The organism is Helicobacter typhlonius (assembly GCF_001460635.1).
GTDB lineage: Bacteria > Campylobacterota > Campylobacteria > Campylobacterales > Helicobacteraceae > Helicobacter_C > Helicobacter_C typhlonius.
Genome location: NZ_LN907858.1, coordinates 575,645 through 633,315 on the forward strand (window position 1 = coordinate 575,645; position 57,671 = coordinate 633,315).

48 protein-coding genes, 5 tRNA genes, 3 rRNA genes, 1 other RNA gene and 1 pseudogene (2 of these 58 running past the window's edge) are annotated in these 57,671 nt (G+C 39.6%); 37 read left to right on the top strand and 21 right to left on the bottom strand.

Annotation, left to right across the window (positions count from 1 at the left end; all coding sequences use genetic code 11):
• The 16 genes from BN2458_RS02860 to rrf form a co-directional block, all read left to right on the top strand.
• Positions 1 to 53 carry the final stretch of a hypothetical protein gene (locus BN2458_RS02860; RefSeq protein WP_034326014.1) on the top strand. Its footprint begins 457 nt before the window's first position, so only the last 53 of its 510 coding nucleotides appear in the window; the start codon falls outside the window, past its left edge; it ends in the stop codon at positions 51 to 53.
• Between the two features lie 49 nt (positions 54 to 102).
• On the top strand, positions 103 to 324 hold the full coding sequence (locus BN2458_RS02865; protein ID WP_034326015.1) for a hypothetical protein: 222 nt from the start codon (positions 103 to 105) through the stop codon (positions 322 to 324).
• Complete coding sequence (gene flgL, locus BN2458_RS02870; protein ID WP_034326016.1) at positions 321 to 2,888, top strand: flagellar hook-associated protein FlgL; 2,568 nt, start codon at positions 321 to 323, stop codon at positions 2,886 to 2,888. The genes BN2458_RS02865 and flgL overlap by 4 nt, the downstream gene beginning before the upstream one ends.
• Positions 2,885 to 3,646, top strand: a complete 762-nt coding sequence (locus BN2458_RS02875; RefSeq protein WP_034326017.1) for a polysaccharide deacetylase family protein — start codon at positions 2,885 to 2,887, stop codon at positions 3,644 to 3,646. The genes flgL and BN2458_RS02875 overlap by 4 nt, the downstream gene beginning before the upstream one ends.
• 45 nt (positions 3,647 to 3,691) lie before the next feature.
• A complete protein-coding gene (hsrA, locus tag BN2458_RS02880) occupies positions 3,692 to 4,372 on the top strand; it encodes a homeostatic response regulator transcription factor HsrA (protein WP_034326018.1) in 681 nt (226 codons plus the stop codon).
• A 44-nt stretch (positions 4,373 to 4,416) separates the two neighbouring features.
• Positions 4,417 to 4,514: signal recognition particle sRNA small type (gene ffs / locus BN2458_RS10765), an RNA gene on the top strand.
• 67 nt (positions 4,515 to 4,581) lie between these two features.
• Positions 4,582 to 5,370, top strand: a complete 789-nt coding sequence (locus BN2458_RS02885; protein ID WP_034343321.1) for a spermidine synthase — start codon at positions 4,582 to 4,584, stop codon at positions 5,368 to 5,370.
• A gap of 9 nt (positions 5,371 to 5,379) precedes the next feature.
• Positions 5,380 to 5,976, top strand: a complete 597-nt coding sequence (coaE, locus tag BN2458_RS02890) for a dephospho-CoA kinase (protein WP_034326020.1) — start codon at positions 5,380 to 5,382, stop codon at positions 5,974 to 5,976.
• A gap of 19 nt (positions 5,977 to 5,995) precedes the next feature.
• Entirely contained in the window at positions 5,996 to 6,790 is a 795-nt protein-coding gene (gene dapF / locus BN2458_RS02895) for a diaminopimelate epimerase (protein ID WP_034343324.1), read from the top strand.
• 258 nt (positions 6,791 to 7,048) lie between these two features.
• Positions 7,049 to 7,195, top strand: coding sequence for a hypothetical protein (locus BN2458_RS09860; RefSeq protein WP_156407276.1), 147 nt, complete (start codon positions 7,049 to 7,051; stop codon positions 7,193 to 7,195).
• Between the two features lie 139 nt (positions 7,196 to 7,334).
• Entirely contained in the window at positions 7,335 to 7,757 is a 423-nt protein-coding gene (locus tag BN2458_RS02900; protein WP_052082034.1) for a hypothetical protein, read from the top strand.
• A 545-nt stretch (positions 7,758 to 8,302) separates the two neighbouring features.
• Positions 8,303 to 9,957 (top strand): 16S ribosomal RNA (locus BN2458_RS02905).
• A 126-nt stretch (positions 9,958 to 10,083) separates the two neighbouring features.
• A tRNA-Ile gene (locus BN2458_RS02910) sits at positions 10,084 to 10,160 on the top strand.
• 169 nt (positions 10,161 to 10,329) lie between these two features.
• Positions 10,330 to 10,405, top strand: a tRNA-Ala gene (locus tag BN2458_RS02915).
• A gap of 358 nt (positions 10,406 to 10,763) precedes the next feature.
• Positions 10,764 to 13,646: ribosomal RNA gene (locus tag BN2458_RS02920) — 23S ribosomal RNA — on the top strand.
• Positions 13,647 to 14,171: 525 nt separating this feature from the next.
• Positions 14,172 to 14,287 (top strand): 5S ribosomal RNA (gene rrf, locus BN2458_RS02925).
• Together the 16S, 23S and 5S rRNA genes with 2 tRNA genes alongside form the textbook arrangement of a ribosomal RNA operon.
• 216 nt (positions 14,288 to 14,503) lie before the next feature.
• Here rrf and murI read toward each other — a convergent pair.
• From murI to BN2458_RS02960, 7 genes are all read right to left on the bottom strand, one after another.
• Positions 14,504 to 15,247 carry a glutamate racemase gene (murI, locus tag BN2458_RS02930; RefSeq protein ID WP_034327452.1) on the bottom strand — a complete coding sequence of 248 codons (744 nt, stop codon included), beginning with the start codon at positions 15,245 to 15,247 and terminating at the stop codon, positions 14,504 to 14,506.
• A 45-nt stretch (positions 15,248 to 15,292) separates the two neighbouring features.
• Positions 15,293 to 16,585: a transcription termination factor Rho gene (gene rho, locus BN2458_RS02935; protein ID WP_034327450.1), complete on the bottom strand. Its 1,293-nt coding sequence runs from the start codon at positions 16,583 to 16,585 to the stop codon at positions 15,293 to 15,295.
• Between the two features lie 148 nt (positions 16,586 to 16,733).
• Entirely contained in the window at positions 16,734 to 17,408 is a 675-nt protein-coding gene (locus tag BN2458_RS02940) for a response regulator (protein WP_034327448.1), read from the bottom strand.
• The gene (locus BN2458_RS02945; RefSeq protein ID WP_034327446.1) at positions 17,405 to 18,856 is read right to left on the bottom strand and encodes a sensor histidine kinase; all 1,452 of its coding nucleotides are present in this window, start codon (positions 18,854 to 18,856) and stop codon (positions 17,405 to 17,407) included. Before BN2458_RS02945 ends, BN2458_RS02940 begins: the two co-directional genes overlap by 4 nt.
• Positions 18,853 to 20,304: a hypothetical protein gene (locus tag BN2458_RS02950; protein ID WP_058122100.1), complete on the bottom strand. Its 1,452-nt coding sequence runs from the start codon at positions 20,302 to 20,304 to the stop codon at positions 18,853 to 18,855. Before BN2458_RS02950 ends, BN2458_RS02945 begins: the two co-directional genes overlap by 4 nt.
• A gap of 7 nt (positions 20,305 to 20,311) precedes the next feature.
• On the bottom strand, positions 20,312 to 22,276 hold the full coding sequence (uvrC, locus tag BN2458_RS02955) for an excinuclease ABC subunit UvrC (RefSeq protein WP_231944837.1): 1,965 nt from the start codon (positions 22,274 to 22,276) through the stop codon (positions 20,312 to 20,314).
• A complete protein-coding gene (locus tag BN2458_RS02960; RefSeq protein ID WP_231944838.1) occupies positions 22,266 to 22,667 on the bottom strand; it encodes a hypothetical protein in 402 nt (133 codons plus the stop codon). Before BN2458_RS02960 ends, uvrC begins: the two co-directional genes overlap by 11 nt.
• Before the next feature lie 45 nt (positions 22,668 to 22,712).
• Here BN2458_RS02960 and BN2458_RS02965 point away from each other — a divergent pair, with 45 nt between their 5' ends.
• Together BN2458_RS02965 and nadB are read left to right on the top strand one after the other, a co-directional pair.
• Positions 22,713 to 22,946 carry a hypothetical protein gene (locus BN2458_RS02965; protein WP_034327441.1) on the top strand — a complete coding sequence of 78 codons (234 nt, stop codon included), beginning with the start codon at positions 22,713 to 22,715 and terminating at the stop codon, positions 22,944 to 22,946.
• 2 nt (positions 22,947 to 22,948) lie between these two features.
• Entirely contained in the window at positions 22,949 to 24,388 is a 1,440-nt protein-coding gene (gene nadB, locus BN2458_RS02970) for an L-aspartate oxidase (protein ID WP_034342151.1), read from the top strand.
• Between the two features lie 218 nt (positions 24,389 to 24,606).
• Here the strand turns inward: nadB and BN2458_RS02975 are convergent.
• The 3 genes from BN2458_RS02975 to BN2458_RS02985 all read right to left on the bottom strand — a co-directional run bounded on the left by BN2458_RS02975 (position 24,607) and on the right by BN2458_RS02985 (position 24,922).
• A tRNA-Arg gene (locus tag BN2458_RS02975) sits at positions 24,607 to 24,683 on the bottom strand.
• A gap of 29 nt (positions 24,684 to 24,712) precedes the next feature.
• Positions 24,713 to 24,789: transfer RNA gene (locus tag BN2458_RS02980), tRNA-Met, on the bottom strand.
• 58 nt (positions 24,790 to 24,847) lie between these two features.
• Positions 24,848 to 24,922, bottom strand: a tRNA-Gln gene (locus BN2458_RS02985).
• A 195-nt stretch (positions 24,923 to 25,117) separates the two neighbouring features.
• On the opposite strand from BN2458_RS02985, the gene BN2458_RS02990 reads away from it, so the two are divergent.
• From BN2458_RS02990 to glf, 8 genes are all read left to right on the top strand, one after another.
• Positions 25,118 to 25,555 carry a Dps family protein gene (locus BN2458_RS02990; protein ID WP_034327437.1) on the top strand — a complete coding sequence of 146 codons (438 nt, stop codon included), beginning with the start codon at positions 25,118 to 25,120 and terminating at the stop codon, positions 25,553 to 25,555.
• 159 nt (positions 25,556 to 25,714) lie between these two features.
• Positions 25,715 to 26,770, top strand: coding sequence for a bifunctional 3,4-dihydroxy-2-butanone 4-phosphate synthase/GTP cyclohydrolase II (locus BN2458_RS02995; RefSeq protein ID WP_034342140.1), 1,056 nt, complete (start codon positions 25,715 to 25,717; stop codon positions 26,768 to 26,770).
• Between the two features lie 64 nt (positions 26,771 to 26,834).
• Positions 26,835 to 27,848 carry a DUF4422 domain-containing protein gene (locus tag BN2458_RS03000; protein WP_052082032.1) on the top strand — a complete coding sequence of 338 codons (1,014 nt, stop codon included), beginning with the start codon at positions 26,835 to 26,837 and terminating at the stop codon, positions 27,846 to 27,848.
• Complete coding sequence (locus tag BN2458_RS03005) at positions 27,845 to 28,792, top strand: DUF4422 domain-containing protein (protein WP_058122035.1); 948 nt, start codon at positions 27,845 to 27,847, stop codon at positions 28,790 to 28,792. The genes BN2458_RS03000 and BN2458_RS03005 overlap by 4 nt, the downstream gene beginning before the upstream one ends.
• Positions 28,793 to 28,829: 37 nt before the next feature.
• Positions 28,830 to 30,302: an O-antigen ligase family protein gene (locus BN2458_RS03010; protein WP_052082080.1), complete on the top strand. Its 1,473-nt coding sequence runs from the start codon at positions 28,830 to 28,832 to the stop codon at positions 30,300 to 30,302.
• Positions 30,302 to 31,429 carry a glycosyltransferase family 2 protein gene (locus BN2458_RS03015; RefSeq protein WP_052082079.1) on the top strand — a complete coding sequence of 376 codons (1,128 nt, stop codon included), beginning with the start codon at positions 30,302 to 30,304 and terminating at the stop codon, positions 31,427 to 31,429. The genes BN2458_RS03010 and BN2458_RS03015 overlap by 1 nt, the downstream gene beginning before the upstream one ends.
• 85 nt (positions 31,430 to 31,514) lie before the next feature.
• Positions 31,515 to 32,558, top strand: coding sequence for a glycosyltransferase family 2 protein (locus BN2458_RS03020; RefSeq protein WP_034342466.1), 1,044 nt, complete (start codon positions 31,515 to 31,517; stop codon positions 32,556 to 32,558).
• Between the two features lie 3 nt (positions 32,559 to 32,561).
• Positions 32,562 to 33,665: a UDP-galactopyranose mutase gene (gene glf, locus BN2458_RS03025; RefSeq protein WP_034342463.1), complete on the top strand. Its 1,104-nt coding sequence runs from the start codon at positions 32,562 to 32,564 to the stop codon at positions 33,663 to 33,665.
• Between the two features lie 47 nt (positions 33,666 to 33,712).
• Here glf and BN2458_RS03030 read toward each other — a convergent pair whose 3' ends face one another.
• From BN2458_RS03030 to BN2458_RS03065, 8 genes are all read right to left on the bottom strand, one after another.
• On the bottom strand, positions 33,713 to 34,657 hold the full coding sequence (locus tag BN2458_RS03030) for a ferritin-like domain-containing protein (protein ID WP_034342461.1): 945 nt from the start codon (positions 34,655 to 34,657) through the stop codon (positions 33,713 to 33,715).
• Complete coding sequence (locus BN2458_RS03035; RefSeq protein ID WP_034327429.1) at positions 34,647 to 35,795, bottom strand: MFS transporter; 1,149 nt, start codon at positions 35,793 to 35,795, stop codon at positions 34,647 to 34,649. Before BN2458_RS03035 ends, BN2458_RS03030 begins: the two co-directional genes overlap by 11 nt.
• Before the next feature lie 105 nt (positions 35,796 to 35,900).
• Complete coding sequence (locus tag BN2458_RS03040) at positions 35,901 to 37,109, bottom strand: phosphoglycerate kinase (RefSeq protein ID WP_034342458.1); 1,209 nt, start codon at positions 37,107 to 37,109, stop codon at positions 35,901 to 35,903.
• Between the two features lie 57 nt (positions 37,110 to 37,166).
• Positions 37,167 to 38,330, bottom strand: a complete 1,164-nt coding sequence (locus BN2458_RS03045; RefSeq protein ID WP_034342454.1) for an FAD-dependent oxidoreductase — start codon at positions 38,328 to 38,330, stop codon at positions 37,167 to 37,169.
• 10 nt (positions 38,331 to 38,340) lie between these two features.
• Positions 38,341 to 39,228 (bottom strand): Gfo/Idh/MocA family protein, encoded by an 888-nt coding sequence (locus BN2458_RS03050; protein ID WP_034342451.1) that lies wholly within the window; start codon positions 39,226 to 39,228, stop codon positions 38,341 to 38,343.
• A gap of 2 nt (positions 39,229 to 39,230) precedes the next feature.
• Positions 39,231 to 40,004: a glycosyltransferase gene (locus BN2458_RS03055; protein ID WP_081951379.1), complete on the bottom strand. Its 774-nt coding sequence runs from the start codon at positions 40,002 to 40,004 to the stop codon at positions 39,231 to 39,233.
• Positions 40,005 to 40,781: a glycosyltransferase family protein gene (locus BN2458_RS03060; RefSeq protein WP_231944839.1), complete on the bottom strand. Its 777-nt coding sequence runs from the start codon at positions 40,779 to 40,781 to the stop codon at positions 40,005 to 40,007. It abuts the gene before it with no gap.
• Between the two features lie 77 nt (positions 40,782 to 40,858).
• Positions 40,859 to 41,104, bottom strand: a complete 246-nt coding sequence (locus BN2458_RS03065; protein WP_034342447.1) for a hypothetical protein — start codon at positions 41,102 to 41,104, stop codon at positions 40,859 to 40,861.
• 144 nt (positions 41,105 to 41,248) lie between these two features.
• Between BN2458_RS03065 and BN2458_RS03070 the strand changes: the two genes are divergently transcribed.
• From BN2458_RS03070 to hypE, 7 genes are read left to right on the top strand one after another with little or no spacing between them, the layout of a single operon-like run.
• Complete coding sequence (locus BN2458_RS03070; RefSeq protein WP_052082078.1) at positions 41,249 to 43,669, top strand: carbamoyltransferase HypF; 2,421 nt, start codon at positions 41,249 to 41,251, stop codon at positions 43,667 to 43,669.
• The gene (gene hypB / locus BN2458_RS03075; protein WP_034328350.1) at positions 43,656 to 44,396 is read left to right on the top strand and encodes a hydrogenase nickel incorporation protein HypB; all 741 of its coding nucleotides are present in this window, start codon (positions 43,656 to 43,658) and stop codon (positions 44,394 to 44,396) included. Before BN2458_RS03070 ends, hypB begins: the two co-directional genes overlap by 14 nt.
• 9 nt (positions 44,397 to 44,405) lie before the next feature.
• Complete coding sequence (locus BN2458_RS03080; RefSeq protein ID WP_034328351.1) at positions 44,406 to 44,666, top strand: HypC/HybG/HupF family hydrogenase formation chaperone; 261 nt, start codon at positions 44,406 to 44,408, stop codon at positions 44,664 to 44,666.
• Between the two features lie 28 nt (positions 44,667 to 44,694).
• The gene (locus BN2458_RS03085) at positions 44,695 to 45,459 is read left to right on the top strand and encodes a glycosyltransferase family 25 protein (protein ID WP_064504552.1); all 765 of its coding nucleotides are present in this window, start codon (positions 44,695 to 44,697) and stop codon (positions 45,457 to 45,459) included.
• Positions 45,459 to 46,586: a hydrogenase formation protein HypD gene (gene hypD / locus BN2458_RS03090; protein ID WP_034343032.1), complete on the top strand. Its 1,128-nt coding sequence runs from the start codon at positions 45,459 to 45,461 to the stop codon at positions 46,584 to 46,586. The genes BN2458_RS03085 and hypD overlap by 1 nt, the downstream gene beginning before the upstream one ends.
• Positions 46,586 to 48,274, top strand: coding sequence for an AAA domain-containing protein (locus tag BN2458_RS03095; protein WP_034342764.1), 1,689 nt, complete (start codon positions 46,586 to 46,588; stop codon positions 48,272 to 48,274). The genes hypD and BN2458_RS03095 overlap by 1 nt, the downstream gene beginning before the upstream one ends.
• Positions 48,275 to 49,285 carry a hydrogenase expression/formation protein HypE gene (hypE, locus tag BN2458_RS03100; protein WP_034327680.1) on the top strand — a complete coding sequence of 337 codons (1,011 nt, stop codon included), beginning with the start codon at positions 48,275 to 48,277 and terminating at the stop codon, positions 49,283 to 49,285.
• Positions 49,286 to 49,347: 62 nt separating this feature from the next.
• Here the strand turns inward: hypE and BN2458_RS03105 are convergent, their stop codons facing one another.
• The 3 genes from BN2458_RS03105 to secA all read right to left on the bottom strand — a co-directional run bounded on the left by BN2458_RS03105 (position 49,348) and on the right by secA (position 53,550).
• Positions 49,348 to 49,593, bottom strand: coding sequence for an RNA recognition motif domain-containing protein (locus tag BN2458_RS03105; RefSeq protein WP_034342761.1), 246 nt, complete (start codon positions 49,591 to 49,593; stop codon positions 49,348 to 49,350).
• Between the two features lie 94 nt (positions 49,594 to 49,687).
• Positions 49,688 to 50,995 carry an ABC transporter permease gene (locus tag BN2458_RS03110; RefSeq protein WP_034342759.1) on the bottom strand — a complete coding sequence of 436 codons (1,308 nt, stop codon included), beginning with the start codon at positions 50,993 to 50,995 and terminating at the stop codon, positions 49,688 to 49,690.
• On the bottom strand, positions 50,995 to 53,550 hold the full coding sequence (secA, locus tag BN2458_RS03115) for a preprotein translocase subunit SecA (protein WP_034327674.1): 2,556 nt from the start codon (positions 53,548 to 53,550) through the stop codon (positions 50,995 to 50,997). Before secA ends, BN2458_RS03110 begins: the two co-directional genes overlap by 1 nt.
• Positions 53,551 to 53,656: 106 nt before the next feature.
• Here secA and lolA point away from each other — a divergent pair, with 106 nt between their 5' ends.
• The 4 genes and pseudogenes from lolA to BN2458_RS10655 form a co-directional block, all read left to right on the top strand.
• Positions 53,657 to 54,196: a LolA-like outer membrane lipoprotein chaperone gene (gene lolA, locus BN2458_RS03120; protein WP_034327671.1), complete on the top strand. Its 540-nt coding sequence runs from the start codon at positions 53,657 to 53,659 to the stop codon at positions 54,194 to 54,196.
• A gap of 30 nt (positions 54,197 to 54,226) precedes the next feature.
• Positions 54,227 to 55,831, top strand: coding sequence for an anthranilate synthase component I family protein (locus tag BN2458_RS03125; protein ID WP_034327669.1), 1,605 nt, complete (start codon positions 54,227 to 54,229; stop codon positions 55,829 to 55,831).
• Positions 55,832 to 55,854: 23 nt separating this feature from the next.
• Entirely contained in the window at positions 55,855 to 57,459 is a 1,605-nt protein-coding gene (locus BN2458_RS03130) for a bifunctional anthranilate synthase component II/anthranilate phosphoribosyltransferase (RefSeq protein WP_034342757.1), read from the top strand.
• Between the two features lie 16 nt (positions 57,460 to 57,475).
• Positions 57,476 to 57,671: pseudogene (locus BN2458_RS10655) on the top strand (N-6 DNA methylase); it runs 1,336 nt beyond the window's last position.

The window sequence follows — 57,671 nt, forward strand, 5'->3', positions numbered from 1 at the left end:
AGAGTAAGATTATCTACGAGCAGCAAGAAGAGACGCTTGAGATTGAGCGTTAAAATTTAAGATGTATCTTGCCACGTTTATTTCAAAATATGGGATTCTGAAATGAAAAAATATCAAAGCGTTTTTAGAATCTCTCCGCATAGTCTGCAACAAAAAGATTTGGCTAGAATTTGCGGAGATTCTAGAATCTTGCTCGCACGATTAAAAAGAGCAAAAATGTATGAAAAAGTAAAAAGTATGCTCGTAGGGTATTGTTTTTGCTTAAAAAACCGATATAGAAAAGATTCTGTATTTGGGAAAATAAACATTAAGGAAGAGCGATGAGGGTTACATTTGGCACGAAATACAACCAAATGAATTACTATCAAGGCACGATGCAAAGTAAGCTTATGGATATGAATACAAAAATTGCTTCTGGGCTAAAGATTCAGTATGGATACCAAGATAGTAGCGTGTTTAATCAAAATCTAAAGCTTGAGTATGAAAAAATCAATTTGGATCAGGGGATTGATGTGAGTAATGATGCTCACACCGCCACGCTCAACACTGATAAAGCTCTCTCCGAGCTTTCAATTACTGCAGAGCAGTTTAACACAAAGCTTCTTCAAGCGGCAAACGATATTCACTCGCCGACTTCGCGTGAGGCGATTGCAAGGGACTTAGAAAAACTCAAAGAGCATATGATAAATATTGCAAATACCGCGATTGGCGGGGAGTTTCTCTTTGCAGGAAGCAATGTAAAAATTCGCCCATTTGAGCCAGATGGCACCTATAAGGGCAATAATGACAGACTTGAGGCACTCGTGAGTAATAACAATCTCATACCTTATAATATCACCGGTGAGGAGCTGTTTTTCGGGCGAGATTCAGACTATCATAAGAGTATTACGAGCAATATCCGCAAATTTAATCAAACAAAGCTTAACAACGACATTATGGATAGAATCCGGCGAGGGGATATACCCGAGGAGATTTATATCAAGGCGACCGATACCCTGCGCGACTTGATAGGGGATAATGATAATGATACAAGCAACAATGGCAAGGAGTATTTTTATTTACGGGGGGTGCGCCCAGATGGCACGAGCTTTAAAAGCAAGTTTGAATTTGATGTAGGTTACAAGAACGAGAGAAATGCCACAAAGGTGCAGGATTTGCTCGATAGAATTGGCAAGGAGTATGGCAACACAAGCAAGAATAAAGTTGTCGATGTGAGCTTGAATTTTTGGGGAGAGATTGAGATAAAAAATCTCAAGCCCGGCAATGCAAATTTGGACTTTCATCTTATCTCAAGCGATACCGATGTAGAGAATCTTGATGATTTACCTGCGCTTGGGGCGCGTGTGAGTAGTTTTCAAAAAAGCCATTTTATGGGGCAATTTTCGCAAAGCAGTATGAAAGCAATTAAGAGCAATTACGACCACAGAGAGCTTACTTTTCCTTCAACCTTGCTCACAAAGGATAATTTTCCGGCTACACTCAACACAAAACTTAAGGATGTGTTGCACGAAGATGTGAAAACGCTTGTAATTGGTGGCACGCGTCCAAATAATGATGATGGTAGTATCAATGAAGAGCCTATTGAGGCACTAAGTGTGAATGTCGATGATGATTTAGAAGTGCAGGACTTACTTGCTATGGTAAAGAATCATTTTGGTGGTAAATTAGAGGGCGAAATTATACGCGGTGAGCTAGTTTTTAAAGATATGAATGTAACGCACAAAGATAGGGATTTAATGAATCCACCATTTAATGGACCGAGCGGATTCTCACTCTCACTTACTACTTTAAATGACTTGGGAATGGAGACTAAGGGCTTAAGGAGTGATTATCGCACAGAATATGATAGAGTGAGTTTTGAAAATCAAGGCTCTAAGCTCATTTCTAATGTATCGCAGATTCTAGCAAGTGGTATGGGCTATGCAACCGATGAGACAAAACTCGCAGAAGTTGCGGGAGGCAGCCTTAAAGGACAGACTTATTATCTTGATTTAGAGGACCACAATGGAATCCCACTTCAAGCGCGTATTGAGTTTCACGACAAAGGGAGCTATCTTGTGTTGCCAAATGCGGACTTTGATATTACAAATCCTGAGTCTCAAGCTGAATTTTTTATACCATTTTATAATCCGCACGATGAACCACCGGCGGTAACTATCAGCAAACCCGATGATGTAACTTATCGCCAGTTGCTTGATATGATAAGCATAGCATTAAATTATAGTAATAAACCAATGAGTGATTATCAAAATGTGCAGGTGCAAAACGATACACCCACACAGGCAGGAAAGAATGCTTACGAGGTGCTTCTCAACCATACAAATGGGCGTGTGAGCGTGTATCTTAGCAAGGACGGACGCATAGAGATTAGCGATGAAATGCGTTCGGTTTCGCGTATGAAATTTATGATTTATGATAAAAGCAGTAATGATTTTAGTGAGCAAGGCATACGCGATTATCGTGCCTCGCTTACTTTTAATGCAAATAATGCACTTATTATTGACCAGCCAGATGTTGATTTTTTCAATTCTGTAGATGAAATCATTCAGGCGGTGCGCTCTGGTGTGTATCGCCCAGATGCGTATGGTGAAGAATATACCGACCAAATGCGTAATAAAGGGATTCAAAATGGCATTGAGCTTTTTGGACATTTAAGCGACCATATTGAAAAAATGATTGCGCTTAATGGCTCACATGGACGCAGTTTTGAAAATGTAATAAGGAGGAATGAGATTTTGCGTGTGCAAATAGAATCTGTAAAGAGTGATGTGATTGGCACGGATATTGCCGATACTTACAATCGCTTTTCGAATCTTACCACAAATTATAATGCAGTGCTTGCTTCGACAAGTCGTATCAATCAAATGTCATTGGTGAATTATCTATGATGTGTATTCCTATACTTCGATACAATCATATCCGTGATATGCAGGATTCTTATAGTGTTTCACCTAGTGTATTTGAAAAGCAGGTTCGATATTTGCAGAGTAAATCGTATCAATTTTTGGGCTTTGATGACTTGCTTTTATATAAAAAAGACGGCGAGGTGATAAATAAAAAATGTATCTTGCTTACTTTTGATATTGCGTGGCGAGATATTTATATGAATGCTTATGAGATTCTAAAAAAATACAATCTCAAGGCGGGGCTATTTGTCGTAACAGAATGGGTAGATGAAGCTTCAAGACTCGAGCGGGATTATGTGCAGATTCCACACAATGAGTGCAAAAACGCACTTTTAGATAATGCAAGGGGCGTTATGTGTAATTGGGACGAGATTAGAGCAATGAAAGATGTTTTTAGTATGGGATCGATGACGCATACTTATCAATTTTCAAATGCTACTTCACCTATGACTTGGCACGAGGATTTTGAGCTCTCAAGGCGCTTGATTAAAGAACGGCTTGATGTGGATACAAAGCATTTGGCTTGGCCTGATGGTAGCTACAATCAAGGTTTGCTCCGCAGTGCAAAAAGCATAGGGTATGAAGTATTTTACACGATGGACGAGGGGCTAAACCACCCAACAGACAACAATGACGCACTCAAGCGTTACACAGCTAGAGATAGTCTCTTTTGGTTAAAAAAGTATTTATTTGCTACTTCAAGTACAAGAAATTTTGTAATTGGCAAGATTTTTTTATAATATATGCTATAATCGAAGCTAAATTTAAGATTGAGAGGAAGAAAAATGAGAATCTTGGTGATTGAAGATGATCCAACTTTATGTAAAAATATAACAGAGGCGTTGAATGAGCGCAGCTATCAAACTGATGTCGCGGAAAATCTAAAAGATGGTGAGTATTATATTAGTATTCGTAACTATGATTTAGTGTTAGCAGATTGGGATTTGCCCGATGGCTGTGGGCTCGATATTGTCTCGCAAGTAAAGGATAAGTCTCCACGTACACCTGTGCTTGTAATCTCTAATAAGATTGCAGCAGACAACGAGATTCGAGCTTTTAAGGATGGTGCAGACGACTTTGTAGCGAAGCCATTTAATATGCAAGTGCTTTTGACAAGAATCCAAGCGAGATTACGTTTCTGGGGTTCTAGCGTGATTGAAATCGAGGATTTAGTTATTAATCCTGATGAGGAAAAAATCACTTACAAAGGGCAGGAAATTGAAGTTAAAGGTAAGCCTTTTGAGGTGCTTACTCATCTTGCGCGTCATCGTGACCAAATTGTTTCTAAAGAGCAACTACTTGATGCAATTTGGGAAGAGCCAGAGCTTGTAACGCCAAATGTTATTGAAGTAGCAATCAATCAGATTCGTCAAAAAATGGATAAACCTCTCAATATCGGCACGATAGAAACGGTGCGCCGCAGGGGATATCGCTTCTGCTATCCTAAGAAGCCAAGTGATGTTTAGTTTCAATCACTTTTAAGTCTCAAATGGTATAATTCCTCCGCTTCCTTGCAGACTTATGCAATAGATTTATGGGACAACGCTTCAGGGTGGGAACACAGCAGAGCATCTTATATCTTTATGTGCCATAAGCCCCTGCAGGGGGGTTTCTTTCATTATTTGATTTCAGTTTTTTATTTTTATGATGTTTGGTTATTTTTTAAGAGGTTAAAATGTGGATTACTCGTCAGCTCACACCAAATTTTCGGCAGGAATACACTATTGATACGAAGATTCTAGACGCGCGTAGCACGCATATTGTGGAGATTTTTAAGAGTGTTGATTTTGATGAAGTGGCGATGATAAACCAAACTCATCTTATGTTGCAAAAATATCTTTTTATAGAATCCGAGTTATTAGCTCATCTCCCACTATGTGTATTGCCTAATCCAAAGAATATTTTGCTTTTTGATAGCTTTAATCTCGAGATTGCCTATGAGTGTTTGAAGCACGATGTAAGCGTGGATTGTGTGCAGGGCGATAAGAAAAGCCTAGATTCTTTTATGAGTTTTTTGCCACATTTTCATCAAGTGATGAATAATTCACATTTTAAACTTTTTAGCCAAGTGATAGATTTAGATGTGAAAAAGTATGATGTAATCATTGCCGATTTGATCGCTTCAAAGCATCAAATTGATGGTTTTTTTCGTATGCTAGGTGAGCGAGGGATTCTTATTGTTCGCAATCATCACCCATTGCTTGAGGAGGATTTATTCATACAGAAAGTGAGCGACTGCACGGATTTTTTCAATATCATAATGCCATTTTTCCCTAGCTTGAGCATTTTGAGTGATAAAAGCTATATTTTTGCATCCAAAGCCTTTCATCCTTTGGCAGATATGCTTCTTCAAAAGATAGACCTTCTTCCACAATTACAATATTATAATGCTCATATACACGAGAATGCTTTTACTCTTCCTAATTTTTTATTTGAAAAAATTCAGCATATTGCTAAGTTTTAGGTTGAATATATGGAGTTAAAACACGCGATTGCTCTTACAGGTTCGATAGGAAGCGGTAAGAGCACTTTGGTTAATTTTCTTGCGCTTTATGGATACAAGAGTATTTGTGCTGACACAATTTCTCATCAAATGCTTGAAAAGCATAGTGCGGAAGTTATAGAGGCTTTTGGAGAGGGGATTACTAATAAAAATGGTGTCATTGAGCGTAAAAAACTCGGGGCAATTATCTTTGCCTCTCCCAAAGAGCGCGAAAAATTAGAGTCTATTTTGCACCCATATATTTACCAAGAGATACTTGCCCAAGCCAAAGAACTTGAAAAAAAGGGCGTATGGTATTTTTTAGATATTCCTTTGTTTTTTGAAGTGGGCGGCAAGGAGGCTTATCCTGTGGCGCGATCACTTGTAGTCTATACTCCAGTAAAAGAAGCGATTGAACGCGTTGTGCAGCGCGATAATCTCACTCTTGAAGAAGCAAAAATGCGTCTAGAGGCGCAAATGTCTATTGAGGAAAAATGTCGTTTGGCTGATGATATTATCGGTAATGACGGGACTCTGCGTGCTTTGCAGCAACGCATAGAATCCTATATTAATTCTCTTCCAAAATAAAGATTCTTAAAGAGGCAGTATGCAGTTTATCAAATATAGCAGTAGTGGTAATGATTTCCTTGTCTTTCACACTGATGTGTGTGATAATGGCACGCGCGCTTCTCTTGCGAGACGCGTGTGTGAGCGGCATAATGGCATAGGTGCTGATGGTATGGTAGTGCTTATTCCTGCAAAAAATGTGGATTATGCGTATGAATGGGAATTTTATAATGCTGATGGCTCAAGAGCCAAAATGTGTGGGAATGCAAGCAGAAGTGTGGGGCATTACGCATACACAGAGGGCATTGCTCCTAGAACCCATTGTTTTTTGAGTGAGGTGGGACTGATTGGTATTGAGCTAGATAAAGATGATACAACGCTCGTGCAAAGCGATTTGGGCGTATATACGCTTATACAGGAGCATATTATAGAATCTAATCCCTATGGTGTGGATTCGTGGAGTTTGCTTGATACCGGTGTGCCTCACTTGGTGGGATTTGTGGAATGTGAAAATGCCCTACCGACAAAGCGAGATACTATCCTAAGGGATTTACGCGTGAAATATAATGCGAACATTACCCTTGTGTGTGTGGGGGCGGAGCGTATAGAATATATGACTTATGAGCGCGGAGTTGAGGATATTACCCTTGCGTGTGGCACGGGAGCCGCTGCGGCTTTTGTTTTGGCGTTAAGAAATGGCTTGTGTGAAAACAAGGCAGTGCTTATCCCACCGAGCAAAGAAACTTTGTGGTTGAGCTTGGGGGTAGATTCACATATTTTGTTTAAGGGCGAAGTGAAGCGCATTGCGCGTTGTGATTGGTTTTTGGGCGAGTAGAAAATAGAATTTTACTTAAAGAAAGTCTTAATAAAAAGGGTGATGTATAAAAAAAGATAAATTTAAAATAGTGCGGGGGGGGGGGGTATAACACCTCTTATGTAGAATCCTCTTTTATTTATTCTTTTTTATCAAAACTTCGTTTGCATATTGTTTCATTTTTTTACCTCATAAAGACTTAGATTCTAAAACTTATACACTTTATAGAAATATCTCCATCTTTGCGTTTATGCACCACTTGGTGTGTATAGTAGTGATATGTCGCAATTTGACGCCGGAGGCATTAGAGACTATGTGCATACTTTGTGGGGTGTGTTTAATACTTTTGTTTTTGTGAGTGATTATGGTTCTATAAGATCATTTTATCCTGCAAAATCCTACTTTATAAATATTTACATTCTTTGATAACGCATCTACCTTAGCAACAAATGAGATTTGCTAATGCGAGAAGTATAATCGACTACGATAGGCATTATGATAGTGAGGTATGCGCACTTTTATATCTCGGCGAATATTTGGAATGGCTAAAGAGTGAGGAGATATTATGATAATACGCAATTTTATCATAAGCGATCATAGAGGTTTTGATAGTATTGGTATTTCTCGTGATAACCAGATTAATGAAGTGCAACCAGATACGCTTTTGCTCTTTAAAGATTTTATATATTGTGGTGATGTGAGGATTGATTCTGGATTGATGATAAATTATGATATGGCGAGTATATTGTGTGCCAATCTTCCGCAAGGTTGTATAAATGTGCCTCCACACATACTTGAAAACTACCTCAAAAATCGCTCTGTGATTAGCACTATTCCTGCCCATTGGGATTTGAGTTTTTACAAAGAGAATGAGTGGATTTTAAATCATATCTATCACGTCAAGGGAAGCATCTATGACAGGGAGGATTGGCAAGGAGATAAGCGAGGAAAAAGTGGTGAAATAAGAATTGATGGCATAATGCATTAGTTTTTTATCAATTCACATTGTTTATTAAGCCCACTTTAAGCCTCGCTTTTGTAATATTTCACTCCCATTTGATTGAGCTTCTGTCTCTTCTTGTAGGTTTAGCAAATGTATGAGCTTTTTTGTTTATCATAAACATTGAGAGCATAGACTTATGTTTAAAAACTGCATCAAAGATACTAAGGGTTATTTCTTATGGTTGTTCTTTATCAATATAATCAATGTTTGCATTAGCTTTTAAGATGAGCTTAAAGCTGTTTTTGCTGGTTATATTTGGTATGATCTTTGACATCTAAGCAAGAAAATGAAGTATTTTATTTCTTAATCTTTTAATAAGAGTAAAGACAATAAAAACTTGTATTTCTTAGTTCAATTCTTAATAACTCAAATATGACTTTGAGAGATTTTAGAATCTATTTTTACTTTAATAAAGCAAAAATAGCATAATAGAATCTATAAACTCTAGTCTTTGTGATAAAGAAACACTAAGAGATGAAGGACAAACTTATCAAAGCAATCACATTTATTTAGTGATTAATGTGAAGCATTTTATGGAGAGTTTGATCCTGGCTCAGAGTGAACGCTGGCGGCGTGCCTAATACATGCAAGTCGAACGATGAAGCTTTTAGCTTGCTAGAAGTGGATTAGTGGCGCACGGGTGAGTAATGCATAGGTTATGTGCCCTTTAGTCTGGGATAGCCACTGGAAACGGTGATTAATACTGGATACTCCCTACGGGGGAAAGGGACTCTTAAATATGCTCCTAGAGTATTTTTAAAACAAGAAGTCGCGTGAGTGAAAAGGAAAATTGTAGAAGGCTTATAAAAATAAGTCAAAACAATTTGACGCATTCAAACACGATGAATTTTTTGAATTTAAAGATATTCTAGGGGTATATTTAAGAGTCTCCGCTAAAGGATCAGCCTATGTCCTATCAGCTTGTTGGTGAGGTAATGGCTCACCAAGGCTATGACGGGTATCCGGCCTGAGAGGGTGATCGGACACACTGGAACTGAGACACGGTCCAGACTCCTACGGGAGGCAGCAGTAGGGAATATTGCTCAATGGGGGAAACCCTGAAGCAGCAACGCCGCGTGGAGGATGAAGGTTTTAGGATTGTAAACTCCTTTTGTGAGAGAAGATTATGACGGTATCTCACGAATAAGCACCGGCTAACTCCGTGCCAGCAGCCGCGGTAATACGGAGGGTGCAAGCGTTACTCGGAATCACTGGGCGTAAAGAGTGCGCAGGCGGGGTGGTAAGTCAGATGTGAAATCCTGTAGCTTAACTACAGAACTGCATTTGAAACTATCACTCTAGAGTATGGGAGAGGTAGGTGGAATTCTTGGTGTAGGGGTAAAATCCGTAGAGATCAAGAGGAATACTCATTGCGAAGGCGACCTACTGGAACATTACTGACGCTCATGCACGAAAGCGTGGGGAGCAAACAGGATTAGATACCCTGGTAGTCCACGCCCTAAACGATGAATGCTAGTTGTTGCCCTGCTTGTCAGGGCAGTAATGCAGCTAACGCATTAAGCATTCCGCCTGGGGAGTACGGTCGCAAGATTAAAACTCAAAGGAATAGACGGGGACCCGCACAAGCGGTGGAGCATGTGGTTTAATTCGAAGATACGCGAAGAACCTTACCTAGGCTTGACATTGATAGAATCCTATAGAGATATGGGAGTGCCCTTCGGGGAGCTTGAAAACAGGTGCTGCACGGCTGTCGTCAGCTCGTGTCGTGAGATGTTGGGTTAAGTCCCGCAACGAGCGCAACCCTCGTCCTTAGTTGCTAGCAGCTCGGCTGAGCACTCTAAGGAGACTGCCTTCGTAAGGAGGAGGAAGGTGAGGACGACGTCAAGTCATCATGGCCCTTACGCCTAGGGCTACACACGTGCTACAATGGGGCATACAATGAGGAGCAATACCGCGAGGTGGAGCAAATCTCTAAAATGTCTCTCAGTTCGGATTGTAGTCTGCAACTCGACTACATGAAGCTGGAATCGCTAGTAATCGCAAATCAGCAATGTTGCGGTGAATACGTTCCCGGGTCTTGTACTCACCGCCCGTCACACCATGGGAGTTGTATTCGCCTTAAGTCGGGATACTAAATTGGTTACCGCCCACGGCGGATGCAGCGACTGGGGTGAAGTCGTAACAAGGTAACCGTAGGTGAACCTGCGGTTGGATCACCTCCTTTCTAGAGATATGTTAAAACATTCGCTTGTTTTAACCAACTCTGTATTTGAAGAGAGAATAAAATACTCAATGGACTTGCTTAGTTTTCAGGGATCTCCAAAATAGCAGTTTAAATAGTAAGCTTAAGGGGCTTATAGCTCAGGTGGTTAGAGCGCACCCCTGATAAGGGTGAGGTCGGAGGTTCAAGTCCTCCTAAGCCCACCAAAATTGTTCTTTTTGCGATAAAGCACTGATTCCTCATTGTTTTTTTAGTCATTACTTACTTGGTAATCCCTTTCAAAGACAATAAAATCAGCACTTTTTCATCAAAGATAACTAATTTTAAAATTATCAAACTATTAGAGAGATTAGATTCTAATTTAATAGTTCTCTTGGGGAATTAGCTCAGCTGGGAGAGCGCCTGCTTTGCACGCAGGAGGTCAGCGGTTCGATCCCGCTATTCTCCACCACTTGTAGAATCTTAAGTTGCAATGTGAGAGATTGATATAAATCCATAAAGTCTTATACAGAGATTGCATAAGTTTTTTATGAAGTTATAGAATCTAAGGATTTATCTTTCATATTTAGCTTTATGTATGCGATTGTGTGATGATGAGAGACAAAAAAGTTTAATGCAAGGCTTAAAGCTTGTAAGCTTAGAAACAAGGAATTAAGCAGAAGCAAAAAGGTTCTTAAACTTTGCATTAGACTTTAGTCTAAGTGTTATTTGAAAACTTATTGTTAAAGCCTAAAATAGTAATTAACTACAATTACGCGATATATTGTTTTATTGTTTGTCATACATTCAATAAGGCAGTATCCTTAGAAGTAAAAGCTTGTAAGGGCAAATGGTGGATGCCTTGGGTGATAGAGGCGATGAAGGACGTACTAGACTGCGATAAGCTACGGGGAGCTGTCAAGAAGCTTTGATCCGTAGATTTCCGAATGGGGCAACCCAATACCTAGAGATAGGTATTACCTTTAATGGAGCGAACCTAGCGAAGTGAAACATCTCAGTAGCTAGAGGAAAAGAAATCAAACGAGATTCTCTTAGTAGCGGCGAGCGAACGGGGAAGAGGGCAAACCCAATGCTTGCATTGGGGGTTGAGGACTGCAATATCCACTGCAATCTTTTAGCAGAATATTCTGGAAAGGATAATCATAGAGGGTGATAGTCCCGTATGCGAAAAGAGATTGCTAGGTAGCAGTATCCAGAGTAGGTCAGGACACGTGAAATCCGGGCTGAAGCAGGGGAGACCACTCTCCAACCCTAAATACTCCTATCACACCGATAGCGAACAAGTACCGTGAGGGAAAGGTGAAAAGAACCGCAGTGAGCGGAGTGAAATAGAACCTGAAACCATTTGCCTACAATCATTCAGAGCCCTATGATTTATCAGGGTGATGGACTGCCTTTTGCATAATGATCCTGCGAGTTGTGGTATCTGGCGAGGTTAAGCAAACGCGAAGCCGTAGCGAAAGCGAGTCTGAAAGGGCGTTTAGTCAGATGCTGCAGACCCGAAGCCAAGTGATCTATCCATGGCCAAGTTGAAGTAAGTGTAATAGCTTATGGAGGACTGAACTCGTGCCCATTGAAACGGGCTGGGATGAGCTGTGGATAGGGGTGAAAGGCCAAACAAACTTGGTGATAGCTGGTTCTCTTCGAAATATATTTAGGTATAGCCTCAAGTGATAGTAATAGGGGGTAGAGCTCTGATTGGGCTAGGGCTGCTCACCGCGGTACCAACCCCTGTCAAACTACGAATACCTATTACCGTATCTTGGGAGTCAGGCGGTGGGTGATAAAATCAATCGTCAAGAGGGAAACAACCCAGACTACCAACTAAGGTCCCAAAGTTCTATTCTAAGTGGAAAATGATGTGAAGTTACTTAGACAACCAGGAGGTTGGCTTAGAAGCAGCCATCCTTTAAAGAAAGCGTAACAGCTCACTGGTCTAGTGATTTTGCGCAGAAAATATAACGGGGCTAAGATAGACACCGAAGTTGTAGATTGTGCTGATGCACAGTGGTAGAAGAGCGTTCGTATCAGCGTTGAAGGCATACCGGTAAGGAGTGCTGGAGCGATGCGAAGTGAGCATGCAGGAATGAGTAGCGATAAAAGTGGTGAGAATCCACTTCGCCGAAAATCTAAGGTTTCCTACGCGATGCTCGTCATCGTAGGGTTAGTCGGGTCCTAAGACAAGTCCGAAAGGGGTAGTCGATGGCAAATGGGTTAATATTCCCATACCAACATAAGTGTGCGATGGGGGGACGCATAGGGCTAAGTAGCGTTAGCTGATGGAAGTGCTAACTTAAGAGTGTAGATTGGAGGATTGGCAAATCCGCCTCTGTATTTGAAACTCCAATAGCTTCAAGCGATCTTCGGATCAATTGGAGTGCTACTGACGCCGTCGTGCCAAGAAAAGCCTCTAAGTTTAGCTTATGTTGCCCGTACCGCAAACCGACACAGGTAGATGAGATGAGTATTCTAAGGCGCGTGAAAGAACTCTGGTTAAGGAACTCTGCAAACTAGCACCGTAAGTTCGCGATAAGGTGTGCCACAGCAATGTGGTCTCAGCAAAGAGTCCCTCCCGACTGTTTACCAAAAACACAGCACTTTGCAAACTCGTAAGAGGAAGTATAAGGTGTGACGCCTGCCCGGTGCTCGAAGGTTAAGAGGATCCGTTAGCAGCAATGCGAAGCGTTGAATTGAAGCCCGAGTAAACGGCGGCCGTAACTATAACGGTCCTAAGGTAGCGAAATTCCTTGTCGGTTAAATACCGACCTGCATGAATGGCGTAACGAGATGGGAGCTGTCTCAACCAGGGATTCAGTGAAATTGTAGTGGAGGTGAAAATTCCTCCTACCCGCGGCAAGACGGAAAGACCCCGTGGACCTTTACTACAGCTTGGCACTGCCGATGGGAGCATTATGCGCAGGATAGGTGGGAGGCTTTGAAGTCTTCACTCTGGTGGAGATAGAGCCATCGTTGAGATACCACCCTTAATGTTTCTGTCTGCTAACTAGCTTGAGTTATCCTCAAGTAGGACAATGCCTGGTGGGTAGTTTGACTGGGGCGGTCGCCTCCTAAAAAGTAACGGAGGCTTACAAAGGTTGGCTCATTGCGGTTGGAAATCGCAAGAAGAGTGTAATGGCATAAGCCAGCCTGACTGCAAGACAAACAAGTCAAGCAGAGACGAAAGTCGGTCATAGTGATCCGGTGATTCTGTGTGGAAGGGTCATCGCTCAAAGGATAAAAGGTACCCCGGGGATAACAGGCTGATCTCCCCCAAGAGCTCACATCGACGGGGAGGTTTGGCACCTCGATGTCGGCTCATCGCATCCTGGGGCTGGAGCAGGTCCCAAGGGTATGGCTGTTCGCCATTTAAAGCGGTACGCGAGCTGGGTTCAGAACGTCGTGAGACAGTTCGGTCCCTATCTGCCGTGGGCGTAGGAAAGTTGAGGAGAGCTGTCCCTAGTACGAGAGGACCGGGATGGACACGCCACTGGTGTACCAGTTGTTCTGCCAAGAGCATCGCTGGGTAGCTACGCGTGGATGTGATAACCGCTGAAAGCATCTAAGCGGGAAGCCAACTCCAAGATGAACTTTCCCTGAAGGTCGCAGCAAGACTAGCTGCTTGATAGGGTAGATGTGTAAGCATAGTAATGTGTTTAGCTGACTACTACTAATAGACCGTTTGGCTTTTTTCTAAGATACTGCCTTATTGAGTGTATGGGAGTCTTAAGTCTTAAAGAGATGAGATTCTAAACATAAGATAAAAGCGTGGTTGTAGAGATTACTAAGGCTTTACAATACTTTACATAAAGCGAGCTTTGAAGGATTCTAGCAATGTTTAGAATCTAAAAAGAGAGTATAAAACAGCAAATATTATAATTTCTCTCTTTACTTTAAAGCAAGTCGTAAAGAAAAATGGAAATAAGGATAAGCAGAGCTTAATGCAATGATAGCTTTACATCTTATGATTTAAAAACATTGCATAAAAAGAATAATAAAGAGACTAGGCAAGAAAAATGTTAAGTCTCTAAGCTTTACAAGCTTAGCATCTTAGCTTATGAATAAACTAATAAACAAGAGATTGTCTAGAAGGGGCTTATTGCTTGCTAGGGTAATGAGGCTAAAGGCATAAGCTTTTTAGAGAGTTAATGCTTTAGACTTTAAGCCTTAGATTCTTAAAGTTTTTAGAATCTAGCCTATCTTATCTTTATTTCCCTTTTTCTTGTGTCTATAGAGAGAAGGCAACACCCAGCTCCATTCCGAACCTGGCAGTTAAGCTTCTCTTCGCCGATGATACTGCACTTTTCAAGTGTGGGAATGTAGGTCGATGCAGGGATAGGGAAATCTGCTTTTACTACTTCTTAGGTATTTTTTATTATTATCATTTATTGCTTATGATTTTTTATGTTTCTGTTGTGCTTGGTAATTGGTTGTGTTGGGGAGAAGTGCAAATATCAGCATTAATTTTTCTCTATGAGAAGAAGCATTTACAAATTATACTTTATTCTTTAATGTATAATAAGCGTGATGTAAGAAAGTTTGCTTTTTTTGGTTAATTTAACCATTTTTGTGCAATTTTGGTAAGCATAGCGGGGTTTTCACTCGCATAAAATTGCAGGGATTTCAAATCGCCTTGAGAAGTAAGGTTGAGATGAGATTGTAAATATTCTACAATTGCTTCACCTGAATGGATAAGTATGCTTTGGTGCTTGAAATACGCACTTAAGGCGGGTGCGATAAGGGGAAAGTGCGTGCAACCTAGAATAATAGCCTTTGGTGGCGTTGTGATTTGACTAAAATAATGTTCAAACACACTTTCAAGCACTACACCTTCTAAAATTCCCTCCTCCACCATAGGCACAAAAAGCCCGGTGGCTAAACTTTTAAGATTCCAAAACCCAATTTTGCGTAGCCTTACTTCATATTCGCCAGAATTGATTGTCGCGCGTGTGGCAATGACTAGGATTTGTGAATCTGTGTGTGTGAGCTTGTTTTGCACGGCTAATACGCCTGGTTCAATCACGCCAACAATTGGAATCTTGCTCTTTGCCTGCATTTCTTTGAGTGCATAGGCACTCACGGTGTTGCACGCGACAATGAGGATATCAATATTATGCGGAGCAAAAAAATCAAGGGCTTCGAGTGAAAAGCGCACGATAGTTTGCTTATCTTTCACACCATAAGGCACACGCGCAGTATCGCCATAATAAATAATTTCATCAAAAAATTTCGCGTTGATAAGGCTTTTTAACACACTCAAGCCACCCACGCCACTATCAAAAACCCCTGCTCTCACTCCACTTCTCCTTATTAAATAACTTTAGAAACTTGCAAGATTTCGTTATTCCTGTGCATTCATCATATTTAAAAACTCTTCATTATCGCGTGTTTGCTTCATTTTGGAGTAGATAAAAGTGAGGGCTTCTATGTCGTCCATTGTGTGCATTACATTGCGGAGCATCCACACTTTTGTAAGATTATCTTTGCCAAGTAGTAAATCATCTTTGCGTGTGCCACTCTTTAATACATCAAAGGCTGGGTAGATTCTGCGGTCAGCGATTGAACGCGCAAGGACAATTTCACTATTACCTGTGCCCTTAAACTCCTCAAAAATGACTTCGTCCATTCTCGAGCCCGTTTCAATAAGTGCAGTAGCAATAATTGTGAGGCTTCCACCTTGCTCGATATTACGCGCCGCACCAAAAAAACGTTTGGGCTTATGTAAGGCATTTGCATCTACACCTCCGCTTAGCACCTTGCCACTCGAGGGAGTAGCAGCATTATATGCACGAGCGAGGCGTGTAATAGAATCAAGGAGTATCACCACATCTTTACCCATTTCCACCTTCCGCTTCGCGCTTTCTATCACCAGATCAGCTACACGAATATGATTTGTTGCTGGCATATCAAATGTGGAGCTAAAGACCTGCCCCTTCACACTGCGTTCCATATCGGTAACTTCCTCTGGACGCTCATCGACTAGAAGCACCATAAGTTCCACTTCTGGGTGATTTTTTGCAATGCCGTGGGCAAGTTCTTTCATCAGTTCCGTTTTACCTGTACGCGGAGGAGCAACAATAAGTGCGCGCTGTCCTTTGCCGATAGGACTAAACAAATCTAGCATTCTGCCGGTAACCTTGCCTTGCTCGTATTCAAGCTTAAGTTGTGTTTGCGGAAAAAGCGGAGTGAGGTTATCAAAAAGCGGACGATTCTTGATCTCCTCAAGCGACATATAGTTAATTGCCTCGATTCTCAATAGGGCATAATAGCGCTCTTGGTCTTTTGGTGGGCGCACCTGCCCGGTTACAATATCGCCATTGCGCAAGGCAAATCGGCGGATTTGTGATTGTGACACATAAGTATCATTTTGACTATCTGCTAAGCTTTCAGTCAGTGCGCGTAAAAATCCATAACCCTCGTTTGTGATTTCCAAAATACCCGAAAAGAGTATGTAACCACCTTGATTGACTTGAGCTTTTAATATCTCAAAAATCAAATCCTGTCTGCGGTAGTCGCTAGGATTCTCTACTCCTACTTCCTCGGCAATGCCGATGAGCTGCTTTATGCCCTTTGTGCGTAATTCATCGAGTTGATAACCTTCAACCGGTGTGTGAGTTCGTTTATTATCTGCCATAAAATTCCTTAGTCAAAAATGAAGATCTTAAAAGAAGTTTAAGGTATAGAATCTGCAGAGATTCTCGCATTTAAAGAAGTCTCTTGTCGAGTAAAACAGAGTGCTGATTCTATATAAAACTTCCTTGCGTGTCAAGAGGTTGCACTTTTTAAGAGATATTATTTTTTATATTTTTATCCAAATCTGGATGGATTTTATAGACTTTGTTTTTAATTTTGATGAGAATTCCGGTATCAATGAGTTGCTTAAAAGTCTTTACAATCGTGGGTTTGCTGACATTGAGATGAGCGATAATGTTTTCATATGAGCCATAAAAGATATTGTCCTCATCGCAATTTGCCAATAAAAATTCAATAATGGCAATTTTTTTGCCACCCACAAAGGTGGAAATGGCGTTAATAAGGAGATTCTTTGAAGCGATTTCATCGGCTTGTAAAAATGGCAATATAGCCTTGTGTATGGCTTGGAGTAATTCCTCTATGTTGATAGGCTTTAAAATATATCCATCTACACGTAGCCTAATTGCATCAAGCAGATATTTTGTCTCTGTGTGTGCGGTGGTGATGACAACAGGAACATCTGGGTGTATGCTTGAGCTTCTTATATTATCAATAAGTTCGATGCCATTCATTTTTGGCATAAGAATATCTGTCAGCACCAAATCAACCTTATGTAGCCTAAAAAGATTCAGTGCCTCCTGCCCGTTTTTTGCCACAAGTAGTCGCCCCACATAGTCTTCGAGTACCATAGTTGTGAGGTTTGCAGTATCTACATCATCTTCAGCATATAAAATAGTGAGATTGCTCAATGCCTCAAATTTCATACTTTACCCCCTTGTGTTGGTATGTGGATAGTGAATTCTGCTCCAAAGTATGCCTCCCCCCATTGTGTGTTTGATACATCTATTGTGCCATTAAATTGTCGTTCAATGATTTGCTCTGCCATATATAAGCCTATGCCTGTGCCTACGGATTTATGCTTGGTTGTGAAGTATGGCTCGAATACCTTTGATTTATCCTCGAGGCGAATTCCACCTGCATTATCTCTCACGCAAAGCACGATATTATATCCTACCTTGTCTAACAAAATCTCTATACACAAATCTGTAAAATCTTTTTCATTTTCAGCCCTTAATTTAAGCGCATCAATCGCATTATTGATAAGTATTAAAATCACCTGCATAAAGGAGTTTTGATAGCCATCAATGCTAAGATTCTCTTTTTTTGCCACTACATTTATTTTTATAAGATTCTCTTTCAAACGCTCTTTTAAAAGTTCTATTGAATCCTCAATGCTTGTGATAAATACAAAAGGTTCGGTGTTTGCCTCCGGGCGAAAGAAATTGCGGAAATTTTCAATCGTGTTTGACATCTCCGTGGCGATTTTCATACCATATTGCGTTTGTTGAAGCACAAAGTCATCATCAAGGCGATTTTGCATAGCCTTACTTTTGAAGCTTTGTATAAGCATAGTGAGGGAGTTAAGTGGCTGTCGCCATTGATGTGCGATATTTTGTATCATTTCTCCCATAGAAGCAAGTCTTGCTTGTTGATACATAATTAAATCTTTCTTACGATTTTGTTCGACCTCATATTGAATAGATTCTTGCAAGTTTGCATTAAGTGCTTGAAGTTCTTTTGTTTTAGAATCTACGAGTTGTTCTAATAGCAAGTGATTTGTATTGATAGAATGTCGAATAGAAAGGGCGAGAATGATAATAGTCGCAATCACAATAAACATAAAAATGACCAAAAATACAAAGGTGTGATTGTATAGTGTATCCGTTATGGCTTTATTATAAAATGTAATATCGCTTGAAAGTATAATCTGCTCTTTGAGTAATGCAGAAATGGCGGGTATATCATTGTTGGTAATGGCGATTTTGGCAGATTCTCTCACCTGTTGTTGTTTTTGCAAAAGCTCCTTTACGGCATCATATTCTTTTGACATAAAAGTTTGCGCGTATTGTTTGCGTAAATGCAAAATAAGAGAATCCATATTGTCAATTTTGTTTTGAGCTTTTGGTTCGAGTATCCACATATATGACAAGTGTGCAATATCATCTTGATTATTTTTATTTTGCTCTTGCGCATTTTTATTAGGCGTATAGAGATTTCCTAAAGAATTTGTGTCAAATTCGCTCTTTAGCCCAAGAAGTGCGAGGAGTGCCACACTCGCCACAAGCACAAAACCTACAACGATAATCCACACTAAAATTGTCGTTTTTGCCTTAAACGAGATTTTATTCATTAAAGAATGCACGATACTCATACAAGATTCTTTGCATTTTCTATCGCATTGGCTAGGGCGCGGAGTAATAAATCATATCGCAAAAACTTATCCTTATTTTTTTTGAGTGCATAGCTCACTTGCCCTTGTAGTCTTTCTTGTAAAGAGAGTAGCGCGATATGCTCCTCATTTAGTGCGTTGATATGTTTTTGTGTATTTTCCACCTCACCTAATGCCTTAGATTTTTTGAGTATGTTTGTATTAATCTCCTCGCTCAATGCGTCAATCTTGCTTTTTGCCACTTGCTTATCAACTAAGATTCTTAACTCCCTGTTTTTGGTTTCTAAAGTATCGTTGCAGGATTCTACCTTGACTATATTTACCTTATGTTTGAGTTCCTCTTGTGCAAGGCTACTTGTGATATTTAAAATGCGCTCTTGCGTATTGCTAATTTGTATTTGGAGATTTTGTATATCAAATTCTACACTTGCCTTATTATGTAATGTTTCTTTGATGAGGGGTAGAGTCCAAGGGTCGCCGTTTTTATCAACAATGAGCGGTTTTGTGTAAATTTTTTTATTTAACTCGATTGAGCTACCATTATAGAATCCCACAAAATTAAGCGCGTTAGGGTCGTCTTTAGCGCATAAATCTAAAAGCTCCTTTGCTACTACTTCAAACATTACCCACGCATATTTTTGCACTAAGGAGAGGCAATAAATCGTTTTTTGTATAGAATCTATGTGTCCCAATGGCAAGGATTCTAAAAAAATACGCATTTTTTGTATGGCAAAAAAATGAAATTTTTTATTGAATCCTAGCACATCAATTTGTGCGAGATGTATATCATTTTGCAAGATTTGCAATGTATTTTGCATAATAAGCGATTGTATGTTGATAGATTCTAATGCCTTATCAATACTTGTTTTGTGCTCGTTACTCAAAATAAACATATGCGCCTTGTCATCAATATCACGAACCTCCTTATTAATCTGCACGATTTCATAATCAAATTTTTTGAGCTTAATACTGCCGTCTTTGAAAAACAGGGCATCACGCGGTTGTATGCCAAAGACATTCCTTAGGGCGATTTTGATTAAATCTCGCTTTGTACTTTCACACTGCACATCAAGTATAGAATCCACATATTGAAAAAACTCCTCAAAATCCTCCTTTGAAGGCTCTCTTTCGTAAAGTTTTGCCTTATGCTTTGTGAGAAAATCGCAGATTCTTTGCACATAAATATTATGCTGTTGATTTTTAATGCGCGTGATGATATGCAATTCTTTTTTATCATAATGCACGAACGCGCCCAAACCGCATTGATCGTAAAAATGCAAAATGGCGAGGCGAATATCATTCTCTGCGTCTTTGTGTTTTTGCAAAAGCTCAAGCAACGCGCCCTCGCTCTGTGTTTTTGCCTCTATGATTGAATGTGTGTTGTTAAAACAATCTTGCAAAATGTGTAGGGCATTATCGTATATATTCATAGGATTCTCATCTATTTTTTCTAGAATTAATTTTTGCGCTATTTTGAGATGAAGTGCGGGATTTAAGCACACTTTGAATCTGTTCATTTGAGGCATTTTGTATATTGCTAAAAGTGCCAAAAAATTCTAAAAGTCGCTTGATTTGTGCCTTGCTGTATTGATTATCGCCTATGCTTTGCACTTTGTTTGTATCCTTTGTTTTTTTGTATTGATGATAAGTGATTGCGTATCGATGTGCCTCATCGCGTAGCTTTTGGCACAATTGTAGTCTCTTATCGTTTGTATTCAGTTTAAATTCCGCCTTTTGTGTGCGTAATATATCAAGCGCGTTGCCTTTGGCGCGATAGGCTTTGGCATTGTGCTTCATCTTTGCAATCGCCATCACATCGACATTTGCACCCACACTTTTGAGGACTTCAAGCGCAATGTGAATCTGCGCACTTCCACCATCGATGAGCCATAAATCCGGCGGTGGATTAGATTCAAATCTTTTTGCCCTCCGCTCGAGCATTTCACGCATTTGTGTATATTCATCACTCGTGCTTAGCTCATATCGGCGGTATTGTGCGGGACAGAAGTGATTATTTTCATACACAATCATACCGCCGACATTATACATTCCGCTATGATGTGAGGTATCAAAAACCTCGATTCTATGTGGCGTGTGTCGCAAGGAGCAGAGATTTTGTAACGCTATGAGTGTGCTATTTTCGTTATGCTCTTGTTTATGGAGTTTTAAAATTTCTTGTGCATTTTTGAGCCCGAGCAAAAGCACATCTTTTTTCTTACCTCGTTGTGGTTGGGTGATTTTCACGCTACTTTGGGTTTGATTCTGTAAAAGTGTTTGCAAAGATGAAATATCCGCAAAATGAAAATAGGGGATAAGAATCTCCTTTGGCATAAGTGGCAGGGCGGTTTTGTAGGCATTAAGGAGTGCTTGTGTGTAGAGCTCGGGCAGGTTGTCCTCTTGTATATCTTGGTGCAGAAGTGAAAAATCGCTTGAGACAATGCGTCCATTGCGGATAAAGAGGCTCATTAGAATATGCGTTTTTACCCCTTTTTGTGAATCTAAATCCTCGTCTGTGGCAAGGACAAATGCGTCATAATCCCCGCTCCGCATATCGATAATGGATTGATTTTTCATATGTGTGATTTTATGGATTTTATCGCGCATTTTTGCCGCTTCTTCAAATTGCAATGAGGCAGAGAGATTTTGCATTTTAGATTCCAAAATCTTTATTAACTCCTTTTTATTTTCAAGCAGTGCAATGCCTTGCTCCACGATATTTGTGTATTCTTGCGTAGAGATTTTGTTCTCACAAGGTGCGAGGCATTTTTGTATCTCATAAAACAAACACGCTTTTTTGCCTTTTGCGCAGGATTTTTTCTGCACCAAAGGTAGCACATCATAGAGGCTTTCAAGTAGCTCCCTCGCGCCATTAACAAATGGACCAAAATACTGAATCTTGGGCGATTTAAGCACGGCGCGTGTAATATCAAAGCTTGGAAAGGGCGAGGATTTATCGATATAAATGTAAGGATAAGTCTTGTCATCGCGCAGTAAAATATTATATTTTGGCTTGAGGCTCTTAATAAGCGAATTTTCAAGGATAAGTGCGTCTTGTTCGCTATCGGTTAAAAGCGTGTGAATCTGGGCGATTTGGGATACCATAATGGTGATTCTTGGGCTAAGATTAGACCTTGGTGCGATATGCTGATTATGAATGTTAAAGTAGCTTTTAATGCGATTTTTGAGATTCTTTGCCTTGCCGACATAGAGGAGATTCCCATCTTTGTCAAAGTATTGATAAATGCCTGAATGCGTGGGTAAATGCGTGAGGGTAAAAAGCAAATGTGAGCGATTGTCCTGTGCTTGTGTGTGCGTTAAGCTAGGTTGTGAATCTACCCTAGATTCTGAATCTAGTTTGCGCATTAAATCCAAATTATGTTGTGAATCTATTTTATGCGCCATTTTGGGTATCCCATTGTCGTTTTATGCTTAATCGCAAAGATTCAAATTTTTCGTAGAGAATCTTATCTGTCGCGTGGTTGATAAACTCCCCATTTGAATGCTCGGTGTATCGCACGGGCGGCTTTGGTGGAGGTGGAGGCGCGAGGATATGGCTTGGCGTGTAGGCGTGTATTTTTTGGATATGAGCAAGGGCAGGGAAGTGCTCTTTGTGCTGTTTTAAACTCTCTATTATGTGTTTATGTTTATAATGATTAAATTCTACACACAACGCCTTGTGTTTGAAAGCGAAAAGAAGCGTGTCGTTTTTGACGATAATAAATAGAATCTGCTCCCTTTCAAGTGGCGTGAGAAAGGTATTTTTGAAGCGCGAAATATCGTCTTGCTGTCGCATTTTGTGTGCAAGAGAGGGGAAACCTTGCGCAAGATTGGAGAATATATGAGATATGGTGGCTATTTTCATTTGGTAATTCTAGCATATTTGACATTTATTTTTATGTTTTTAGGTGGCTGTGGCTATAAGACAAAGCCATTTTATACCAAAGATGCGCAAGAAGTGAAGCAAGAGATTCAAGGACAAGATTCTATGGCAACACAAAGAAAGGAACAAAATCGAACGCTTTTTCAAAGTATAGATTCTACCCCTACGCCTAGCTATGAGGAAGAGGAGTGAAAATGGGACAATATGATGCGATTATTATCGGTGCAGGAGTAGCAGGGCTGTATTGTGCCGCACATTTACCAAAAAATCTTAAGGTGTTAATCCTCTGTAAATCACAACCTTGGGAGTGCAATACCTTTTACGCCCAAGGTGGAATAAGCATAGCAAAAGATAATGATGATGTGCTTTCGCACACGCAAGATACACTTTCCGCCGGTGGGTATCTCAATAATAAGCAATGCGTGGAAATGCTCGCAAGCACGAGTCCTAAGATTCTAAATGAGCTTATAGAAAGTGGCTTTGTGCTTGATAGGGATAGTAATAATGCGCTGCTCTATGCTAAGGAGGGAGGACATAGCAAGGCGCGTATCGTGCATTCAGGCGGGGACGCGACCGGGCGCAATCTCCATACACATCTTATCGATAGGTTAAGCGCGACATTGTGGAAAAATGCAGAGGTGGTGGATTTACTCATCGAAGAGGATAAGTGCTATGGCGTGTGTGTGCAGACAAAGCTAGGCACACATAATCTCTACGCACATCACATTGTTATTGCGAGTGGTGGCGTTGGTGGTTTGTTTAAATACCATACAAATGCCTACACGATTAGTAGCGATATACACGGCATTATCCTCGAGCATCATCTCGCCTTGCAGGATATGGAAATGCTCCAATTCCACCCTACCGCCTATGTGCGTAATCCTCAAGCGCGTAAATATCTTATCTCCGAGGCGGTGCGTGGCGAAGGCGGTGTGATAGTCGATGAAGATGGCAAACGATTTTTGTTTGATTATGATGAGCGGGGTGAGTTAGCACCGCGTGACATTGTGGCGCGTGGGATTATGGACTATTGCACAAAACATAAAAAAGAGGTGTTTTTAGATGTGAGCGTGTTTGATAAGGCAGGATTCAAAAATCGCTTTCCAAATATTTATCGTGATTTAAGCACATTTTTAGACATTCCTAATGAGAAGATTCCCATTTCACCGGCGTTTCACTATTCTATGGGTGGTATTGCTGTGGATATAAATGGGCTTGTCAAAGGAATGAGTAATCTTTATGCAGTGGGAGAATGCGCGTGCAATGGGCTGCACGGAGGTAATCGCCTTGCGTCTAATTCTTTGCTAGAGGGGCTTGTCTTTGGCTCAAATGTTGCTAAACATATTGTAGAAAATCCTACACGCACGAGGGTGGCGCATTTTCCATTGTGTGAGGAAGTGCTAGAGAAAGAAGGTGATGTGAAGCTTAAGAATGTGTTGCGTGAGATTATGTGGGATAAGGTGGGAATTATCCGCTCTAAAAGTGGGCTAGATTCTGCTCTTGGGGGAATTGAAGTGATGTTAGAATCTAATATCGGGCGTATGTTGCGGCTGCGGCTACTCGTGGCGCGTAGGATTATAGAATCTGCGCTTACTCGCACAGAAAGCAAGGGCGCACATTTTAGGGTGGATTAAGCGAGTTTATATCACTTTTTAGAATCTGCAATAAAAATACAAGTCAATTACAACAATAAATTAAGATATGTAGAATAGAGATTCTTAGGGTTGGCTTAGATTTGGTAGGCAAAAAGCAGTGTTAAAGCTTTGTAAATAAGTTTCTAAAATGGCTAAGAATAGAATCTAAAAAGTATTTTCATTTATTTTTATCTTTTTTGCAGTCTGTGGAGTGTGGGTGGTACGCCCAAGAGGATTCGAACCTCTGACCTACGGCTTAGAAGGCCGTTGCTCTATCCAGCTGAGCTATGAGCGCATATATACACTAGAGAAATAAAAAAGGTTTGGTTGCGGGAGAGGGATTTGAACCCCCGACCTTTGGGTTATGAGCCCAATGAGCTACCGGACTGCTCTATCCCGCGATATTTCCAAAATACGCTAAAGTGCTAAATGCAAGAAAGAACTTAAAGTTTGAAGAAGTGGCTGGGGTAAAAGGATTCGAACCTCTGAATGCCTGGACCAAAACCAGGTGCCTTACCGCTTGGCGATACCCCAATAACAAAAATTGAGGCGTAATTATAATGAGTTTTGTATGTATTTGTCAAGGGATAGGGGCGTATAATTTATGAAAAATAAAATGAAATATTTGCCTAGAAGTTACTTGTATGGTTTAAAATGCGAACATTCCTTAACAAGTCATACAAAATATTTGGAGACTTCGGGGAAAATTTTAAAATAAAGGATTGAGCTATGAGTAAAGTTGTAGAAACATTAAAACAAATTCAAGCTGATGCGGCAGTGTTTTATGTCAAAGTGCATAATTTTCATTGGAATGTTAAGGGTATGGACTTTCACCCTACGCATAAGGCTACTGAAGAGATTTATGAAAATTTTGCTGATGTGTTTGATGATGTTGCAGAGCGCGTATTGCAAATTGGTGAAAAGCCCTATGTAACACTTGCAGATATGCTTAAAGCTGCAAAAATTAAAGAGGAGAGCAAAACAAGTTTTACTTCAAAAGATGTTTTAAAAGCTATCCTTGCTGATTATGAATATTTCCTTAAAGCGTTTGAAAATCTTTCAAGTGAGGCTGAAAAAGCTGGAGATAATGTAACACAGGGATATGCTGATGATAAAGTAGGTGAGTTGCAAAAAGCTATTTGGATGCTGAAAGCTACACTTGCTTAAGCCTCCTTACATTTTCGTTTCACATATTATATTAACGATGAGAATCTCTTTTTAGATTCTCATCATCTCCTTAACTTCAATTTTTAAAATATAGAGATTCTAAAAGAAATTTATTTTGTTTTTATATAATTTGCCCCAAAAGCAATGCAAAGGTTAAAAATGTATCAACAACGCGTGAAAGAAGCTATAGAGGCGATTAAAAAAGGTGAGATGATTATTATTATGGACGATGAGGATAGGGAGAATGAGGGCGATTTGGTAATGGCAGGTATTTTTTCCACTCCTCAAAAAATCAACTTTATGGCGCAAGAAGCACGAGGGCTTATTTGCGTATCCATCACACAAGAGCTTGCCAAAAAACTTGACTTGCCCCCAATGGTGCAAAAAAACGATAGCAATCACGAAACAGCCTTTACGATTTCTATTGACGCAAAAGAAGCCAAGACGGGTATTTCAGCCTATGAGCGCGATATGACTATTAGACTTATGTGTGAGAGTAACGCAAAACCAAGTGATTTTGTGCGTCCCGGACATATTTTTCCGCTTATTGCTAAAGAGGGAGGAGTGCTTGTGCGCACAGGACATACAGAGGCAAGTGTAGATATTTGCCGCCTTGCAGGAGTTGCACCCATTAGCGTAATTTGTGAGATTATGAAAAAAGACGGCACAATGGCAGGGCGCGGGGATAAATTTTTGCTTGATTTTGCCTCTTTGCATAATCTTAAGATTCTCTATGTATCCGATATTATCCATTATCGCCTTAATTTTGAAAATCTCCTGCGTGAGACTTCTCGTAAAAATGCAGTATTTATGGGCGTAGCGTGTGAAAAAATCACCTTTATAGACCATTTAGAGCGCGAGCATATTGCCTTTGCATTTTCTACCTCTACTCCGCATAAGACAAAGCCGCTTATTAGATTCCATAATATGCGCAGTGATTTGGAATTGCTAGAAAATACAGAAGAATGGAATGCGCTTCTTAAAAGCATTGAATATTTAAAAGAACAAGGCGGCTATTTGATAGTTTTAAATACTCATTCCCTGCATATATCTAAAGCCTGTGGCGATATGAAAGACTTTGGTATTGGTGCGCAGATTCTTAAAAGATTAGGTATTGAAGATTTTGTGCTTCTTAGCTCTTGTAGTGCAAACAAAGGTGAGTATAATGCCCTTAGTGGCTTTAATCTGCATTTGGTGGAAAAGATTGAGGTATAAAATAATATTAAGACAAATTTGTCTATAATCTTAGCTTTTGTAAATCCATATTTTAGGGAAAGTTATGCCATTATCTCCAAGAGTGAAAATTCTTGTCTGCTATCATAAGATAAGCCCAATCATTGCAAATGAAGTGTTGCAACCAATTTTGGTAGGTGCGGCACAAGCAGACCAAACCACACTAGAATCTTTAGAATCTGCTTGTGCTAAGCAGGGCGTAGAACTTTTTAGGGACGATTATATTTCAGGGGAGGAGGCATACTCTCATAGTTTAAAAAAAGAAATTTCCACACTCAATCCCCACTTTTGCGAACTCACCGCAATGTATTGGGCGTGGAAGAATCTTGAAGCAGATTATTATGGACTTTTTCATTATCGGAGAGTGTTTGATTTCGCACTAAATACATTTTTTTCTCGCCTTAAATCAGCCTTTATTCCTCAAAGTCGTGTTATCGCTAAATATCATCTTGAATCTACCTTTATTACTTCGTATTTGCAAACACATCATATTGATATAGTTATTCCCAAGCCCTTGCCTTTACACCAAGATATAAATGCGTATGAAAATTTTGCGAAAGGAGGGCATAACATAAAAGATTTAGATAAAGCGATTGCCTATATTAAAGAAACTTATCCATTTATGGGAGATTCTATTACGCAGGCACTTTTTACAAATGGTGCGAAAATATGCTATTGGAATATGGCAATATGGCGTAAAGAGATATTTTTTGAATATTGTGAGTGGCTCTTTGATGTGCTTTTTGCTTTGCAAGAGCAAATTGATTATAAATCTTATGATGCACACGAAGCGAGAGTCTTTGGATTTTTAAGTGAGTGGCTTTTTAACGTGTGGCTTGCCTATCAGTTGAAAACGCGTAAATTGAATGTGCTTGAAGCAAAAAGTAAGCTTCTTTATAACAAGCAAAGTAAATTTTTTGGCAAAGTCAGTGCGCCAGATTGTGAGCGGTATTATTTTTTATTTATCCGTATATATAAAAAATCTCTTTCGCCCCTCCCCCCTGCTACTCCACAGCCTCAAAAGTTTAAACAAGAATTTGATAAAGGGAATGAAGTATGAATATAAAGATTCTCGTATGTTATCACAAGGTAAGCCCTATTATTGGCAATGATGTCTTACAGCCAATTCTGCTCGGTGCAGCAAATGCGAGTGAATACACCATAGGCGGTTTGAAAACTTTGTGTGATAAGGCAGGAGTGCCACTTTTGTATGATAATAGTGGAGAGCATATCAGCAGCCTTAATCCCTACTTTTGCGAACTCACCGCAATGTATTGGGCGTGGAAGAATCTTGAAGCAGATTATTATGGACTTTTTCATTATCGTAGAGTGTTTGATTTTAGAGATTCTACTCATTTTGATATGCCTAGAACACAAAAATATTATTATGATTCCATAAGAGGTTTTTTTAGTGATTTTTATCAACAATATGGGCTTAATCCTCAAAATATTATTGAGTCTCTAAAGGGTTATGATATAGTGCTTCCAACTTTGGTTATTGACCACGATGATAAGCAAAGAGCACAACATTTATCACTCTATGAATTATATGATGAGGTGCATTATATAAAAGATATGGATTTAGCGCTAGAGTATATCGCTTCAAAATATCCACAGATGTATCAAATTGCACTCGATACACTCCACAAAAAGCCTTTGTTTTGGTATATAGCAAATATGTATATTATGAAAAAGGCATTATATTTTGAATATTGCGAATGGTTATTTGATGTTTTGTTTGCTATTGAGCCTTTGAGTGCTTATAAAAATTATGATAGTTATCAGGCAAGAATTTTTGGCTTTTTAGCGGAGAGATTATTTAATGTATGGATTGCTTATAAAAAAACACAAAAGAATCTTAAAATAAAAGAACTACCCTTAGTCTTTTTTAAATTTAGAGCAAAAAAAAGATGGTTTGGTTGGGCTCAAGATGGCGATGTGAAGCAATTTTATGTATGTAAATTACGAGTGATAAAGAAATATCTAGGTGAGGCTAAATCCTAAATGTGTGACAGAGTTCAAAGAGGCAAGGGAGAGCTAAATGGATTCTAGGATCTCACAGAAAAATACGCACTTTTTGCATAAGCTTTGCAATCTTGCAGATGTGAAAATAGCGCGTTTTCATCTCGGTGAAATTGTCTTATGGCTTTGTATGTTGCTTGCGGGAGTTGCTCTAGCTATCTTGCCATTGTCTTATAGCTATATAAGTATCAAAATCCCTATTCAACTGCTGTATATTGCATTTGGTGTGTATCTACTTTGTTTCTGGCGCAATATGAAATCTATCAAAGCCCTTATTTTGCCTCTTAGCTTTATGGCTATTGTTGTGATAATGGCGTATATCTCACTTTTGTATGCAGTGAATGTGCCAGAGACTAAGAATCTTATTCGTTGGTATCTGCTTGAACCTAGTCTTTTTATGATGATGAGTTTTCTATTCACACTTTCTTTGAAGCAAAGCCAACAGAGGATATTTTTTATTTTACTTTGCTGTGTGATTTTCTATCACCCTTTGGTTACAATTTATGATTTTTATGCTAATGGTGATGGGAAGCTCGGTTATCGTGCGATGTTACCCCATTATCATATCCCTGCTACGGGATATAGCTTTTATTTACTCTTTGCCTTTAGCTTTGCTTATGTGGGCTTTTTAAAAACAAGGGGGTTTGCAAAATACATCTTTGGCATATTTACACTTTTAGGAATCTACGCCTTTGTGTGTAATGGTGGAAGATTTGCGGCTTTGGCACTTATTGTTATGATATGTGCACCTCTTGCATTTTTTGTCTATAAGCGTAAAAAAATAGCTCTTTTGGGATTATTTATCACTCTTTGTTTTGGTGCTTTTGTGCTTTATCATTTTAGCTCCTCGTGGCAGGATAGATTTAATTTTTATAAGATAGTGAATAATTTTTCACAGGTATGGCACACACCTCCGGCAGAAATGGGGCAGTATCTCAATGGAGCGTGTCAAAATGACCCTTGGCTTATTTGTTCTCCGCATTCACTCAACAAGCATTCACAAATTTATATGGAATACTCAAGTCTAGCTAGAGTTTCAACACTCAAATCCACGCTCCTTGCCATAGTTGATAATCCACTGCGCCCTAATGGCTATCATTTTCAGCAATTTCCTTTTAATATTCAGCAGATTTTTCCACTCGAATCTATCAATCACCCATTTTCACTTGCTCCTTATAAGGATACCTTTATTTCTCATAACACGCATAATCATAATTATCCCTCTTCGGTGTGGTTTGAGTTAGGACTTGTGGGCTTTATAGGATTTAGTTTATTTGTAGGGTATTTTTTCTACGCACTTTATAAGGCAAAAATTGATTTTCGCTCCAATGTAAATATACAGCAACTCTTTATAGGAAGCATAGGCTTGGCTCTTTTGGGCTTGGTTGTAGCAAATGTTTTTGATTGTTTTCCTGTGCGTGATGGACAAATCTTTTTATTTGTGCTTTGTGGGGTATTTTTGGCTCATTTTAGAATCTTAAAGGATAGTTAATGCAAGAGATTCAAGAAAGTCCCCTCGTATCAGTGATAATACCAATCTATAATGTAGAAAAATATTTGAGAGAATGCCTAGATTCTGTAATCAATCAAACTTTGCGTGAAATAGAGATTATTTGCGTAAATGACGGCAGCACAGATAAAAGCGGGAGTATTTTAGAATCTTTCGCCCAAAGTGATAAGCGTATAGTAGCTATTCACAAGGCTAATGCAGGTGTGGCAAAAGCTAGAAATGAGGCTTTAAATCTTGCAAGAGGCAAATTTGTATATTTTATTGACTCTGATGATTTTTGTCCCTCGCACGATACACTTTTTACGCTCTATACCAATGCGGTGGCAAATCAAGCTCTTATTTGTGGTGGGTGTTTTAGTGATTATAAAAATGGTGTAATTAATACAGATTTTCCAAGTATTCTTTATGGCTATACTTTTACACACAATGGTTTTGTGGAATACAAAGATTATCAATTTGATTTTGGCTGGACACGCTTTATTTATGATAGAAAATTTTTAATAGATTCACATATTTTTCACCCACATTATACGCGCTATGAAGACCCTGTATTTTTTGTCAAAGTGATGATAGCAGCACAAAGATTCTATGCGCTTTCAGAGGTTACTTATTGCTATCGCATAGGACATCAAAAGTCTTTTCTTGCTTGGAGTGAAACGCACTGGAGCGACCAAAATAAAGGTTTGCTTGATGTACTTTATTTTGCTAGAGCGCATAAACTTGATAAGCTTTATAATCTCACATTATCACGTGCGCGTATTATTGCTACAAACCTTACAGAGAGCATATGTGAGGGAAAAGGCAGTATAGAATCTCTGTGTATGCTCAATATGATTTTATCAGCTAATGAGATTGCTTTGCAAAATAGAGATATGTCTCACGCTCTTAATTTGGAATTTGAGCGCATACACCAAAGGTTGAGCTATTTAAATCATCTTTTAATCTCGCCTTTACAACTTTTTATATTAATTCTCAAATTTTATAAACAAAAATTCAAATCCTACTTTCGTGTGCGACTTTTTAAAGAATATAGTGTGATAAAACTCTTTGGCATTACATTGTATGAGAGATTTGTACAACGTGCAGATTCTTCGGGGGGGGGGGTATAATGTAGCCTTTTATGCACCTTTTTTATTAAGTCTTATTTTAAAGAGAGAGCGACAATTTGCATTTATAGTTGTGAGGGTGGCATAAATGCGAGATTTTAAGCCCCAAGATAAGCCTTTAGTTTCAGTGATTATTCCAATTTATAATGTGGAGAAGTATGTGGCACAATGTTTAGATTCTATTATCAGTCAAAGTTATACAAACTTAGAGATTATTTGCGTAAATGACGGCAGCACGGATAGCAGTGGAGAAATCGTGCAAGAATATGCACAAAGGGATTGTAGAATCTGCTACTTTGAGCAAGAAAATCAAGGCTTGGGTGGTGCAAGAAACAAGGGACTTGATGAGGCACAAGGGGAGTATATTTATTTTATTGATTCAGATGATTATATTGATTTGGGATATATTGAGGGACTTGTTGATAAATGCAATGTTGGAATAACTCCTATTCAGACAAAAATGTTTTTTGTGCGTGGAGATAAGTTAGAGATTTATAATCTCCATTTGGGTAAAAAAGGAAATTTTATGCTTAATCCATCACTGATGCCTTTTTTGTCTTTTCATATTGTCAATGTTTTGTTGCAAGCAGCAATAATAAAAACTTACCACATTCGCTTCCTTTTATCTCAAGGTGCTGAAGATAGCGAATTTTTCTATCGTTATATTATTTTTGCACCAAATATTTGTTTTATAGATACTGGTGCATATTATTATAGACAAAGGCAGGATTCAATCTTGGATTTGTTTAGAAATAGTGGCAATTTTCCATTAGAACCATTAGAATCTTTTAAAACGATTTATAGTTGGTATAAGCAATATGAAGTTTTAGAAAAGTATGGGCTACCCTTTAAACTTTTATATTCTTTTGATTTACATTCCAAAAATGCAGAGAATTACTATGAAAGTGCTAAAAATCTTGTTTTGAAGCTTAAAATTCCACAATCCATAATAAAACGTGATAGCCAAATGAAACTTATGTGCGACAATGATTTTTTAATGTTTGTGTGTAAAAGCAAATATGTTTTCAAAACTTTGGAGCGAAGTTTTAGAATCCGACTTTTTAAAGAATATAGTGTGATAAGGCTTTTTGGTAAGACATTTTACGAACATTTTAGAATTTTAAAGGAGTAAGTAATGAAAGTAAAAAATTGTATTGTGGGAGCGGGATTAGCTGGGCTTACTTTAGCAGAGCGTTTAGCAAATGTGAGAGGAGAATCCGTGTTACTTATAGAGCGGAGAAATCATATCGGTGGAAATGCCTATGATTATAATGATGAGGGTATTTTGGTGCATAAATACGGCACACATATTTTTCATACTAATGATAAAAAAGTATGGCATTATTTAAATAAATTTAGCAGATTCTATCCTTATATGCACGAAGTCAAAGCCTTTGTAGATGGGCAGTTTGTGCCTGTGCCTTTTAATCTTAATTCTTTGTATATGGCATTTCCTGCAAAAATAGCACAAGATATAGAATCTACGCTTTTAGATAAATTTACCTATGGGAGCAAAGTATCTATTTTGGAACTACAAAAAGTGCCAGAATTGAAGTTTTTAAGTGATTTTATTTATGAAAAAATCTTTTTGCACTATACGCTGAAGCAATGGCAATGTGCGCCACAAGAGCTAGATTCTAGCGTATTTGAGCGCGTGCCTATAAGCATTAGTCGCGATAATAGATATTTTCAAGATACATTTCAAGGAATCCCTATGGAGGGTTATACCAAAATGTGTGAAAAAATGATTGAAAATCCCCTTATACATTTAAAGTTAGATTGTGATTATAAAGATATAGCAGATTCTATTGAGTGTGATAGAATTTTTTATAGTGGGGCGATTGATGAGTTTTTTAACTATGAATTGGGCGAGTTGCCTTATAGAAGTTTGCATTTTGATTTTGTGCGTTTTGAAAGAAAACATTTTCAAAGTGGGGCAGTTATCAATTATCCAAATAATTATGATTACACGCGCATTGGCGAATATAAATACTTTTTAAATTCTAAAACGCCTCATAGTATTGTGAGCTTTGAATACCCTAAGGCGTGGAGCAAGGGCGATGAGCGGTATTATCCTGTGCCAAATGAGGCAAATCAAGCACTTTATGAAGCCTACGCGCGTAAGGCAAAAGAGCTTAAAAATGTGCATTTTATCGGGCGTTTGGGAGAATATCGCTACTATGATATGGATAAGGTAATAGGGAGAACATTAGATTTTTTTAAAGATTTAGAATCTTAGATAAAGATAACGCAGTTAGGGCAAGTTTAGAATCTTAGCATTCGCGCTTATTGGGGCAAGATATTTTGCAATGCCTTTAATTCATCAAGTGTGTATCCAGCTTGAAGTCGTGCTTGGATATTCATCATTCGTGGCATTGCGCCTAGTTGCTTAAAGCGTCTCAAAAGTGTCGCAAAGTCCTGTGCCGAGCTAGAATCTGAAGTGTATCGCCACCATTTATCGCCCTTTTTGACGTGCGAAATTTCATCGTGCAGGATAATATCCAAACTCTCAAGCAATTTTTCAGTGAGTGTATGCTCAAACTCGCGCACTTTGCGGACGACAAAAGGATTTGCATCAAGCCCATTTGCCTCTAGCCCTCTATGCAGGAGTGCCATTCGCTCATCTACCCTCAAAGTCGCCTTTTGCGCGTCAAAAAGTTGGCTATGCACCGCAAAATCGCCATATTCATAACCTAATCCATTGAGGCACTCGCGCAGTAGGCGGAAGTGTAGCTCCTCCTCAAGTGCCACCATAAGCCAATCATAATAATAAGAGGGCGGCAATCCCCGAAAGCGATACATCGCATCAAGGGCTAAATCAATCGCGCTATATTCAATATGCACGATAGAATGCAGGACTTTAGCGAGGCTTTGCTCACTCTTAATATGCTTTGGGCGGCGGATTTTTGTAGGGTGGGTAATGGTGCAAAATCCCGCGTAAGATGGGCTTTGAAGCGGATAGATAGGGGCGTTTGTATCATTTAAAAATGCAAAAGATTCTAAGCTAGATTCTAAAATGTGAGAATCTAGCTCTTTGGCGGATTTTGTGCTGCTATGAGAATGCGCAGTATGATGTTTTAAGATATGACTAGATTCTAAAATATTTGCGAATTCTAAAACGCTCACAGATTCTAAGGTATCTTTGTAGCGCGTGGCAAATGCGTTTAATCGTGCGCGTTTTTGCTCCGGTGTGGTGGCATTGAGCGCGTCAAAAAGCATATCAAAAAACATATTTTGCCTTTTTTGTATGCGTGTAAAAAATGATTGAAGTGAAGCTTAAAAGTAGGGCAAGGAATATGATGAGAATCTGCCAACCACATTTTTCAAAAATAAAAGATGAAAGATAAGAGCCAAGTGCGCCGCCTGTGTAGTAGAAGCTTAAATACAAGCCGCTTAAAACGCCTTTGTGGTGCGGACTAAGGGAGCTATTAAGTGCATTAAGCACAGAATGCGCGATGAAAGAGCCAAAGCACATTACAAACATTCCTACATACACCCACATCATAGAATCTATAAGGAATACACATAATCCTAATGCAAAAAGATTGAGAGCGAGAAAGATTGTTTTTTCCTTGCCACCGCATATTTTTGTGATAAAACCAGCAAGGAGAGAGACTACAATCCCTATGCTATATCCCAAATACAAGCATCCAATTTCATTTTGGCTAATGTGTGGAAATATATCTTTAGCGTGAAAAGGAAGCGTGTTGAGCGCAGCCTGAAAGCTAAAAAACATCACAAAAACGCTCCCTAAGATAATAAGCGAAGTTTTATTTGTGAGAAAAGGAAGCATTTGTTTGAAAGAGATTTTTGAAAGAATCTGCTGTGTTGTGCTAATCCAAATGAGTGTAAAAAACCCTCCCAAAATCAAAGATATGCCAAGAATGACAAAGCATATTTGCCACGAAAATATTTCGGTGAGATATGCCCCGCCCATTCTGCCAACTAAGCCCCCAGCAATTGTGGAGGCGATATAAATACTGACATTAAATTGCAAGGAGGAGCTTTGTAGGCGCGTGAGAATGGTTAAAAGCGTAGTAAGGATAGCGGGGAAAAAGAGTGATTGTATAAAGCGCAAGCATAAAAAAAGCTGCAAATTATCACACCACGCAAGGAGGATTTGAAACCCTCCCGCGACAAACAAAGACAATGCAAGAATGAGTTTAGGCTGATTGTTTTCTAAAAAATATCCATAAAAAAGCGGCGCAAACGCCATAGGCAAAAGCGTAATTGAGATAATGGCTGAAGCACTTTGTGTAGAAGTATGAAATTCCTCTGCTAAAAGGGGCAAAAGCGGTTGCGGGATATACACACTTGAAAGCGTTGCGATTGCTATATACACAATGCTAATGACAGCTTTTTTATCCATTTCACGCCTTTTGTTGTGTTTGCTTTATGCCCTATACATTGTTTATGCTTTGTAGTTTGTGCGCTCCGCCCCTATTTAGAATCTAAAATATTGCCTTGCGCGAGATTATTTGCGCTCTAGCACTTCAAACGCCGGGAGAATCTTGCCCTCTAGTAGCTCCAAACTCGCCCCACCACCTGTGGAGATAAAGCTCATATTGTCCCGCTCTCCTGCTTTATCTATCGCATCGGCTGTATCGCCCCCACCAATAAGGCTAAAGGCATAAGTATCACTCACTGCGTGAGCGAGGTTAAATGTCCCACGCGAGAAAGCTTGAATCTCATAGATTCCTAAAGGTCCATTCCAAATAATTGTTTGCGAATCCCGCACCACTTCGCTAAAGAGTTTGCTTGTCGCAGGTCCCATATCCACCGCCATAAAGCCCTCCGGAATATCTTGTGCGGGAGTGATTTTAATATGACAATGTTCTTTTATATCATCGGTGCTTACCACATCTACGGGCAGATAGATTTTTACCTTTCCTTCTTTTGCTTTATCAAGTATTTTTCGTGCATCGCCTACCAAATCATCTTCCACGAGGGATTTTTGCATATCAAAGCCCCGTGCTTTGAGGAATGTATTACTCATCGCACCGCCGATAATGATTTTATCCACAACATTGAGAATATTATGCAAAAGAGCAAGTTTTGAGCTCACCTTACTCCCGCCAACAATGAGTAGCACGGGTTTGAGCGGATTTGCCATAGCTTTAGCAAATGAATCTATTTCTTTTTTAAGCAGCAGTCCCGCCACGCGCTCTTTAGCATATTTAGCAATACCACAAGTGCTTGAATGCGCCCTATGGCTTGTCCCAAAGGCGTCATTGACATATACATCACAGAGTGAGGCGAGTTTCGCAGAGAGTTCATCATCATTTTTTTCCTCTCCCTCGTAGAATCTAATATTTTCAAGCAAAATTACCGCACCACTTTCGCCTTGTTGCTGCAAAGATTCTACATTTTCTATCGTTTCTGCAAAAGCTATGTCTCGCCCCAAAAGTCGCTCCACGCGTTTAAGCACGTGTTTAAGTGAAAATTCCGCACTGCGCCCTTTAGGACGCCCCAAATGGCTCACAAGCACGATATTTTGCGCACCATTGTCAATGCAGTAATTGATAGTTGGCAGTGCCTCGCGGATACGCGTATCATCTGAAATATCAAAATCCTCATCCATTGGCACATTAAAATCCACACGCACAAGCACTCTTTTGCCCCCTACATCAATATCGCGCACACTTTTTGTATTTTTCATAAGCTCAATTCCGGCTTCTTGCATTATAACTCCTTATATTTTTGGCAACATTCTAGCATAGAATAGGAATAATAGGATAGCTTAGGCGATGTTTGAAGTACCAAATTCTGCTGCAAGTAGCTCAAGAATCTCATAGATATTATCAATCTTACCGCCCATAATCGTGCAAAAGCCTTTTAACCCATAATCCTTTGCAAACACAATAGGTCTGCCATCATCAATTTCGTTTTGAATCTGCAAGGTTTTTATCTCATAAAGTGAATCTTTGTATTCTAAAGATTCTAAGAGTGGCATATAGCGTTTGCAATCAGCCAACATAAGCGGAAAATTGCTTCTTGCATTTTGCTTAAAAGTATGAAGTATTGCATAGGGATTATGAGGCTGCATAACATTATAATCCTGCCAAGCAAAATGCGGCGTATATCGCACGTGGCTTAGGGTGTAGCATTGCTTTGGTGGGTAGGGAATAAGAGAGAAAAATGCCCCGTCCATAGTGGTTATAGCCATATCTTTAAGCGCAGGAGGTATATCCACCAAAGCCATTTCTGTCATTTCGTATTTGAGCGGCAATAATGGCAAATGTGAGCGTTTGAGTAAGCTATTTATCCCAGCATAAGTGCAGTTTAATATCAAAGGCGCGTATAAAGTTCTAGAATCTGTTTGCTGTGTTTGATTTTGCTCTGTATATGGGGCAATAGCAACGCATAAACCCTTTTTGTCCTCTTTCACACAAAGAGATTGAGTGTTTGTGGCTATTTCTATATGTTTGCAATTAAGATTATCTCTTAGCATTGTGCGTAAGATAGCAGCATCAAAAGCGTATTCACGCACACAAAATACATCGCTTATAAGGCTAGGATTAAACATTGCTTTAATATGCGTAGGGGCGGATTGTATATAGATATTAAATTGCTTAAAAAGTCTATAAAATTGTGTGCTAGAAGTTTTTGAGCCAATACTTGCAATCGCATAATATTTGTGAAAATCATCTTTGATAGCTTCTTTAAAATCCTTGCAAAAAGTGTGAAAATGGCGCGAACTGCTTATGGCTGTGCTAAGGCTACGCGGGTAGTGGTAGCCATTATGCACGCGAGCTTGATTATTGATACTTGCGTGTGTAAGCAAATCTTTTTCTTGCTCAAGGATTAAAATAGATTGAAACTTTTGCTTAAGATAGAGCGCAATATATGCACCAAAGAATCCGCCACCGATAATAATGCAATCATACTTATTGTGTTTTGGCATTGTGTGGCTTTCAAGTAGTTTTATTATGGGCTTGTGTGAGTAGATTGAGCGTTGTTTGAGAGAAATTTAAGTGCTTTATATAATCGTGTCTCTTTTCGCATATGTCCTTAAAATTTTTAAGCGCAAAGTTAAGATTATTGCCCTCATCAAAAATTGGTAATATTGTATCCTGCAAAGGTGTTTGTTTTGTGCTGTGTATTTGCAAGGGATTGTGTGAAAGCATATCAATATGGAGCGTAAAATCCTGCGTTTGAATGCTTAAAATCCGCTTTTTCTCATTTGAAAGCAATGAGCAATAAAGGTTTAATGGAATCTGCTTATTTTCTTGCAATGCGTGAAGTTTTAAAAGCGCACTTTGTTTTTTAGAATCTAAAAACTTGCACTCTTTCACACAAATATTTTCTAATAAACCAAGCTCTTGCATAAAGGCAAACACGCTCAAATAATGCACGCCGATGACTTCTAGCACACTCTCATTTTCATAGAAATTACCATATTGTGTAATTGTGGCTTCAATGGATTGTATGTTGGCTTTGGAATCTTGCAAAATCTGCAAGGCATAGAGGATAGATTGTGAAAATGTATAAATATAATCTGTAAAGAAAATCTTATTATGTGCTTGTGAGAGTGATTGCAAAGTGTTAAATTCATCTTGTGTGGCACAGCTTGGCTTTTCAACAAAGACATTGCAGTGATGTTCTAAGGCGAGTTTTGCAAGGGCAAAATGTGAAGCAAGTGGTGTAGCAATAAATGCAGATTCTGCATTATCTAATGCTTGTTTGAGAATCTGCTTTTTCGTATCACTGCCAAAAATGCCACAAATTTCATAATGTTTTTGTATGTATGAATGCAAAATTTTGCCCCAATAGCCTCTGCCTATCAATACTGCCTTTTGCATACTTACTCCTTATTTATGCGTAAAAGTTTATATAAACGCCAAATTTCTCTTAAATAAATGCGTGAGAGTGAAAAGATTTTGACTTTAGATTCTGTTACCTCATCTTCCCATTTCACTGCAATTTCAGTGATTGACAAACCTTGATATTGTGCGATGATAAGCATTTGTGCGCAATAAAACCAGCTTTTATCATCACTGCATAAGTCTTTGATTTTTTCAGCAATGGAGGATTGATAAAATTTAAAGCCACACATTGCATCGCTAAATGTTGTTTTTAGAGTAATTTTTAAAATAAAATTTAGCCCCCTTGAGAGTATTTCTCTTCTCAAGCTTCGCCCAATCACTTGAGAATCTCGCAAAAGCCTAGAGCCGACAATAATCTCTACTCCATTGCATAAATTTTCATACACTTCTTTTAAATGATATAAATCTGTTGATAAATCTAAATCCATATAGCCAATAAAAGCACAAGGCTCACTCCTTGTAGCATTGTGATGTATCGCACATCTTAGAGCTAAACCAACGCCTTTTTCCTCTAAGCGCAAATATTCTATGTGAGAAAATACAGGGCTTATCTCGGCGTTAAGATTCTCGCATAATGTCTTTGCGAGTTGTGGTGTAGAATCTGTTGAGCCATTATCTACGATACTTAGGATATGGGGGATTTTTTCCGCTCTTAAAAAACAAATGGCTTTTTGTATGCCATTTTGCAATCGCTTTTCTTCATTTAACACAGGAATGATGATGTTTAAAATTGCATTTTGAGATTCTTTCATTTACAGCACCTTTTGTATGTTTTTTTCTTGAAAATCAAGCACGACAGAGCTTTTTTCATCTATAATTTCATAAGGCATTGCATTTTTAAGCTTTAAAAGTACAATACGCACATATTCGCCAATGATTGAAAGCATTAAAAATAAGCCAATATTCATAGTTACCATATATAGCGAAGTAGAAGCCCAGCCACTTGCAATAGTAGGAGTAAAGAAATAAGCACATAAGATATAAAGTGCATAGAATGCGTTTCCACAAGCAAGGAGCAGACACATACAAGTGCCAAGCCTTAGAAGTTTGTAAGATTCTCCAAAGATAATATCAAGCCCAAGAAAGAGTGAATCTAAAAATTTTCTTTTTGGCGCGTATGATGGCGTATAGGGATATTCATAAATATTGAGCGTTGAATCAAAATGCAATAATCTTAAAAGTTTAATATCGTGGTGATTTGATAAAAGCGTGTGGATAACCTTGCGTGAAATAACACAAAATTCACTATAATCCTCTCTTGCTCCCTCGCCAAAGAGCGCAAGTGTTTTGTAAAAAAGCTTTGAACCTATTTTTTGCATAAGGCTTTGAGGCTTGACTTTTCTTGTGGCAATTACCATATCATAGTGCGTTGAAAGCGTAAGCATAGCAAGGCAGTCATCAATACTATCACTTGATAAATCCATAAAGAGCAAATAATCGCCAATGCAATTTTGCAAAAAAATCTCATATTGCAATGAGCCTAGATTCTCATAACTTCCAACAGGAGAGACAATCTCTAAAATCCGCACATTTGCAACAGAGCTAAGAAGTGCCTCTATACTAGAATTTTTATTTTTTGCGGGATTTTTAGAATCTTCAACCTTATTTAAAATTGCGGTATGTGCTTCGGGGGGGGGGTAATAATATTTTCCTTTTTAGCATATTTTTTATTTTTTGGAGATTGTGCTGTGGGCTCAAAATGGGGATTTAATAATAGAATCTCAAAATATGCAAATCTTTGCTTCAAGCGCAGACTTAAAGTTTTAAGCGAATCAATGTTGATATATTGATTTAAAAGTGCTATGGAGATAACGCGATGTTTATCCAGTGTCGGTGCAGGATTCCCTTGCATAAAAGCCTCTCTTGCTAAGAAATAATAGAATCTAAGAGCAGATTTTAATTTGCATTGCGCTTATTGTAGCATAGAATATTGATAAATAAAAGTCCTTGCCAATTTTTAGATGTTTAATTTGAGAAGAGGTGCTATACTTTGTATATGAAAAATACATATGCAATAGAACTTTTTGGCATTATACAAGGCGTGGGTTTTCGCCCATTTGTATATCGCCTCGCGCATACAATGGGATTAAAGGGCTATGTGCAAAACCAATATGATAGGCTTTTTATTTTACTTGAAGTTGGCACAAAAGAGCAGCTAGACGTCTTTGTAGCACATATTCTCTCTTCTCCCCCGCCAAATGCAAGGATTGTGAAGCATATCATCACGCCAATAAGCCAGAAGCAAAGCCTAAGCGATGTTTTTGAGATTAGAGAATCTCACGCCAATAAGACATTTGTGCCTATACTGCTTCCACAAGATATGCGTATTTGTGAATCTTGCCTCGCAGATATACGCACACAGGGGAGATTCTATCGCTATGCTTTCACAACTTGCGCAGATTGCGGGGCGCGGTATAGTATCATTAACGCCCTACCTTATGATAGGATTCATACGACTATGCGCGATTTTGCCCTATGCGCGAAATGTGAGGCAGATTATCGCAATTCGCTTAATCGTAGATTCCACGCGCAGCCCATTTCTTGCAACACTTGCGCGATACAACTTATGCTCTTTGATAGCCAAGGTACGCAAATAAGCGCAGATTCTATAAATGATTATGAGATGATTAGGGCGGTGGCAAGTGCGATTAAGGCGGGGAAAATCGTTGCTATAAAGGGTGTTGGCGGGTTTAATCTCATCGCGGACGCAAATAATAAAGAGGCGATAGCGACTTTACGCAAAAGGAAAAATCGCCCTCACAAGCCCTTTGCGGTGATGTTTAAGAGCATAAGCGATATTGAATCTTTGAGTGATATTTCAGCCCAAGAGCGAGAATCCCTCCTTTCCCCACAAGCACCTATTGTGCTACTTGAGCGACATTGCCGCGCGGGTGGGGTTATTGATGAAAGAGCCCTAGATATCATCGCGCCACATCTTAAGACTTTGGGGGCGATTTTGCCCTATAATGGCATTATGCACTTGCTTTTTGATGAGTTAGAATCTCCTATTATTTTTACGAGCGCAAATCTCTCCGGTGAGCCAATCATCGCTAAGACAAGAGAGCTTATAGAGAAGCTTTGCAAACGCAATGCCATAGCCGATTTGGTGCTAAGCTACAATCGCGTGATACATAACCCAAGTGATGATAGTATCGTGCGTCTTATGGCGGGAGAGATGAGAATCTTGCGTCTAGCGCGAGGTTATGCCCCGCTTGATTTACTCTACACACATTCTGGCGCACAGGATTTAGAATCGCACGAGGCGGGGGATTCTACAAAATATATGGATTCTAACATTACAGAATCTCACACTTTAGTTGTAGGCGTGGGCGCACAGCAAAAATCAAGCATTTGCTTCCTTAATAGGCATAGAGCGAATATTAGCCCATATATCGGGGATTTGGAGAGTGTAGATTCTATTATGCGCTATGAATCTGTAAGTGCGTTTTTCAACACTTTGTATAAGCAAACGCCTCAAATAGTTGTGTGCGACTTGCACCCGCGCTATGTTTCCACGCAAAAGGCACGAAGCCTCAAAGCGAGTTGCTATGCTTTGGCACATCATAAGGCGCATTTTTACGCGATTTTGGGCGAGGCGCGGGCATTAGATAAAAACGCGCTTGGCATTATATGGGACGGCACAGGGCTTGGCGAGGATAGGCGTATTTGGGGTGGCGAGTGCTTCTTGTATGAGGCAGATTCATATGCGGGGAGTATGCGCCGCTTATGGCATTTTGACGAATACGCGCTTTTGGGCGGCGAGGGTGCAATAAAAGACATTGGTAAAATCGCGCTTAGTTTGCTTATACACTATGATTTATTTACATCTCCACAGGCACAGGACATACTGCATAGGCATTTTTCTAGCGAGGAATTAGGGCTTTTGCAGGGCGCGTATAGGAGTAGGACTTATCCGCTTACAAGCTCGGTTGGGAGGATATTTGACGCGGTGGGATTTTTGCTCGGGCTTTTGCAGATTCAAACTTACGAGGGACAGAGTGGCGCATTAATAGAATCTTGCGCGTTAGAGTATGTTAGGGACAAAACAATGCCTAAACCTTATGCCTTTTCCTTAGAAAATGGGTGCGTGTGCTTGAAAGGCATTATAGAATCTATCCTTACAGACAAGGAGGCACGGGAGAAAAAAGCCTGTCGCTTTTTGGAGACATTAGCCCATATTGCGCTTACTCTTGCAAAAGAGGGTATAGAGGAGGCACAAGCACCGCTTCAAGTGTATTTTAGCGGTGGTGTGTTTCAAAATAAGTTTCTTTGTGATAGAATCCACACTTTGTTTAATGCGCATAAAATTCCCTTTTTTATGCACACACAGCTGCCTTGCAATGATAGCAATATAAGTTTTGGACAAGCAGTCTTTGGGACATTAGAATCTAAAAGGAGCAAAAATGCAGGAAAATAGCGCATATGCGCGTGATGAGCGACTACATAATAATCCAAATTTAAATACAAAATCGGTTCAAATCGCGCAAAAGATTCTCTCCAAAAACGATAAAAAAGCCGCAGAATTACGCGCACAATATGCGGATTTGGGCGTGTATGTGATAAATCTAATGAGTTCGCCCGGCAGTGGCAAAACCACACTTTTAGAATCTTTAAGCGCGTTTGGGGATTTTAGATTTGCCGTTTTAGAGGGGGATTTGCAGACTAATCGCGATGCGGCACGACTGCAAGATAAAGGCGTGAGCGCGTATCAAATCACCACCGGCGAAGCGTGTCATTTAGAAGCCTCAATGATAGAATCTGCCCTTTGTGAGCTACAAAAGCAATGCGACATTACGCAAATGGATTATCTCTTTATAGAAAATGTAGGCAATCTCGTGTGTCCGGCGAGTTATGATTTAGGAGCGGCTCTTAATCTCGTGCTACTCTCCACACCTGAAGGCGATGATAAAGTGCTGAAATATCCTACTATGTTTATGTGTGCTGACGCGGTGATTATAAGCAAGGCGGATATAATGGAGCATTTTCAATTTAGCATTGAACGTGTCAAGGCGGATTTAGCGCGTCTTAAGGCAGATATGCCATTATTTTTGACAAGCTCTAAAGATAAGGGCAGTATTGAAGTATTAAGGGATTTTATCGTGCAAAAACGCGCACAAAATTATCAATCACAACATCAATTTTAAGGAGATTCTATGTGTTTGGCTATCCCCTCTAAAGTTATAGAGTTGAAAGAAAATAATATGGCAGTTGTAGATACATTAGGTGTCAAACGCGAGGCAAGCTTGGATTTGCTTGATGAAAAGGCAGATATTGGCGATTGGGTGCTGCTGCATATCGGCTATGCGATGAGCAAGATTGATGAGGAGAGCGCGAGAGAGAGTTTAAAGCTGTATGAGCAGATTCTAGAATCTATGCGTGAGGAAGACGAGGAGATTTTAAACGCAAATGGATAAGGCATTGATAAGAGGCAGAGGGTGCTAGATGAAAATTTTTATTGTGAATCTTAAACGCGCTAAAGAGCGCAAGGAGTTTATGCAAAGGCAGTTTGATAGCGCAAGTGAGGGCGCAAAAAAGGGCTTTGAAGTGATATTTTTTGAAGCCATTGACGCACAAAAAGACGAGCATTTATCTTTTAAACAATACTCTAAAATAAGAAGCCTCCTTTTTCGCGGCAAAGAATTAAGCGCAGGAGAGAGGGCGTGTTTTGCAAGTCATTATAGCCTGTGGCAAAAGTGTGTAGAACTCAATGAACCTATTGTGGTAATAGAAGATGATGTGGAGTTGGAGGAGGAGTTTTTTAGCGAAATTACGCGTGTGGCACAGAGTGAGTATGTATATGTGCGATTGATGTATTCTAAAGCTCATTCGCATTTGATGTTTTTGGGTAAGGAGTTTTATATCACTTTTGAAAATGTTGCGGGGACGCAGGGCTACTATCTCACGCCCACCGCCGCACAAGCTTTTATACAATTAGCACAAAGTTGGTATCGCCCGGTAGATGATTATATGGATATGTTTTATATCCATAATGTGCCTATCGTGTGTATCAAGCCCATATTGCGCGAAGTGGCTATGCCTACCACGATAGGTGAACGTTGGGGTAAAGTGCCATTTCATTTTAAAATCGTGCGGGAATTTTCAAGACTACTTTTTCAACTAAAAAAGAAGATATATTTGCTTTGGCATAAAAAACGGCTGATGTTGCCACAAAATGCCCTAGATTCTCTGGGGGGGGGGGGTATATAATGCTAAAACGCAAAAAAGCATTCAATTTAATTGAAAACTTCCGCGATGAAGAGGTGATTTTAGCCTATGCAAAAGCGATAAAAAATCTTGCCACATCTTTAGAATATCCCTTGCATATTATGGAAGTATGCGGCGGACATACGCATAGCATTATGCGCTATGGACTAGAGAATGTGTTACCACCAAATATTGACTTTATCCACGGACCGGGCTGTCCTGTGTGCGTAATGCCAAAAAATAGAATCAACCAAGCCTATGAAATTGCAATGCAAAAAAATGTGATTTTGCTTACCCTTGGCGATATGATAAAAGTGCCCGGCAGCAATGGAAGTCTCGCTGATGCAAGGGCGCAGGGAGCTGATGTGCGCTTTCTCTACTCGCCTATGCAGGTGCTTGAGATTGCAAAGGAAAATCCCACAAAGCGTGTGGTGTTTTTTGCTATTGGCTTTGAGACAACTACGCCTATGACTGCCGCACTCATAGAAAGAGTGCTTGACTTGGGGCTTACAAATGTGTTTTTTCATATTAATCACGTGCTTGTGCCGTCGCCTCTTAGGGCGATTTTTGATTCTAAACAATGTGCCGTGAATGCCCTTATCGCGCCTTCGCACGTGAGTGTGATAAGTGGGGCGAAAATCTATGAAGATTTGGTGCGCGATTATCATCTACCCATTGTTGTGAGTGGCTTTGAGCCTGTGGATATAATGGAAAGCATTTATATGCTTACAAATCAAGCCATAAACAAACAAAATGTGCTTGAGATTCAATATAAGCGCGTAGTTACAATGGAGGGGAATCTTAAAGCTCAAGCGATGGTGGAGAAGTATTTTCAAACGAGAGAAAGTTTTAAATGGCGAGGGCTTGGAAATATTGCAAACTCGGCTTTGAGGCTTAGAGATGAGTATGCTGCATTTGATGCGGAGAGAATTTTTAGCGATATTTTAAGTAAAGAGCCAATCCCTGATAATAAAGCCTGTCGTTGCGGCGATATTTTGCGAGGTGTAGCAAAACCCTATGATTGCAAAGTCTTTGGCAAAGCCTGCACGCCAAGCAATCCGATAGGTAGCTGTATGGTAAGTAGCGAGGGGGCGTGTGCGGCGTATTATAAATATGGTGTAAGGTCATAATGAGCGATATTAAGCACATACTTCTAAACGCTGCGCATATTTATTATGATTATTTGTGTGCGAATGATTTGGGTTTAAGCGAGATTAGCATTAGGCACTATGAATGCACGGATTGTGAGCTTATTTTGACACTTAGGTATAATGTGGGCGATATGGATGTGAAGCTTAGTGCAGCTTTGCTTTTAGAATGCGAACAAAATCTATATATGATAGGCGAAGATAGCGAGATAATGCTTGAATCTTATGATAAAAAGCAAAAAATACTCTATTTGAATCTAAGCGAAAAGATGACAAAGATTCTAAAAAAAGCAGAGAAAGAAAAAAAGCCCTTGAGACTTTTTAGCGATTTGAAGTTTTTAGTAAAAAATATTATTGATTTTTTTGAAACAAATGGGGAGTGCGTGGGCTTACCAAATTCTATCGCAACTTGCCTCACTCCTCATATTGAGCGACTAAGTGAGGAGCAAAATGCAGCTCTTAATCAAGTGCTAAATAGCCCTTTAAGTTATGTGTGGGGACCGCCGGGCACAGGTAAAACTCAAGCAGTGCTTTTTGAAGCACTTTTGCATTATATCAAGCTTGATAAAAAAGTGGCAGTCGTAGCGGTAACAAATAATGCGCTTGAGCAGGTGCTAAAGAGTCTTATTCGGCAGTTTGATGAGCTGGGATTTGAACGCAGTATGATTTTGCGGTTAGGAACGCCCACAATGCAGTATATGAACGACTATCCGCAGACTTGCGACCCCAATATTATGAAGCAAAATAAGGGCGTGGATTTATTTAATTTTGAAGATTCACTGACAAGTCGCCTTAAAAATGCACTCGTGGTGGGCGTAACGCTCGATGGTTTCATAAAACGATATGGAAGTCTGCCCTTGCAGTTCCATCATATTTTTTTAGATGAATGTGCCTATGCACCGCTCATTAAAACCTGCGCTTTGTGTGTGGATAATACGCCTTTGGCACTCTTTGGCGACCATAAGCAGCTTTTTCCTGTATGCGAAATGCCCCTAAGTGAGATAGCAAAAGAGGAGAACAAAAACGCATCTACTTGGAATCTCTCCGCGCTTTTTTTAGAGAGCTTTTGTAAGGGAGAGCAGCTAGAGCGGCTTATATTGCTTAACGAGCAGGGACACACAATGCCTCCTTTGCAAGATATGGCTTTAAGCACATTGAGTAAAACACATCGCTATGGTAACAATCTCGCGCGTTTGCTTGATAAGCATATTTATCACATAGGGCTTAGGGGGACAGATTCACATATCGAACTTTTTGTGTGCGATAGTGGGAGCAAAAGCGAGGTAGATAAACATATAAGTATGAATGAGGTACGCTCCTGTGCGCGTCTATGTGCGCAGCTAGGAGAGCGGGAATATGCGGTAATTACACCCTTTGTAAAGCAGAGAAAAGCCCTCTCTCAAATGATTCCACGCGATAGAATCTTCACGATTCACGGCTCACAAGGGCAGGAATTTGATGATGTGATTTTTTCTCCCGTGAGTTTGCATTACTATTTGACAGATTCACGACAAACCCACGCCCTTTACGCGCTCAATGTGGCGATTTCACGCACAAAAAAACGACTTTTTATCGTGTGTGATTATGACTTTTGGAGTAAGCAAAAAAATCAGCTTCTCTACGCACTTTTGCAAGAATGCAAAAATTTTGATGTAGCACAAGGAGGATAAATGAAAAATACGCATATTAGCCTATCTCACGGCAGTGGTGGCGTAGAATCTAATGCGCTTATCGAAGAGGTGATGTATAAGATTCTAGGTGAAATTATCGTGTGTGGCGGAGAGGACGCGGGGATTTTTGGCGGGGGTAAGCAGTATGCTATAAGCACAGATAGCTATGTGGTAAGCCCGATTTTTTTCCCCGGAGGCGATATTGGCAAACTTAGCGTGTGTGGCTCGAGCAATGATGTGGCAATGCGTGGTGCAAAGCCTAGATATTTAAGCTTAGGACTTATTTTAGAAGAGGGATTGAGTGTGGCAGATTTGGAGAAGATTCTCTATTCTATACGCGCAGAAGCGATAAATGGAGGCTTAAAGATTCTATCTGGTGATACAAAGGTTGTGCCAAAGGGTAATGCGGATAGAATCTATATTAACACCACTGCTATTGGGGAAGTGCAGGGCGTGGATTGGCATATAGGACGCATACAAGAGGGTGATGATATTATTGTGAGTGCGCCTGTGGGGACACACGGCGCAGTGATATTTTGTGAGCGCAATGAGATTGCCTTGCAAAGTGATTTGCAAAGCGATTGTGCGCAGCTCTATCCACTTGTGGAGCAGCTTAAAGGTTGCGAGATTCACACAATGCGTGATGCGACACGAGGTGGCTTGGCGGCAGTGCTGAATGAATGGAGCAGGGCGGCTATGGTGGAAATAGAGGTGCAAATAGATACGATTCCAATACTTGAGCAGGTGCGTGGCGTGTGCGAAATACTCGGGTTTGACGCGTTAAGCCTTGCAAATGAGGGTGTGTGCGTAATGGCTGTGCCAAGTAGTGAAAGCAAAAAGGTTTTAGAATCTTTGTATGCACACCCATTGGGTCAAAAAGCCTGTGTAATTGGGAGAGTATCGCGCAAGGTAGAAGATAAGAGACAATCTCGAGTGATGTCGATAAATGCGTGGGGTGGGAAAAGCTATGTGGAGTATCCGCAAGGTGAGCTACTCCCTAGAATCTGCTAGGAAATGAACCCCCAATTAAGGGCGGACAAGTGAGATTCTAAAGATAGAATCTGCTAGACCTGCTAGTCGCGTGGTCGTGCTTCATTCACGCGCATATTTCTACCGCGAAAATCCTTTTCATTCAGTGCTTCAATGGCTTTAAGTGCAGCCTCATCTTCCATTTCTACAAATCCAAAACCCTTTGGCTTACCGCTCTCTCTGTCAGTAATAAGCTTTACAGAAGAAACTTCACCAAATTGAGAAAATAACTCTTTTAACTCATCACGTGTAACCGCATACACTAAGTTGCCCACATAAAGTGTTTTCAAATGAACTCCTAATAAAGAAAAATAGCACCACCGATGATGCTTGTGTATGCTATGATTTATTTGTTTAAACATTACTTAAAATGATGTTGATATATCATTCATTGCGTAAAACTTGCAATGTGTCTATTGATGAGGCTTTTTTGGCTGGATAATATGATGAGAGGCATACAATGACAATAGCCCCCAAAATCGTTCGCACAAAATCTAAGAGTGATAAGTCTAGTGGGAGCTTTGAGCTACCATATACATCAGCAGGAAGCGAGATGATAGGAAAGGTATCAAGCATATACATTGCCACGCCTGTAAGCACCACGCCAAGCGCGATACCGCTTAAGCCAATCGTATTTCCCACCCAAAAAAACACGCTTTTAATTTCCTGTTTGCTCGCACCAAGCGAGAGAAGCAATGCAATTTCTTTGCGGCGATTCATCACAACCATAAGCAAGGAGCTAATGATGTTAAGACTTGCCATAACGATAATAAGCATAAGCACAATAAAAAGTGCGCGTTTTTCAAGCTCTAACGCCGAGAAAAAATTACCATTTTGTTGCCACCAGCCCTCTACCCCCGCACGATTTGGAAACTCGACAAGTAGAAATTGCCTAATTGCATCAATATCCTCCATTGGACTTGGCGTATAAATATGTATGCCATCATATATGCCAGAATCTAGTCGGCGGATTTTTTGCAATGCACTAATATTAGTATAAGTATAAGCCTCATCGTATGCCCTTAGCCCAGATTCAAAAAATCCCGCAATCAAAAAGCGTTTATTGATAGGTGTGTAGCTAAAGCCACTTGGTTCAAGCTGTGTAAAAAATAAATCAATCTTATCGCCAAAGTCTAAGCCAAAATTCTCCTCAAAACCCCTCCCCATAAGAATCGAAAATGTATTTTCTGTGAATCTTGTGATATTTTGCTCTTTTATTCTTTCAATTTCATCTTGTTTCTCTTTTGTGAGGGCTTTTGTTGCAGATTCACTCATATTGCTATATTGAGCAGGTTTAAAGGCATTATTTACGACTTCATTCATTTTAGATTCTGCGTGCATATCCACACCAAAAACCATTGTGGCATTCATTGTGTCGCCTACCTTGCTTACTGCCTGATAGCGTAAATAGGGGCTAAAAAGAAACTGCGGAAAGCGCGTTTTGAGGGCTTGAAGTATCTCATCATCTACGCCTAAATGCGTGGTAGAATACACGCTTAAAGGGTAATTCATCACAAAGAGTTTGCGCTCAAATTCCTTTAACATACCATTCATAATCGCCATTGCCACACACAGCACCATAACGCCAATGCCTACACCAAAAAACGCCAATAAGGCTGTGATAGAAATAAAAGGTTGTGTTTTATCAAAGCGCAAATAACGTGGTAAGAGATAGAAAATAAGGGCTTTCATTATGCTAACAAACCTTTTTTGGGACCGCTTTTGCCGTGGCAGAGTTTGTATTTTTTGCCACTACCACAAGGACAGGGGTCATTGCGCGAAATTTTTGGTTTTGCTACATTTGTAGAATCCGTGCTTATGCGTGAATCTTGCAGATTTTCCTCTAGCTCATCTTGCATATTTTGCAGCATTTGCTCGGTTTCTTCCTCCTCTTTTTCTTTAAGCTGAATGATATGCAACATTTTTGTCGTTTCGATTTTGAGATTCTCTATAAACTCTAGGAAAAGGTTATAACTCTCTTTTTTGTATTCCACAAGCGGATCTTTTTGATTGTAGCCGCGCAATCCTATGCCGGTTTTAAGATTATCCATTGTATAGAGATGCTCACGCCACGAGCTATCAAGCACTTGCAAGTAGATAATGCGCTCAATCTGCGCTCTTTGCTCATTAGGAATCTTAGACATTTTCTCCTCATAGCCTTGCTTCATTTGTGTGATAATTTTTGAAAGTAGTTCATCATAGTCTAAACCCTCGCAATCCCCTATATCCAGTCCTAATTCCTCTTTTGCCTGTGCTTTAAGAGACGAAAGGTTGAAATGCTCACTCTCATCGCCGGGTAGAATCTGCGCCTTGTAGAGTAGCATTTGCGCACTTAGCTCACGATTTGTATCTATGCGTTCAGTGAGGGAGCAATTTTCATCAAGCAATTCGTTACGTAGTTTATATACAGCTTTGCGTTGCTCATTAGCAACATCATCATATTCAAGCAAATGCTTGCGTGATTCAAAATGGAGATTTTCTACCTTTTTTTGTGCACTTTCTACTGAACGCGTAACAAGTCCAGATTCTATATGTTCGCCCTCTTTAAGCCCAAGACGCTCCATAATGCCCTTAATCTTATCACTCCCAAAGATTCTAAGTAGCGAATCTTCAAGGCTCAAATAGAATTGACTAATGCCCGGGTCGCCTTGTCGCCCAGCTCTTCCGCGTAATTGGTTATCAATGCGGCGGCTTTCGTGTCGCTCTGTCCCAATAATATATAATCCGCCAAGTTCGCGTATTTCGTCGTTGATTTTAATATCTACACCGCGTCCTGCCATATTTGTAGCGATTGTTACTGCACCTTTTACTCCAGCGTCTTTAATAATTTCGGCTTCTTTAGTGTGCTGTTTGGCATTTAAGACAGTGTGAGGGATTCTATGTTTTTTAAGAAGTTCGTGCAGAATCTCACTTTTTTCAATACTTGCAGTTCCTACAAGGACAGGCTGACCTTTTTTGTAAAGCTCTTGAATCTTGTCAATAACAGCATTAAATTTCTCTTTCTCACTTTTATAAATAAGGTCATTGAGGTCTTTGCGCTGCACAGGGACATTTGTAGGAATACTCACTACTTCAAGGTTGTAAATTTGCAAAAATTCACTTGCTTCTGTTTGCGCTGTGCCCGTCATACCAGAGAGCTTTTCATAAAGACGAAAATAATTTTGGAAAGTAATATCTGCAAGTGTTTGACTTTCCTCTTTAATATCAACCTTTTCTTTTGCCTCAATTGCTTGATGTAATCCCTCACTAAATCGTCTGCCTTCACTTAAACGCCCTGTGAATTCATCAACAATGACTACTTCATCATTTTGCACAACATAGTCTTTATCTTTAATAAAAAGATAATTTGCCTTGAGTGCTTGGTCAAGATGATGAGAGAGTGCAGCATTTTCAATACTATAAAGATTATCTACTTTAAAAAGACTCTCAGCCTTTTTAATGCCTTCTTCATTGAGGAGAATAACGCGATTTTTTTCATCAATGCTAAAATCTTCTTCGTTTTTGAGCTTTTGAGCTACGCTATTGGCGAGCTGGTAGTGTTCAAGTGTGCGATTAACAGGTCCAGAGATGATAAGAGGTGTGCGTGCTTCATCAATAAGGATAGAATCTACCTCATCAATAATCGCAAAATAGTGCTCTCCTTGCACTTTTTGAGAAAGGTCATATTTCATATTGTCTCGCAAATAATCAAAGCCAAATTCATTATTTGTGCCATAAACAATATCACACGCATATGCCTGCAAACGTTCATTATCATCGCGGACTTCACTTGTAATAATACCTACTTCAAAGCCCAGAAAATTATAAAGTGGTTCTAATTCTTTGGCATCTCTATTGGCAAGATAATCATTAACTGTTACAACGTGCACACCCCTGCCACAGAGTGCATTAAGACATACTGCAAGAGTTGCCACAAGCGTTTTGCCCTCTCCTGTTTTCATTTCAGCGATACGTCCATCATTAAGTGCCATACCACCGATAAGTTGCACATCAAAATGCCGCATACCTAGCACTCTTTTGCTTGCTTCGCGTGTGATTGCAAAACTTTTGTGTAGAATTGATTGAAGTGAGGTTTCGCCATTTTGGATAAGTTTTCTTAATTGCATAAAAGCCTCTTGCAGTTGTGCATCACTTAGAGTATTGTAAGTAGATTCTAAAGCATTAATGGCTTGGACTTCTTTAAGATAATGTTTAATGAGTTTATTGTTGCGTGAGCCTAGAAATTTTGAAACAAGAGTGTGTAGCATATGTAGCCTTTTAGTTAAGAATTAGGTGCAATTTTAGCACACTTTTATGGAGTTTTGGTAAAATCGCCAACTTTAAACAAGATAAACACTCAAAGGATTCTAAAAAATGTATATTCTAAGATATTATTTTTTGCTTGTGTTTGGCTTTTGCGCGATAGCATTTGCGTGGGGGGAAAACATACAGAGTATGGAAGCGGATTTCGAGCAGCTCATAGAAAATGAGGGCGGAATAGATATGTTTTATAAGGGAAAGATTTTTGGTAAGTCCCCAAACAAAGCCAAATGGGAATATCAAATGCCGCTTAAAAAAGAAATTTATATGAATAATGGCGAGGTGATGATTTATGAACCAGCCTTAGAGCAAGTGAGCTACTCTAGGCTAAGGACAAAGAGTGATTTTATTTCTATTATGAAGTCTGCCATAAAACAAGCAGATGGCAGCTACCGCACGAGTGTGGATAATGTAGAATACACGCTTTATGTGGATAAAAATGACAAGCCCAAAAGCATAAGCTTTGTAGATTCTATGGGCTCAAAGAGTGTGTTAAAATTTAGCAATGTCAAACTCAATGGCACATTAAATGATAAACTCTTTGTGTTTAAAGTGCCAGAGGGTGTTGAAGTCGTGGAGATAAAAAGTAGATAGATTCTGTAAAATTTTAAGTATGGAGCACTGATGTTTGATTTTACGAATACGCACAAAGCGCTTGTAGCGCACAAAGAGATCTTATGCGATGAGATTACCCCTCTTTCCGTGCTTTTTGCGCTGAAGGCTAAGGTGCTTTTAGAATCAGCCTATAACGAAACAGGCAAGGATAGATATTCTATTATGATTCTTGCTGAAGCGTTTAGAATCTGCAAGGAGCAGGGCGCACATTGGCTTATGTATGAGGGAAAGAAAATATTGCTGCGTGAAGCATTAGGCGCATATATGAATGATGCGGCGTTGCTGCAAAAATTAAAGATTACAAAGGGCAAAAAGCAGAACGCAGAGGATTACGGTTTCTTAGAATCCCTTGCCATTGTGCGAACACTCGCCCCACAGCCACAAGAAGTAGATTCTAGCGACACTAATTCCCCCACTTACTCTAATGTGTCTGATTTGCCCCTTGATCTACCTCTGCCCCTTGGTGGTGCGGGGTATATTGGCTATGAGTTTTTTGCCGAAATTGAGAATCTTAACTTCAACAATCCCGCTGAATACAGCATTCCAGAGTGTGGCTTTATCTTTGGGCGAGATTTTTTGGTTTTTGATCATTTGTTTGATAGGCTGCATATTGTAAGTGTGGGCTATGCGTATGAAAAAGAGCATATAAATCCCAAAGAGCGTGTAGAGCGCATTATGCACGATCTGAAAAACCTCCCTCGTTTGTTGCAGGATTTTGCTCAAGATACCGCCCAAGATTCTATCAAATCTAACAAAAGTGCTGATTTTATGCCCTATACGATTATCAAAGCCACTTCACAAACAGAATATGAATCTATGGTAGAGGATTTAAAAAAATGTATTTATGCGGGCGATTTGCTTCAATGTGTGCCAAGCCAAAGTATGCAGATTCGCTCAAGTATGCCGCCATTACAGGCATATCGGCATTTGCGACATCAAAATCCTAGTCCATATATGTTTTATTATGATTTTGATGATTTCGTGATTTTGGGTGCGAGTCCGGAGATTATGATTCGGCTTAAAAGCCAAAATGAAAGCAGTAATTTTATTTTGCGCCCCATTGCTGGGACACGTCCTAGGGGTAAAAGTGTGGCAGAGGACAAGCAGCTAGAATCTCAACTTTTGAGTGATGAAAAAGAGCTAAGTGAGCATTTAATGTTACTTGATTTGGCGCGTAATGACGCAGGTAAGGTGAGTGTAGGCGGGGGTGTAGAGGTTGTGTATCGTAATAAAATTGAACGTTATTCGCGTGTAATGCACATCGTTTCCCAAGTCCAAGGTGAGCTAGATTCTAAACGTTTTGCTAAACGAGATGCGTTTAAGGCTACCTTTCCTGCGGGGACATTAAGCGGTGCGCCAAAGATTGAAGCGATAAAAAATATAGAGCGGCTAGAATCAAGTGCTAGAGGCATATATGGCGGTGCGATAGGCTATTTCACGTATAATGAAGATATGGATTTTGCCATTGCCATACGCAGTGCAGTGTATCAAAATGGCGTGTATTATGTGCGCTCCGGTGCGGGTGTGGTGCAAGATTCTATTCCCAAAAGTGAATTTATTGAAACACAAAATAAAGTCCAATCAATGCTTGATATGCTCGCTCCTAAAGACTAGAGTAAAAAACTAAAGGAACAAAAATGATTTTGCTCATTGATAATTATGATTCTTTTACTTATAATATTTATCAAGCATTTTATCGCTTTGGCTTTCCTATAAAGGTAGTGCGCAGTGATAAGATAAGTATTGAAGAGATAAGAGAGCTAAATCCTCAATATATCATTATTGGTCCTGGTCCAAAAACACCAAAAGAAGCAGGGATTTCTATCCAAATCGTGCAGGAGTTTCAAGGTGTGTATCCCATTTTAGGAATTTGTCTAGGACATCAAGCGATTATGGCGGCTTTTGGAATGGAGATTGTCAATGCAAAAAATATCGCACACGGCAAGGTTGAGCCGCTACATCATAATGGCAAGGGGCTTTTTAGGCATATTAGTCCGCTCACGCCTATTGTGCGCTATCACTCGCTTGTAGGTAAAGCACACGAGCTGCCCGAATGTTTTGAAGTGAGCGCGTGGAGTGAAGATGGAGAAATTATGGCGATTGAGCATAAAAGTCATCAGCTAATGGGTGTGCAGTTTCACCCTGAATCTATTGGCACAACAGAGGGTGAGAAAATGCTTTTAAATTTCTTGCACTATACGCGTGAGATTATTCCTATCAAGCAATATCTCAAAAGCACTCTAAAGGGTGAAAATCTTAGCTTTAAACAAGCCTATGATGTAATGGACGAAATTACAGAAGGCAATATGAGTGATGCGCAAATTGGCAGTATTTTGACAAGCCTTGAGATTAAAGGTGTGAATGCGGAGGAGTTAGCGGGATTTGCAAGTGTATTGAAGAAAAAAGCCATTGCCTTTCCTTTACCACTAAGCAATGAGGTGCGTCTTGATATGGTAGGCACAGGAGGCTCTCCTCATAAAACCTTTAATGTATCTACCACAAGTGCATTGCTTCTTGCAGCTGCTGGAGTAAAGATTATCAAACACGGCAACAGGGCGATTACTTCAAAGTCTGGTTCGGCAGATTTGCTAAGCGCACTTGGCGTAAATATCAATATGGAGGTGCAAACTTGTATTGATGTTTATAAAAATATTGGTATTACATTTTTGTTTGCTCAAAAGTTTCACGCTGCTATGCGATTTGCTGCTCCTGCAAGGGCAACACTAGGCTTTAAGACAGCTTTTAATCTTATCGGTCCTCTAGCAAATCCTGCCAATGTTACACATCAATTTATTGGTGTATTTGATAAGGCATATACCGAGATTATGGCGCGCGCACTTGATATTTTGGGTATAAAAAGGGCAATGGTTGTAAGCGGATTTGATTATTATGATGAAATTTCACTTTGCGCACCCACACAAATTACAGAGCTTAATAATGGTGTGATTAAAAGTTATGTGTTTAATCCAAGTGAGATAGGGCTTGATTTTGTCCCTTATACAGAGCTTTGTGGAGGAGATGTGCAGGAAAATAAGCGCATTAGCCTTGATATTTTTTCTGCTTCACCCCAGTCATTACGCTCTCCTAAAACGCAGCTTGTTGCACTTAATACCGGTGCAGCGTTATACCTTGCAGGTAAAGCGCAGAGTATCAAAGAGGGATATTTTTTAGCAAGAGACATTATAGAATCTAAACGCGTTTTTGATGTGCTAGAGGATTTTGTGAGATTATCAAATCAATGAAAGTATAGAGGTTTTTATGGCACATTCTTATAAAACTTTGGCGCAAACACTTTTTAAATCCGCCGACAAACTCCGCAAAAACATTGACGCCGCCGAATACAAGCATATCGTTTTGGGCTTAGTTTTCTTAAAATACATCTCCGATAGCTTTCAAGCTACTTTTGAAAGAGTGCAAAATGAGGGCGGAGATACGGAGGATAAAGACGAATACC

Excerpts from the sequence above, each read along its gene's own strand:
- glf (WP_034342463.1), top strand. The coding sequence starts at position 32,562 with ATGAAAGTAAAAAATTGTATTGTGGGAGCGGGATTAGCTGGGCTTACT.
- coaE (WP_034326020.1), top strand. The coding sequence starts at position 5,380 with ATGGAGTTAAAACACGCGATTGCTCTTACAGGTTCGATAGGAAGCGGT.
- BN2458_RS03005 (WP_058122035.1), top strand. The coding sequence starts at position 27,845 with ATGAATATAAAGATTCTCGTATGTTATCACAAGGTAAGCCCTATTATT.
- BN2458_RS03070 (WP_052082078.1), top strand. The coding sequence starts at position 41,249 with ATGAAAAATACATATGCAATAGAACTTTTTGGCATTATACAAGGCGTG.
- BN2458_RS02950 (WP_058122100.1), bottom strand. The coding sequence starts at position 20,304 with ATGAATATATACGATAATGCCCTACACATTTTGCAAGATTGTTTTAAC.
- BN2458_RS03095 (WP_034342764.1), top strand. The coding sequence starts at position 46,586 with ATGAGCGATATTAAGCACATACTTCTAAACGCTGCGCATATTTATTAT.
- BN2458_RS03130 (WP_034342757.1), top strand. The coding sequence starts at position 55,855 with ATGATTTTGCTCATTGATAATTATGATTCTTTTACTTATAATATTTAT.
- BN2458_RS03080 (WP_034328351.1), top strand. The coding sequence starts at position 44,406 with ATGTGTTTGGCTATCCCCTCTAAAGTTATAGAGTTGAAAGAAAATAAT.
- BN2458_RS03085 (WP_064504552.1), top strand. The coding sequence starts at position 44,695 with ATGAAAATTTTTATTGTGAATCTTAAACGCGCTAAAGAGCGCAAGGAG.
- lolA (WP_034327671.1), top strand. The coding sequence starts at position 53,657 with ATGTATATTCTAAGATATTATTTTTTGCTTGTGTTTGGCTTTTGCGCG.
- BN2458_RS03055 (WP_081951379.1), bottom strand. The coding sequence starts at position 40,004 with ATGAAAGAATCTCAAAATGCAATTTTAAACATCATCATTCCTGTGTTA.
- BN2458_RS03010 (WP_052082080.1), top strand. The coding sequence starts at position 28,830 with ATGGATTCTAGGATCTCACAGAAAAATACGCACTTTTTGCATAAGCTT.
- BN2458_RS02990 (WP_034327437.1), top strand. The coding sequence starts at position 25,118 with ATGAGTAAAGTTGTAGAAACATTAAAACAAATTCAAGCTGATGCGGCA.
- BN2458_RS03000 (WP_052082032.1), top strand. The coding sequence starts at position 26,835 with ATGCCATTATCTCCAAGAGTGAAAATTCTTGTCTGCTATCATAAGATA.
- BN2458_RS02960 (WP_231944838.1), bottom strand. The coding sequence starts at position 22,667 with ATGCGACAGCAAGACGATATTTCGCGCTTCAAAAATACCTTTCTCACG.
- BN2458_RS03045 (WP_034342454.1), bottom strand. The coding sequence starts at position 38,330 with ATGCCAAAACACAATAAGTATGATTGCATTATTATCGGTGGCGGATTC.
- BN2458_RS02865 (WP_034326015.1), top strand. The coding sequence starts at position 103 with ATGAAAAAATATCAAAGCGTTTTTAGAATCTCTCCGCATAGTCTGCAA.
- BN2458_RS09860 (WP_156407276.1), top strand. The coding sequence starts at position 7,049 with ATGTCGCAATTTGACGCCGGAGGCATTAGAGACTATGTGCATACTTTG.
- BN2458_RS02940 (WP_034327448.1), bottom strand. The coding sequence starts at position 17,408 with ATGAAATTTGAGGCATTGAGCAATCTCACTATTTTATATGCTGAAGAT.
- BN2458_RS02900 (WP_052082034.1), top strand. The coding sequence starts at position 7,335 with ATGATAATACGCAATTTTATCATAAGCGATCATAGAGGTTTTGATAGT.
- BN2458_RS02965 (WP_034327441.1), top strand. The coding sequence starts at position 22,713 with ATGAGATATGGTGGCTATTTTCATTTGGTAATTCTAGCATATTTGACA.
- rho (WP_034327450.1), bottom strand. The coding sequence starts at position 16,585 with ATGGCAGATAATAAACGAACTCACACACCGGTTGAAGGTTATCAACTC.
- BN2458_RS03030 (WP_034342461.1), bottom strand. The coding sequence starts at position 34,657 with ATGTTTTTTGATATGCTTTTTGACGCGCTCAATGCCACCACACCGGAG.
- hypD (WP_034343032.1), top strand. The coding sequence starts at position 45,459 with ATGCTAAAACGCAAAAAAGCATTCAATTTAATTGAAAACTTCCGCGAT.
- BN2458_RS03125 (WP_034327669.1), top strand. The coding sequence starts at position 54,227 with ATGTTTGATTTTACGAATACGCACAAAGCGCTTGTAGCGCACAAAGAG.
- uvrC (WP_231944837.1), bottom strand. The coding sequence starts at position 22,276 with ATGGCGCATAAAATAGATTCACAACATAATTTGGATTTAATGCGCAAA.
- BN2458_RS03015 (WP_052082079.1), top strand. The coding sequence starts at position 30,302 with ATGCAAGAGATTCAAGAAAGTCCCCTCGTATCAGTGATAATACCAATC.
- secA (WP_034327674.1), bottom strand. The coding sequence starts at position 53,550 with ATGCTACACACTCTTGTTTCAAAATTTCTAGGCTCACGCAACAATAAA.
- BN2458_RS03040 (WP_034342458.1), bottom strand. The coding sequence starts at position 37,109 with ATGCAAGAAGCCGGAATTGAGCTTATGAAAAATACAAAAAGTGTGCGC.
- hypE (WP_034327680.1), top strand. The coding sequence starts at position 48,275 with ATGAAAAATACGCATATTAGCCTATCTCACGGCAGTGGTGGCGTAGAA.
- BN2458_RS03020 (WP_034342466.1), top strand. The coding sequence starts at position 31,515 with ATGCGAGATTTTAAGCCCCAAGATAAGCCTTTAGTTTCAGTGATTATT.
- BN2458_RS03035 (WP_034327429.1), bottom strand. The coding sequence starts at position 35,795 with ATGGATAAAAAAGCTGTCATTAGCATTGTGTATATAGCAATCGCAACG.
- flgL (WP_034326016.1), top strand. The coding sequence starts at position 321 with ATGAGGGTTACATTTGGCACGAAATACAACCAAATGAATTACTATCAA.
- BN2458_RS02875 (WP_034326017.1), top strand. The coding sequence starts at position 2,885 with ATGATGTGTATTCCTATACTTCGATACAATCATATCCGTGATATGCAG.
- hypB (WP_034328350.1), top strand. The coding sequence starts at position 43,656 with ATGCAGGAAAATAGCGCATATGCGCGTGATGAGCGACTACATAATAAT.
- nadB (WP_034342151.1), top strand. The coding sequence starts at position 22,949 with ATGGGACAATATGATGCGATTATTATCGGTGCAGGAGTAGCAGGGCTG.
- BN2458_RS02885 (WP_034343321.1), top strand. The coding sequence starts at position 4,582 with ATGTGGATTACTCGTCAGCTCACACCAAATTTTCGGCAGGAATACACT.
- BN2458_RS03065 (WP_034342447.1), bottom strand. The coding sequence starts at position 41,104 with ATGCAAGGGAATCCTGCACCGACACTGGATAAACATCGCGTTATCTCC.
- BN2458_RS02995 (WP_034342140.1), top strand. The coding sequence starts at position 25,715 with ATGTATCAACAACGCGTGAAAGAAGCTATAGAGGCGATTAAAAAAGGT.
- BN2458_RS03050 (WP_034342451.1), bottom strand. The coding sequence starts at position 39,228 with ATGCAAAAGGCAGTATTGATAGGCAGAGGCTATTGGGGCAAAATTTTG.
- hsrA (WP_034326018.1), top strand. The coding sequence starts at position 3,692 with ATGAGAATCTTGGTGATTGAAGATGATCCAACTTTATGTAAAAATATA.
- dapF (WP_034343324.1), top strand. The coding sequence starts at position 5,996 with ATGCAGTTTATCAAATATAGCAGTAGTGGTAATGATTTCCTTGTCTTT.
- BN2458_RS03110 (WP_034342759.1), bottom strand. The coding sequence starts at position 50,995 with ATGAAAGCCCTTATTTTCTATCTCTTACCACGTTATTTGCGCTTTGAT.
- BN2458_RS02945 (WP_034327446.1), bottom strand. The coding sequence starts at position 18,856 with ATGAGTATCGTGCATTCTTTAATGAATAAAATCTCGTTTAAGGCAAAA.